The 52296-nt window shown below is 58.5% G+C and carries 44 protein-coding genes and 1 pseudogene (1 of these 45 running past the window's edge); 26 read left to right on the top strand and 19 right to left on the bottom strand.

Annotated elements, in window-relative coordinates:
- Positions 1 to 209: 209 nt before the first annotated feature.
- The gene (locus KGB06_RS14105; RefSeq protein WP_223516691.1) at positions 210 to 1604 is read right to left on the bottom strand and encodes a PhoH family protein; all 1395 of its coding nucleotides are present in this window, start codon (positions 1602 to 1604) and stop codon (positions 210 to 212) included.
- 335 nt (positions 1605 to 1939) lie between these two features.
- The gene (locus tag KGB06_RS14100) at positions 1940 to 3061 is read right to left on the bottom strand and encodes a polysaccharide deacetylase family protein (RefSeq protein WP_223516689.1); all 1122 of its coding nucleotides are present in this window, start codon (positions 3059 to 3061) and stop codon (positions 1940 to 1942) included.
- Positions 3062 to 3301: 240 nt separating this feature from the next.
- On the opposite strand from KGB06_RS14100, the gene yaaA reads away from it, so the two are divergent.
- From yaaA to KGB06_RS14035, 13 genes are all read left to right on the top strand, one after another.
- Complete coding sequence (yaaA, locus tag KGB06_RS14095; protein WP_027924847.1) at positions 3302 to 4081, top strand: peroxide stress protein YaaA; 780 nt, start codon at positions 3302 to 3304, stop codon at positions 4079 to 4081.
- A gap of 827 nt (positions 4082 to 4908) precedes the next feature.
- Positions 4909 to 6225 (top strand): nucleotide sugar dehydrogenase, encoded by a 1317-nt coding sequence (locus KGB06_RS14090; protein ID WP_223516687.1) that lies wholly within the window; start codon positions 4909 to 4911, stop codon positions 6223 to 6225.
- A 151-nt stretch (positions 6226 to 6376) separates the two neighbouring features.
- Positions 6377 to 7858: a mannuronan synthase gene (gene alg8, locus KGB06_RS14085; RefSeq protein WP_263288261.1), complete on the top strand. Its 1482-nt coding sequence runs from the start codon at positions 6377 to 6379 to the stop codon at positions 7856 to 7858.
- Between the two features lie 36 nt (positions 7859 to 7894).
- Positions 7895 to 9064, top strand: a complete 1170-nt coding sequence (locus KGB06_RS14080) for an alginate biosynthesis protein Alg44 (protein WP_223516685.1) — start codon at positions 7895 to 7897, stop codon at positions 9062 to 9064.
- 9 nt (positions 9065 to 9073) lie between these two features.
- Positions 9074 to 10618, top strand: a complete 1545-nt coding sequence (gene algK, locus KGB06_RS14075) for an alginate biosynthesis TPR repeat lipoprotein AlgK (RefSeq protein WP_263288260.1) — start codon at positions 9074 to 9076, stop codon at positions 10616 to 10618.
- On the top strand, positions 10615 to 12096 hold the full coding sequence (locus KGB06_RS14070; RefSeq protein ID WP_223516681.1) for an alginate export family protein: 1482 nt from the start codon (positions 10615 to 10617) through the stop codon (positions 12094 to 12096). Before algK ends, KGB06_RS14070 begins: the two co-directional genes overlap by 4 nt.
- A gap of 26 nt (positions 12097 to 12122) precedes the next feature.
- Positions 12123 to 13712 (top strand): mannuronan 5-epimerase AlgG, encoded by a 1590-nt coding sequence (gene algG, locus KGB06_RS14065; RefSeq protein WP_223516679.1) that lies wholly within the window; start codon positions 12123 to 12125, stop codon positions 13710 to 13712.
- Positions 13713 to 13722: 10 nt separating this feature from the next.
- Positions 13723 to 15171 (top strand): alginate O-acetyltransferase, encoded by a 1449-nt coding sequence (locus KGB06_RS14060; RefSeq protein ID WP_223516677.1) that lies wholly within the window; start codon positions 13723 to 13725, stop codon positions 15169 to 15171.
- An 8-nt stretch (positions 15172 to 15179) separates the two neighbouring features.
- A complete protein-coding gene (locus tag KGB06_RS14055; protein WP_223516675.1) occupies positions 15180 to 16301 on the top strand; it encodes a mannuronate-specific alginate lyase in 1122 nt (373 codons plus the stop codon).
- Positions 16302 to 16502: 201 nt separating this feature from the next.
- A complete protein-coding gene (locus KGB06_RS14050; RefSeq protein ID WP_223516673.1) occupies positions 16503 to 18068 on the top strand; it encodes an MBOAT family O-acyltransferase in 1566 nt (521 codons plus the stop codon).
- Between the two features lie 11 nt (positions 18069 to 18079).
- Positions 18080 to 19255: an alginate O-acetyltransferase gene (locus KGB06_RS14045; RefSeq protein WP_223516671.1), complete on the top strand. Its 1176-nt coding sequence runs from the start codon at positions 18080 to 18082 to the stop codon at positions 19253 to 19255.
- Between the two features lie 17 nt (positions 19256 to 19272).
- Entirely contained in the window at positions 19273 to 19929 is a 657-nt protein-coding gene (locus tag KGB06_RS14040; protein WP_223516669.1) for an alginate O-acetyltransferase AlgF, read from the top strand.
- Between the two features lie 190 nt (positions 19930 to 20119).
- Positions 20120 to 21571, top strand: coding sequence for a mannose-1-phosphate guanylyltransferase/mannose-6-phosphate isomerase (locus tag KGB06_RS14035; RefSeq protein WP_223516667.1), 1452 nt, complete (start codon positions 20120 to 20122; stop codon positions 21569 to 21571).
- Positions 21572 to 21714: 143 nt separating this feature from the next.
- On the opposite strand, the gene KGB06_RS14030 is transcribed toward KGB06_RS14035, so the two are convergent.
- Entirely contained in the window at positions 21715 to 24519 is a 2805-nt protein-coding gene (locus KGB06_RS14030; protein WP_223516665.1) for an RHS repeat domain-containing protein, read from the bottom strand.
- Positions 24520 to 24684: 165 nt separating this feature from the next.
- On the opposite strand from KGB06_RS14030, the gene KGB06_RS14025 reads away from it, so the two are divergent.
- The 3 genes from KGB06_RS14025 (at position 24685) to KGB06_RS14015 (ending at position 26553) form a co-directional block, all read left to right on the top strand.
- Positions 24685 to 25149, top strand: a complete 465-nt coding sequence (locus KGB06_RS14025; protein WP_223516664.1) for a multidrug transporter — start codon at positions 24685 to 24687, stop codon at positions 25147 to 25149.
- Positions 25150 to 25181: 32 nt separating this feature from the next.
- Positions 25182 to 26006: an SDR family oxidoreductase gene (locus KGB06_RS14020; RefSeq protein ID WP_223516662.1), complete on the top strand. Its 825-nt coding sequence runs from the start codon at positions 25182 to 25184 to the stop codon at positions 26004 to 26006.
- Between the two features lie 148 nt (positions 26007 to 26154).
- Complete coding sequence (locus KGB06_RS14015) at positions 26155 to 26553, top strand: DUF4440 domain-containing protein (protein ID WP_223516660.1); 399 nt, start codon at positions 26155 to 26157, stop codon at positions 26551 to 26553.
- Between the two features lie 129 nt (positions 26554 to 26682).
- On the opposite strand, the gene KGB06_RS14010 is transcribed toward KGB06_RS14015, so the two are convergent.
- The 4 genes from KGB06_RS14010 to KGB06_RS13995 form a co-directional block, all read right to left on the bottom strand.
- Positions 26683 to 27531: an HlyD family secretion protein gene (locus KGB06_RS14010; protein WP_223516659.1), complete on the bottom strand. Its 849-nt coding sequence runs from the start codon at positions 27529 to 27531 to the stop codon at positions 26683 to 26685.
- Between the two features lie 24 nt (positions 27532 to 27555).
- On the bottom strand, positions 27556 to 27756 hold the full coding sequence (locus KGB06_RS14005) for a DUF1656 domain-containing protein (protein ID WP_008153498.1): 201 nt from the start codon (positions 27754 to 27756) through the stop codon (positions 27556 to 27558).
- A complete protein-coding gene (locus KGB06_RS14000) occupies positions 27746 to 29938 on the bottom strand; it encodes an FUSC family protein (RefSeq protein WP_223516657.1) in 2193 nt (730 codons plus the stop codon). The genes KGB06_RS14005 and KGB06_RS14000 overlap by 11 nt, the downstream gene beginning before the upstream one ends.
- A gap of 138 nt (positions 29939 to 30076) precedes the next feature.
- Complete coding sequence (locus KGB06_RS13995) at positions 30077 to 31588, bottom strand: efflux transporter outer membrane subunit (protein ID WP_223516655.1); 1512 nt, start codon at positions 31586 to 31588, stop codon at positions 30077 to 30079.
- 187 nt (positions 31589 to 31775) lie between these two features.
- Between KGB06_RS13995 and KGB06_RS13990 the strand changes: the two genes are divergently transcribed.
- Together KGB06_RS13990 and KGB06_RS13985 are read left to right on the top strand one after the other, a co-directional pair.
- Entirely contained in the window at positions 31776 to 32744 is a 969-nt protein-coding gene (locus tag KGB06_RS13990; RefSeq protein WP_223516653.1) for a LysR family transcriptional regulator, read from the top strand.
- Between the two features lie 337 nt (positions 32745 to 33081).
- Entirely contained in the window at positions 33082 to 33459 is a 378-nt protein-coding gene (locus KGB06_RS13985; protein ID WP_223516645.1) for a DUF6124 family protein, read from the top strand.
- Positions 33460 to 33699: 240 nt separating this feature from the next.
- Here the strand turns inward: KGB06_RS13985 and KGB06_RS13980 are convergent, their stop codons facing one another.
- The 3 genes from KGB06_RS13980 to KGB06_RS13970 all read right to left on the bottom strand — a co-directional run bounded on the left by KGB06_RS13980 (position 33700) and on the right by KGB06_RS13970 (position 36221).
- Positions 33700 to 34356, bottom strand: coding sequence for a DUF2931 family protein (locus tag KGB06_RS13980; RefSeq protein ID WP_223516651.1), 657 nt, complete (start codon positions 34354 to 34356; stop codon positions 33700 to 33702).
- An 11-nt stretch (positions 34357 to 34367) separates the two neighbouring features.
- Positions 34368 to 35918 carry a phospholipase effector Tle1 domain-containing protein gene (locus KGB06_RS13975; RefSeq protein WP_223516649.1) on the bottom strand — a complete coding sequence of 517 codons (1551 nt, stop codon included), beginning with the start codon at positions 35916 to 35918 and terminating at the stop codon, positions 34368 to 34370.
- 126 nt (positions 35919 to 36044) lie between these two features.
- On the bottom strand, positions 36045 to 36221 hold the full coding sequence (locus KGB06_RS13970) for a PAAR domain-containing protein (RefSeq protein WP_223516647.1): 177 nt from the start codon (positions 36219 to 36221) through the stop codon (positions 36045 to 36047).
- 602 nt (positions 36222 to 36823) lie between these two features.
- Between KGB06_RS13970 and KGB06_RS13965 the strand changes: the two genes are divergently transcribed.
- The 3 genes from KGB06_RS13965 (at position 36824) to KGB06_RS13955 (ending at position 39084) form a co-directional block, all read left to right on the top strand.
- A complete protein-coding gene (locus KGB06_RS13965; protein ID WP_223516645.1) occupies positions 36824 to 37201 on the top strand; it encodes a DUF6124 family protein in 378 nt (125 codons plus the stop codon).
- A gap of 254 nt (positions 37202 to 37455) precedes the next feature.
- On the top strand, positions 37456 to 38430 hold the full coding sequence (locus KGB06_RS13960) for a 2-hydroxyacid dehydrogenase (RefSeq protein ID WP_223516636.1): 975 nt from the start codon (positions 37456 to 37458) through the stop codon (positions 38428 to 38430).
- Positions 38431 to 38574: 144 nt separating this feature from the next.
- Positions 38575 to 39084: a DUF2165 family protein gene (locus KGB06_RS13955; RefSeq protein WP_223516634.1), complete on the top strand. Its 510-nt coding sequence runs from the start codon at positions 38575 to 38577 to the stop codon at positions 39082 to 39084.
- Between the two features lie 27 nt (positions 39085 to 39111).
- Here KGB06_RS13955 and KGB06_RS13950 read toward each other — a convergent pair whose 3' ends face one another.
- Both KGB06_RS13950 and KGB06_RS13945 read right to left on the bottom strand, forming a co-directional pair.
- Positions 39112 to 40014: a DMT family transporter gene (locus KGB06_RS13950; RefSeq protein ID WP_223516632.1), complete on the bottom strand. Its 903-nt coding sequence runs from the start codon at positions 40012 to 40014 to the stop codon at positions 39112 to 39114.
- A 180-nt stretch (positions 40015 to 40194) separates the two neighbouring features.
- Positions 40195 to 40707 carry a hypothetical protein gene (locus tag KGB06_RS13945; RefSeq protein WP_223516630.1) on the bottom strand — a complete coding sequence of 171 codons (513 nt, stop codon included), beginning with the start codon at positions 40705 to 40707 and terminating at the stop codon, positions 40195 to 40197.
- A gap of 223 nt (positions 40708 to 40930) precedes the next feature.
- Between KGB06_RS13945 and KGB06_RS13940 the strand changes: the two genes are divergently transcribed.
- Entirely contained in the window at positions 40931 to 41806 is an 876-nt protein-coding gene (locus tag KGB06_RS13940; protein WP_223516628.1) for a helix-turn-helix domain-containing protein, read from the top strand.
- Between the two features lie 161 nt (positions 41807 to 41967).
- Here KGB06_RS13940 and KGB06_RS13935 read toward each other — a convergent pair whose 3' ends face one another.
- Entirely contained in the window at positions 41968 to 42375 is a 408-nt protein-coding gene (locus KGB06_RS13935; RefSeq protein WP_223516626.1) for an HPF/RaiA family ribosome-associated protein, read from the bottom strand.
- 213 nt (positions 42376 to 42588) lie between these two features.
- On the bottom strand, positions 42589 to 43536 hold the full coding sequence (locus tag KGB06_RS13930) for a LysR substrate-binding domain-containing protein (protein WP_223516624.1): 948 nt from the start codon (positions 43534 to 43536) through the stop codon (positions 42589 to 42591).
- 135 nt (positions 43537 to 43671) lie between these two features.
- Here KGB06_RS13930 and KGB06_RS13925 point away from each other — a divergent pair, with 135 nt between their 5' ends.
- Both KGB06_RS13925 and KGB06_RS13920 read left to right on the top strand, forming a co-directional pair.
- Positions 43672 to 45048, top strand: a complete 1377-nt coding sequence (locus KGB06_RS13925) for an L-serine ammonia-lyase (protein ID WP_223516622.1) — start codon at positions 43672 to 43674, stop codon at positions 45046 to 45048.
- 276 nt (positions 45049 to 45324) lie between these two features.
- Positions 45325 to 45642 carry a DUF3509 domain-containing protein gene (locus KGB06_RS13920; protein ID WP_223516620.1) on the top strand — a complete coding sequence of 106 codons (318 nt, stop codon included), beginning with the start codon at positions 45325 to 45327 and terminating at the stop codon, positions 45640 to 45642.
- Here KGB06_RS13920 and KGB06_RS13915 read toward each other — a convergent pair.
- Positions 45639 to 46139, bottom strand: coding sequence for a phosphate-starvation-inducible protein PsiE (locus KGB06_RS13915; RefSeq protein ID WP_223516618.1), 501 nt, complete (start codon positions 46137 to 46139; stop codon positions 45639 to 45641). The two genes, KGB06_RS13920 and KGB06_RS13915, sit on opposite strands and share 4 nt — an antisense overlap.
- Positions 46140 to 46511: 372 nt before the next feature.
- On the opposite strand from KGB06_RS13915, the pseudogene KGB06_RS13910 reads away from it, so the two are divergent.
- Positions 46512 to 46751 (top strand): annotated as a pseudogene (locus tag KGB06_RS13910) (YebG family protein); the annotation flags it as partial.
- 175 nt (positions 46752 to 46926) lie between these two features.
- Here the strand turns inward: KGB06_RS13910 and KGB06_RS13905 are convergent.
- Positions 46927 to 47946 (bottom strand): Glu/Leu/Phe/Val dehydrogenase family protein, encoded by a 1020-nt coding sequence (locus tag KGB06_RS13905; protein WP_223516616.1) that lies wholly within the window; start codon positions 47944 to 47946, stop codon positions 46927 to 46929.
- Between the two features lie 183 nt (positions 47947 to 48129).
- On the opposite strand from KGB06_RS13905, the gene KGB06_RS13900 reads away from it, so the two are divergent.
- Positions 48130 to 48933 (top strand): SirB1 family protein, encoded by an 804-nt coding sequence (locus KGB06_RS13900; protein ID WP_223516614.1) that lies wholly within the window; start codon positions 48130 to 48132, stop codon positions 48931 to 48933.
- A gap of 244 nt (positions 48934 to 49177) precedes the next feature.
- Here the strand turns inward: KGB06_RS13900 and maiA are convergent, their stop codons facing one another.
- The 3 genes in view from maiA to hmgA are tightly spaced (at most 12 nt apart) and all read right to left on the bottom strand, a layout consistent with a single transcriptional unit that may run on beyond the window.
- Positions 49178 to 49813 (bottom strand): maleylacetoacetate isomerase, encoded by a 636-nt coding sequence (gene maiA, locus KGB06_RS13895; RefSeq protein WP_223516612.1) that lies wholly within the window; start codon positions 49811 to 49813, stop codon positions 49178 to 49180.
- Between the two features lie 12 nt (positions 49814 to 49825).
- On the bottom strand, positions 49826 to 51130 hold the full coding sequence (fahA, locus tag KGB06_RS13890) for a fumarylacetoacetase (RefSeq protein WP_223516610.1): 1305 nt from the start codon (positions 51128 to 51130) through the stop codon (positions 49826 to 49828).
- Between the two features lie 3 nt (positions 51131 to 51133).
- A protein-coding gene (gene hmgA, locus KGB06_RS13885) for a homogentisate 1,2-dioxygenase (protein WP_223516608.1) crosses the window boundary here: on the bottom strand, positions 51134 to 52296 show its 3' portion. The gene runs 142 nt beyond the window's last position; 1163 of the gene's 1305 nt are visible here — the last part of the coding sequence; its start codon lies off the right edge, out of view; its stop codon occupies positions 51134 to 51136.

Here is a 52296-nt window from a genome sequence, read left to right as displayed (position 1 = left end):
TCGTACAGGCCGACACATCGGTTGAAGACAGGGACTGTTTAAGCGTCGTATTCTTTTTCATGGACTCGCCCTCGCTGCCGTTGGCTTCTTAGACTGCCACCGTGGCGCATTGACGCCTCGGCGTGGGTGAGTCCATCCAATTACATTTGGATTTGTGTGGGCCATAAAAAACCGGGCGGCTGTTGGGCCGCCCGGTTCTGGTGAAGCAGTTACAAATGCGACTCTGCGTATTCGGCCAGAATCGAACGAGGCACCCCTTGCAGGGTGATGTGCACACCGTTGGGGAAGTCTTTGAAGCGTTCGGTCAGGTACGTCAGCCCGGAGCTGGTCGCGGACAGGTAGGGGGTGTCGATCTGCGCCAGGTTGCCCAGGCACACCACTTTGGAACCGGCGCCGGCACGGGTGATGATGGTTTTCATCTGGTGCGGCGTCAGGTTCTGGCATTCATCGATCAAAATCAGACTCTGCTGGAAGCTGCGACCTCGGATGTAGTTGAGGGATTTGAACTGCAACGGCACTTTGCTGAGGATGTAGTCGACGCTGCCATGGGTGTTTTCGTCATCCATGTGCAAGGCTTCGAGGTTGTCGGTGATGGCGCCCAGCCAAGGCTCCATTTTTTCTGCTTCGGTACCGGGCAGGAAGCCGATCTCCTGGTCCAGGCCCTGCACGCTGCGGGTGGCGATGATCCGGCGATAGCGTTTGCTGACCATGGTCTGCTCGATCGCCGCGGCCAGTGCCAGGATGGTTTTACCCGAGCCGGCGGCACCGGTCAGGTTGACCAGGTGAATGTCCGGGTCCAGCAAGGCAAACAGTGCCAGGCTCTGATAAATGTCACGCGGCTTCAGGCCCCAGGCTTCCTGATGCAGCAGCGGTTCCTGATGCAGGTCGAGGATCAGCAAACGGTCTTCGGCAATCTCCTTGATCCAGCCGACAAACCCCTGTTCGTCAATGATGAACTCATTGACGTGCACCGCCGGCAGGTTGTCGATCAACTGCACCTGGTGCCAGGTGCGGCCATGGTCCTGACGGGTTTCTACCTTGCTCACACGGTCCCAGAAGGAGCCGGTCATGTTGTGGTAACCGTTAGGCAGCAACGAAACGTCGTCAACCAGTTGGTCGGTGCTGTAGTCCTCGGCCGCGATCCCACACGCACGGGCCTTGAGGCGCATGTTGATGTCTTTGGTGACCAGCACGACGGGCAACTTGGGTTCGCGCGCGTGCAAATCGATCAACTGGTTGATGATGATGTTGTCGTTCAGGTGTTCGGGAAGAATGATGTTCGGTTCGGTGCGTTTGCTCATCAGAATCGACAGCAAACCCTTTGGCCCACTCTTGCCACGCTGGATCGGTACACCCAGCTCTACATCTTCAGGACTGGCATCGCCCAGCGTCTTGTCAATCAGGCGAATGGCCTGACGGCATTCCGCAGCCACGCTGTGATGCCCGCTCTTGAGCTTGTCCAGCTCCTCAAGCACGGTCATCGGGATAGCAACGTGGTGTTCTTCGAAGTTAAGCAGGGCGTTTGGATCGTGAATCAATACGTTGGTATCGAGTACATAAAGGATTGGCTGGTTGGAAGAAGAACTACGTCCGTGATCATCCATACTCGGTCACCTTTGTGGGAGCCAGTCGACGCAATACCATGACAGTGCTGCGCCTCGAAGTGGCCACCGAATTCACCTGCGAGGATTCAAGTGAACTGCATACAAGCTGGGTCTTGGGAGACGCCACCTGTGTTGCAGGTTTCGGCGGTCTGTCTTCGTAATACTCCAAAACGTGTGACAGAAAAAAGTACTTTGACGCTTTTTTGAAGTTTATTTTTCAGAGTGACCAATAACACTTGGCGGACTGTCATCACCCCGTTAAAGTCGGAAGTCCACCTGCATCGAAATCTCTCCCAAAAACGCCCCAAACCCAATGATTACGGGGTTTGTGCGTTTCAGCGAAAACCGTCCTGACAGTCTTCCCAACCGATCCCGCTTTGCGCCGTTTGCGTGATGAGCCAGGGCATCGCCGTTTTCACCGCGTCCTGCTTTACATTGAAATTGATCACGCCGTGGCGCCACAGCAGCATCAGCGTCAACACCCGTTGTGCACTTGGATTGCCCTTGAGCTTGCCCGCCCCGTCCTGCGCATCGATATCCCATAACGCTACCCGCAAGCCCTGAGCGTTGAAGAAGCCTTCGGCATCGGAGCGGCGCTGGCCATCGGGCGGACGAAACAGCGGCACGTAATTTTCCGGTAACTTGCTTTTGACCAGTTCAACGCTGCGTCGTACCGAGTCCTGCCAGTCCTGCCAGTGGCTGTGGGAGCGGAACTCCCAGCCCTGGACGCCGATGCATTGCTGCGAGTACATCGCTTGCAGGCTGGCCACCGAGCCTTCAGCCAGACGCGTCTGAATGTCCTTGCCGAGGACGAAAAACGTGCCGCTGATGTTCGACTTGCGCAGGTACTCGGCGACCCAACCGGTGTTGTCTGGTGCGACGTTGGCGGCGCTGTCGAAGGTCAGCAAAAACAACCGGTCATGCATACCGTCGCCGTTGCGCTCATAGTCGCCAAAACGATCGACTTCGCTGGTCTGCGGAAACAGGGCAGCCTTGCGCAGTTGCTCGTCCAGGTACTGGGCGTGGAACAACCGGCTCGGCTCGGCCCACTTGATGTAGTAGCTCTCTTCGCTGACCTGGAACTTGGCCGCTTGCCCGCGCAAGGTGTCCATGTCCTCGACCAGGAAACAGAAGGACGCATCCTGATCGCAGCTTTGCTGGGCGAAGTTGTAGTTGGTCAGCAAGCGTTGCCACAGGCGCTGGCGCAGTTGGCTGACCGCTTCCAGATTGATTTTGCGTAACCCAAGATGCTGGGCCAGGGCGGGTTCATCCAGCGATTCGCTGGCCAGCAGCACACGGGCAAACATGAGGATTTCGGCCCGAGACGCCACGTCGAACAAGGTCGGGCTACTGAGCTTCTCTGGCCAGGTACTGCGATCCAGCGTCGCCACATCGCCGGGCGCCGCCATGGCGCCAAAGCTCAACAACCAGGCCGAGAATAGAAAAACGATACGCAATGGGATGTCTCCATAACAAAACCCGCGCGGCACTATATATCGAGACGTTCAAAAGATCGCAGCCTCGCGTTGCTCGGCAGCTGCTACACAATCCAATCCCAACTCGGTCCTGTAGGAGCTGTCGAGCAACGCGAGGCTGCGATCTGCCCCATGACACCACCCATCACCTATGACACCCATAGCTGGAGTCAACACAGACAACCCCCTAGAATCGCGCCCACGATTAAAGGAGACGACTTCATGCTGATGGTGATTTCCCCCGCCAAGACCCTCGATTACGAAACACCGCCGGCGACCCAGCGCTTTACCCAGCCGCAGTACCTCGATCACTCCCAAGAGTTGATCATGCAGCTGCGCGACCTGACACCGGCGCAAATCAGCGAGTTGATGCACGTTTCCGACAAGATCGGCGGGCTCAACGCCGCACGTTTCGGCAGCTGGACTCCTGCATTCACACCGGAAAACGCCAAGCAAGCGCTGCTGGCCTTTAAAGGCGACGTGTACACCGGCCTTAATGCACAAACCTTCAGCGAAGCCGATTTCGATTACGCCCAACAGCATCTGCGCATGTTGTCCGGCCTGTATGGCCTGCTGCGCCCTCTGGACCTGATGCAACCGTATCGGCTGGAGATGGGCACCAAACTGGCGAATGCCCGTGGCAAGGATCTGTATGCCTTCTGGGGCACGCGAATCAGCGAATGGCTGAACGAAGCGCTGGCCGATCAAGGCGATGACGTGCTGCTGAACCTGGCGTCCAACGAGTATTTCTCGGCGGTCAAACGCAACGCCTTGAACGCGCGCATCATCAATACCGACTTCAAGGACCTGAAGAACGGCCAGTACAAAATCATCAGTTTCTACGCGAAAAAAGCCCGCGGCATGATGAGCCGCTTCGTCATCGAAGAGCGCATCAACAACCCTGCTGACCTCAAGCAATTTGACGTTCAGGGTTACCGCTACAGCGCCGAGCAGTCCAAACCGGACAATCTGGTTTTCCTGCGCGATCACGCGCCCGAATAAATGCACGTATAGGGTGCACGACATCGACAACCTCGTCGTGCACCCACCGCAGATCGTCCAACAATCTTCCCCCTGCACAGCCGATTTATTGGCGCCAAAAAAACATCACTCGCTTTTTCTAACTTTAGTTTCACTCGACTTCGATCTTTTTTTTCAGTAGTGGCACTGAAAATATTTATCGGTAGTGGCATAAAACTATCGAGCTCGGTAATCACCCTATGTATCAAGGGTGAAACCGCTAGTGCCATCAATATGAAAGCAGTGCCATCTTTCTCAATATTTCAAGAAATTTCAGGTTTCGCGATGGGCGGACTGGAACTATGTCCAAATGCGTAGCTCATACCACCGGTAACGATTATCAACGTGCTTGTACGAGATAACTTACGCAGACAAGAGATTCACGTAGCGAAGTTGTCACATCAACTTCCGATCATGAGTCGCTTATTTGGGCAACACACAAAGGACAGGATATATGCACCATTAATATCCCCTTTCGAGGCCAAGGCAGCGCCCCTATAAACGTGCTCACCTGAGCACCCAACCGCTTGATTTACAGGCATATTGCCTGGCATTGAGCGTGCAAGATCCTTGCACCAGCGTCCTCAGGCCAGAGGATTTGATGCATAACAGGGCACGTCACAACAATAAGGCCTAGTTGCGCACATCTTGAGTGCACTTATTTAGACACTCGAAACTTAATATGCCTGCACACGGCATTGTGGCGCCTGCAAGCCACACTTTCGAGTGCCTTATGACCGCTGAACACCCTTAACTCCGGCCATCTAATGGCTTGTGAATACAGTCTTGATAACAGTGAGGTAATTGCGATGCGCATCAGCATATTTGGTTTGGGTTATGTCGGCGCTGTTTGTGCCGGTTGCCTGTCTGCACGGGGCCATGACGTCGTTGGCGTCGATGTTGCCAAAGACAAAATCGATATGATCAACGCCGGTAAATCACCGATTGTTGAACCGGGTCTGGGCGAGCTTCTGCGCAAGGGTATCGATACCGGCAAACTGCGCGGCACGACCAACTTCGCCGAGGCGATTCGTGACACCGACCTGTCGATGATCTGCGTTGGTACGCCTAGCAAGAAGAACGGCGACCTGGAACTGAACTACATCGAAGCCGTGTGCCGCGAAATCGGTTTGGTCCTGCGTGACAAGACCACCCGCCACACCATCGTGGTTCGCAGCACCGTGCTGCCGGGCACCGTGGCCAACGTGGTGATCCCGATCCTCGAAGACTGCTCCGGCAAGAAAGCCGGCGTTGATTTCGGTGTTGCAGTGAACCCTGAGTTCCTGCGTGAAAGCACCGCGATCGCCGACTACGATCTGCCACCAATGACCGTCATCGGCGAATTCGACAAAGCGTCGGGCGACGTTCTGCAATCGCTGTACGAAGAGCTCGACGCACCGATCATCCGCAAGGACATCGCCGTCGCCGAGATGATCAAGTACACCTGCAACGTGTGGCACGCCACCAAGGTCACCTTCGCCAACGAGATCGGCAACATCGCCAAGGCTGTCGGCGTCGATGGTCGTGAAGTGATGGAAGTGGTCTGCCAGGACAAAACCCTGAACCTGTCCCAGTACTACATGCGCCCAGGCTTCGCGTTCGGCGGCTCTTGCCTGCCAAAAGACGTGCGTGCCCTGACCTACCGCGCCGGTTCCCTGGACGTGGAAGCACCGCTGCTGAACTCGCTGATGCGCAGTAACGAATCCCAGGTGCAGAACGCCTTCGACATCGTTTCCAGCCACGACAAACGCAAAGTGGCCCTGTTGGGTCTGAGCTTCAAGGCCGGTACTGACGACCTGCGCGAAAGCCCGCTGGTTGATCTGGCGGAAATGCTGATCGGCAAGGGTTACGACCTGAGCATCTACGACAGCAACGTCGAATACGCCCGTGTCCACGGCGCGAACAAGGATTACATCGAGTCGAAAATCCCCCACGTCTCGTCCTTGCTCAATTCCGACTTCGACGACGTGATCAACAGCTCCGACGTGATCATCCTCGGCAACCGTGACGAAAAATTCCGCGCCCTGGCGCAGAACGCTCCGCACGGCAAGCAAGTGGTCGATCTGGTGGGCTTCATGACCAAAGCCACCAGCGTCAGCGGCCGCACCGAAGGCATCTGCTGGTAATACGGAATCCCGTCTCCGACACCGCGCTTTTGCGGATGAAACACCTGTAGGAGCACGGCTTGCCGGCGATGACGCATTTGAGATCGCCATCGCCGGAAAGCCGTGCTCCTACAGGGGCGCGGGGCTTGTAACTGACTTTAGGATTCCGATTATGCACAGGCTAAAGCACGGCCTCCTTCAGGCCGCCGGTTGGCTGTTTTACCTAAGTTTATTGATGGGCATCGCCATGGCGTTGCCTGCGTCCACGTTCGACTCCGAGTCGAAGGACTTCATCTTCCTGATTGGTTTCATCGGGATCTGGCGTTACTCGATGGGTGCCACGCACTTTCTGCGCGGCATGCTGTTTCTGTACGTGGTCTACCCGCACCTGCGGCGCAAAGTGCGCAAGCTGGGGAAAGCGGCAGACCCGTCCCATGTGTTTTTGATGGTTACCAGTTTCCGTATCGACGCGTTGACCACCGCGCAGGTTTACGCCTCGGTGATCCGCGAAGCCATCGACTGCGGCCTGCCGACCACCATGGTCTGCTCCATCGTGGAAATGTCCGATGAGAAGCTGGTGAAGAGCCTCTGGTCGCGAATGAATCCGCCAGACCGGGTCAAACTCGACTTCGTGCGCATTCCCGGCACCGGCAAGCGCGACGGCCTGGCCTACGGTTTCCGCGCCATCTCCCGCCACTTGCCGGACGACCGTGCCGTGGTGGCCGTGATCGATGGCGACACCGTGCTCGGCGAAGGCGTGGTGCGCAAGACCGTGCCGTGGTTCCAGTTGTTCGGCAATGTCGGCGGCCTGACCACCAACGAGTTCTGCGAAGTACGCGGTGGCTACATCATGAGCGAATGGCACAAGCTGCGTTTCGCCCAGCGTCACATCAACATGTGCTCGATGGCCCTGTCCAAGCGCGTGCTGACCATGACCGGGCGCATGTCGGTGTTCCGTGCCACTGTGGTCACCAACCCGGAATTCATTGCCGACGTGGAAAGCGACTCGCTGCAACACTGGCGCCTGGGTCGTTTCAAGTTCCTTACCGGCGACGACAAGTCGAGCTGGTTCAGCCTGATGCGTCTGGGCTACGACACCTTCTACGTGCCCGACGCCGCGATCAACACCGTCGAGCATCCGCCGGAAAAGAGCTTCATCAAGGCCAGTCGCAAGCTGATGTTCCGCTGGTACGGCAACAACCTGCGGCAGAACTCCCGCGCCCTGGGTCTGGGGATAAAGCGCCTCGGCCTGTTCACTTCGGTGGTGCTGTTCGATCAGCGCGTCTCGATGTGGACATCGTTGCTGGGCCTGACGGTCGCGCTGATTGCCAGCTTCAAATACGGCACCGCGTTCATCCTGGTTTACCTGCTGTGGATCGGCATTACCCGCCTGATCCTGGCCGTGCTGCTGTCCCTCTCCGGTCACCGGATCGGCCCGGCTTACCCGGCGATTCTCTATTACAACCAGATCGTCGGCGCGCTGGTGAAGATCTACGTGTTCTTCCGCCTCGATCAACAGTCCTGGACTCGCCAGCCCACTTCTCTGACCCGTGATCTCGCCAGCTTTCAACGTTGGTTCAACACCTGGTCGTCTCGGACCATGACCTTCTCCGCCGGCAGCATTTTTGTCGCCGTGCTGCTGATGATGGTCTGACCGCCCCCTTATTGAATTAACCAGGAAATCGCCCCTATGAATACCGCCGTCAACGCCAACGTAGTGCATGAATCCGAAGCCCAGCGCCAACACGCCCGAGTGAAAATCCCGGCCAAGCTGCGTTTCTTCGGCCCCGACCGGACACCGGTCGAAGCGCGAGTGATCGACCTGTCCGCCGGTGGCCTGGCCTTCAATGCCGAGCATCTGCCACTGAAGATCGGCGACAAGTACAAGGCCCGTCTGCAATTCGTCATCGACAACCTCGGCCTGGCCATGGACGTGGAGTTGCAGGTGCGCTCCTACGACCGCGAGACCGGTCGTACCGGTTGCCAGTTCCAGAACCTGGAACCGCGAGACATCTCGACCCTGCGTCACCTGATCACCTCTCACCTGGCCGGCGACATCGTCAGCATGGGTGAAGTGCTGGCGACCCTGCAGCGCGACAACTTCACCAAGGCGCGCAAGGTCAAGGATGGCGGCCACGGCATGACCGCATTCGGTCGTCTGCGTGCAGTGACCTTCAGCCTGGGGATTTTCATCGTCGGTGTGGCGGCATTCGGCTTCATTTTCAAATCGGTGTACGGCATGTACTTCGTCAGCCACGCCCAGGCCGGTCTGGTCAGCGTGCCGGGTATGAACATCACCATGCCACGCGACGGCACCGTGCAGAGCCTGATCAAGGCCGATGGCGTTGCAGCCAAAGGCGCCCCGCTCGCCACTTTCAGCACCAGCATGCTTGATGTTCTCAAAGGGCATCTGGACGAAAACCAACTGCAACCGGCCAAAGTTGAAGAACTGTTCGGCAAGCAAATGACCGGCACCCTGACCTCGCCGTGTGATTGCACCGTGGCGCAACAACTGGTTGCCAACGGTCAATACGCCAACAAGGGCGACGTGATCTTCCAGCTGGTGCCGCGTAACAGCGAAGCCAATGTTGAAGCGCGCTTCTCCTATCGCCAGTTCCGCGATGTGCGTCCAGGTACTCCGGTCAGCTTCCAGATCGCCGGCGAAGACAAGAGCCGCACCGGCAAGATCGTCAGCAGCACCAGCCTGAAAAGCGCTGACCTGTCGTCCGACATCCGCGTGCTGATTCAGCCTGATGAAGCCCTGGACAGCAGCCTCGCCGGTCGCCCGGTAGAAGTGAACAGCGATCGTGGCCCAAACCTGAACTGGCTGATCGAAAAAGCCATGGCTGCTGGTCTTTAAGTCGAGGACATGCCTGTGACTATCACAAAAATCTCGAACACACCTCAGTCCCTGTGGGAGCGAGCCTGTGTGGGAGCGAGCCTGCTCGCGAAAGCATCGGCTCGATCTACCTGTGATACCGAGTCGTCTGCATCGCGAGCAAGCTCGGCTCCCACAAAAGCTCACTCCCACAGGGGATATGCAGTGTGTGCACTGGCTTTGGCAGTCAGCCTCAGCGGTTGCGCCGGCCTGCCCGATCAGCGTCTGGCCAATGAAGCCCTCAAGCGCGGTGACACGGCGCTGGCTCAGCAGAACTACAAGCAACTGGCCGACCTCGGCTACAGCGAAGCGCAAGTGGGCCTGGCGGATATCCAGGTCGACAGCCGTGACCCGGCGCAGATCAAACAAGCCGAGGCGACTTACCGCGCCGCGGCTGACGTCTCGCCGCGTGCTCAGGCTCGCCTGGGTCGTCTGTTGGTGGCCAAGCCCGGTTCCACCGAAGCCGAGCAGCACGAAGCCGAAGGCCTGCTGAAAAAAGCCTCGGCCAATGGCGAAGGCAACACCCTGATTCCGCTGGCCATGCTGTACCTGCAATACCCGCACAGTTTCCCCAACGTCGATGCACAGAAGCAAATCAGCCAATGGCGCGCCGAAGGCAAACCGGAAGCCGGTCTGGCCCAAGTGCTGCTCTATCGCACCCAGGGCACTTACGACCAGCATCTGGACGAAGTCGCCAGCATCTGCAAAGCCGCGCTGAACACCACCGACATCTGCTACGTCGAACTGGCCACGGTTTATCAGAAACAGGCCAAGCCCGAGCAACAGGCCGAGCTGATCAAGCAGATGCAAGCCGCCCATGCTCGCGGCACCGTCTCTGCACAGCGGGTGGACAGCGTCGCCCGTGTGCTTACGGATCCGAGCCTGGGTAAGACCGACGAGAAAACCGCGCAGTCCCTGCTCGAACCCATCGCTCCGAGTTACCCGGCGTCGTGGGTCACCCTCGCACAATTGATCTACGACTTCCCTGAACTGGGTGATGTCGACCAGATGATGAAGTACCTGGACAACGGCCGCGCCGCTGACCAGCCACGCGCCGAACTGCTGCTGGGCAAGCTCTACTACGAAGGCAAAATGGTCCCGGCCGACGCCAAGGTCGCCGAAGAACATTTCAAGAAAGCCGTCGGCCGCGAAGTCGCCGCCGATTACTACCTCGGCCAGATCTACCGCCGTGGTTACCTGGGCAAAGTCTATTCGCAGAAAGCTCTGGATCACCTGCTGACCGCTGCGCGCAACGGCCAGAACAGCGCTGACTTCGCCATCGCCCAACTGTTTTCCCAAGGCAAGGGCACCAAGCCCGACCCGCTTAACGCTTATGTCTTCAGCCAATTGGCCAAGGCACAGAACACCCCGCAAGCCACCGAGCTTGCGCAAACACTCGAAGCACAACTGCCGCCTGCCCAGCTCGCCGAGGCCCAACGCCTGTTGAAACAAGAACAGGCCGTTCGTGGTGCCTTGAGCCAGAACACGCTGGAACTGCATGCCCTGCAAGAAGAAGACGGCGAGGAATCCCTATGAAGTTGAATCCATTCGTTCAGGCCGGTATTGGCCTGACATTCGCCTTGTTGTGGTCGTGTCCGACCCTGGCGGCATTGACCGAAACCAAGAACTACGGCCTTGACGTGAAAATCACCGGTCAGTCCGAAGGTGACACTGACCTGGGCACGCAAAGTGGCGGCACCGTCAATGGCGTCGGCCTCGACCTGCGTCCATGGATCTACGGCGAGAGCGGCGCATGGAGCGCCTATGCCATGGGGCAAGCGGTAACCTCCACCGACATCATCGAAACCGACACCCTGCAACAGGGCAACGGTACCGAGTCCACCGATGTCGGCGGTCGCAAAGCGGAGAAAAACTACCTGTCGATGCGCGAGTTCTGGGTCGGCTATAGCGGCTTCACGCCCTACCCCGGCGAGAACCTCAAGCTCGGTCGCCAGCGCCTGCACAATGATGACGGCCAGTGGCGCGACACCAACATCGAAGCGCTGAACTGGACCTTCGACACCACCCTGCTGCGCGCCAACGCCGGTGTTGCCGAACGCTTCAGCGAGTACCGTACCGACCTGACAGAGCTGGCGCCGGACGACAAGGATCGCCAGCACGCTTTCGCCGATGCGGCGTATCAGTGGACACCGGGTCACTGGGTCGGCATCCGCGGTCATCACGTCCACGATAACGGCAAGCTCGATTTCCCGACACCGGGTGAGCCCAGCGACTCTCTGGACAAGAAACAGAACGGTAACATCAGCTGGCTCGGCCTCAACGCCGATAGCGACGCCTATAACTGGCGCAATACCAACACAGTCAATTACTGGGCCAGCGTCACCGGCATGAGCGGCGAGCGCGACACGGTCAACCCGTTGAACGCCGATGGCACCGCACCGGCACAACCCAAGAGCAGCGGTGACGTCGATGGCTGGGCCACCGACCTGGGTGTGCGCCTGCGCCTGGATCCGCAATGGCAAGTCGGTGCGGCTTATGCCCGCGCCAGCGGCGATTACGAACAGAACGGCCTCGAAAGCAACCGCTCGAACTACACCGGCACGCGCTCGCGGGTTCACCGTTTCGGCGAGGCCTTCCGTGGCGAGTTGAGCAACCTGCAGAGCGGCACATTGTTCGGTTCGTGGATGCTCAACGACGAGTACGACGCCACCCTGATTTACCACAAGTTCTGGCGTGTCGACGGCAACAAGCCGATCGGCAGCAACGGCATCAACGCCGTCGAGAACAACATCGACGACGCCACCGGCGCAATTCTCTCCACCAGCTCCCTGCCGCTGAACGATGGCGAGACAGACCTCGGTCAGGAAATGGACCTGGTCGTCACCAAGTACTTCAAGCAAGGCCTGTTGCCGGCATCGTTGAGTCAGTCGATCGATGAGCCTTCGGCGCTGGTGCGTTTCCGTGGTGGCGTGTTCAAGCCGGGTGATGCCTATGGCAATAACGTCGATTCGTACATGCACCGCGCGTTCATCGACGTGATCTGGCGCTTCTGATGCGAACCGCGAAGGGAGTGCCCGATATGAACAATTCGAAGCGAGGTTCGATCTCCTTGCTGGCCGGCGCGATGCTGCTGGCCAGCGCGGCTGCCTTCGCCAATGTGGAGCCGGTCGTGCCCGTCCAGAAAGGGCAACCGGCGACTCTTGCCAAAGGTTTGCAACAGGCCAAGACCTACACCGTCAGCAGCGCGCCAACCGCGCCGCTGGAGCTGGCCAAGCCAAAGCTTCCAGACTTGTCCGGCTACACCGCCGAGGCCATCGCCGCGAAAATCGTGCGCACCAAGGCCGGCAAAATCAGCGTGCGCCGGATGATGCAGGAAGACGCCCTGAAGGACTTCATCGGCGGCGACAACAAGATGGCCGAGTGGGTGGTGCGTCAGCACGGCATCCCGCAGGCGATCTTCGTCGACGACGGCTACATGAACCTCAAGGACCTGGCGAAGAAGCTGCCCAAGCAGTACTTCAGCGAAACCTCGCCGGGGGTGTTCCTGGCGAAGTTGCCGATCGTGGTCGGCCGTCACGGCATCCTCGAAATCGACAAGCAGACCCAGGAGCTGCGCCTGTCCCAAGAGGCCGGTTCGTTCCTGGTCAACGACGGTCAGCTGTTTGTGCGTGACACCAAAATCACCGGCTGGCGCGAGAAGGACAACGGCCCGGCGACATTCACTTCGCCGAAGGAATTCCGTCCGTTCCTGCTGGCCTGGGGTGGCACCGAAACCTACATCGCCAACAGTAAGATCGCCAGTTTCGGCTACGCCAACAGTAAGTCCTACGGCGTGAGTATTTCCCAGTACACGCCGAACATGGCCAAGGTCTTGAAGCGCCCTGAACCGACTGGCTGGATCGTCGGCTCCGAGTTCTCGGACATGTGGTACGGCTTCTACTGCTACGAAACCCGCGACTTCGTGGTCAAGGGCAACACTTACAAAGACAACATCGTCTACGGCATCGACCCGCATGACCGTTCGCATCGCCTGATCATTGCCGACAACACCGTCTACGGGACGAAGAAGAAGCACGGGATCATTATTTCCCGTGAGGTCAACGACAGCTTCATCTTCAACAACCGCAGTTACGACAACAAGCTCTCGGGGCTGGTGATCGACCGTAACAGCGTGAACAACCTGATCGCTTACAACGAGATCTACAAGAACCACACCGACGGCATCACCCTCTACGAGAGTGCCGACAACCTGATCTACGGCAACAAGGTGATCAGCAACAAACGCCACGGCATCCGTATTCGTAACAGCGTGAATATTCGCCTCTACGAAAACCTGTCCCTGGCCAACGGCCTGACCGGTGTCTACGGCCACATCAAAGACCTGAGCGACACCGACCGCGACATCAAGCTCGACCCGTTCGACGCCCAGGTGTCGCTGATCGTGGTCGGCGGCGAACTGGCCGGCAACGGCAGTGGCCCGCTGTCCATCGACTCGCCGCTGAGCGTCGAGTTGTATCGCGTGTCCATGCTCGCCCCGACCAAATCCAGCGGCATCAGCTTCAGCGGGATTCTCGGCGAGCGTCAGGATGAAATTCTCGACCTGCTGGTGCGCCAGCAGAAAGCCGTGCTGATCGACCCTGTCGAACGCCAGACCGAAATGCGGGACTGAGGATAATTTTATGCACCCACACTTGATCAAATTACTCAGCCTGTCGGCCCTGACCGCCGGCATTCTCGCGGCCAGCAGCGGTGCTCGCGCTGAAGACGCCCAGGCGCCAAAATTCTCTGCCGAACCGTGCTGCAACCTGTGCCCCGAAGCCCATGACGCGAAGAATTACACCACGCGTTATCAGCAGAACTTCACCACGCTGGTGCAGGCTCAGGGCGATTGGTTGTTCCGTACCCAGGAAGACTTGCGTACCGAATTCGACACCACCCCCGCCGGCTACAAACGCATGAAAGAACTGCACGATGCGTTCAAGAGCAAAGGCGTGGAACTGGTCGTCGTCTACCAGCCAACCCGTGGCCTGGTGAACCGTAACAAGCTCAACCCGGAAGAAAAAGCCAAGTACGATTTCGACAAGGCGCTGAAGAACTACAAGTCCATGCTCGGGCGTTTCGCCGCCATGGGTTACGTGGTTCCGGACCTGTCGCCGCTGACCAACGAATCGCTGCCGGACACCCTGCCCGCCCACGACTTCTACTTCCGTGGCGACCAGCACTGGACGCCGTATGGCGCCCAGCGCACGGCGAAAATCGTCGCGGAAAAGGTCAAGCAGATCCCGGCGTTTGCTGGCATTGCGAAACACGAATTCGAGACCCACAAGTCAGGTCGCATGGGCAAGACCGGAACGTTACACAACATGGCCGGTCAACTCTGTGGCACCAGCTACGCGATCCAGTACATGGATCAATTCACCACCGAGCCCAAGGGCGAAGCCGCCGACGGCGATCTGTTCAGCGACGCCGGCAATCCGGAAATCACCCTGGTCGGCACCAGCCACAGTGGCAAGAACTACAACTTCTCCGGTTTCCTCGAAGAGGCCATCGGCGCCGACATCCTCAACGTGGCATTCCCCGGCGGTGGCCTGGAAGGTTCGATGCTGCAGTACCTGGGCAGCGAAGAGTTCCAGACCAAGCCGCCGAAGATTCTGATCTGGGAATTCTCGCCGCTCTATCGCCTCGACCAGGAAACCATCTACCGCCAGATGATGGCGCTGCTGGACAACGGTTGCGAAGGCAAGGATGCACAGATGTCCGGCAGCACCACGCTGAAACCGGGCAAGAACGAATTGATGGTCAACAGCAAGAACCTGAACCTGCAAAACAGCAGCCATCAGGTTGACATCCGCTTCGCCGATCCGTCGGTGAAAACCCTGCAAGCCACCCTCTGGTACATGAACGGTCGCCACGAGGACATCAAGATCGATAAACCGGAAACCTCCGACACCGACGGGCGTTTCGCCTTTGAGTTGCGCACGGACGAAGACTGGGCCTCGCAGAATCTGCTGGCCGTCGAAGTCCAGGGCCCTGAAGCAGGTGCCGCGCCGCAGAAAGTCGAAGCGAAAATCTGCAAACGCAACGTGTTCCCGAGTGCCGAGCAGCGTACTGCTTCGGTCGGGCAATGAGGTCTGCCATGCAAAACCGAACGTTGAAAAATCTACTCGCGCCCTCGCTGCTGACACTGGCGATGTTCGCCGGTGCCAGCCAGGCCGCCGCCCCCCTGCGTCCGCCACAGGGTTATTTCGCACCGATCGAAAAAGTCAAAACCGGCGACAACAGCAAAGGCTGTGATGCTATGCCTACGCCGTACACCGGCTCGCTGCAATTTCGCAGCAAATACGAAGGCTCCGACAAGGCCCGTTCGACCCTGAACGAGCAATCGGAAAAAGCCTTTCGCGAAAGCACTGCCGATATCACCAAAATCGAGCGCGGCACCAGTAAGCGCGTGATGCAGTTCATGCGTGACGGTCGTCCGGAACAACTCGAATGCACGTTGAATTGGCTGACCGCCTGGGCCAAGGCCGATGCGTTGATGTCCAAGGACTTCAACCACACCGGCAAGTCCATGCGCAAATGGGCGCTGGGCAGCATGGCTTCGTCGTATATCCGCCTGAAGTTCTCCGACTCGCACCCATTGGCCAACCATCAGCAAGAGTCGCAGTTGATCGAAGCCTGGTTCAGCAAAATGGCTGATCAAGTGGTCAGCGACTGGGACAACCTGCCGCTCGAACAAACCAACAACCACTCGTACTGGGCCGCCTGGTCGGTGATGGCAACGTCAGTCGCGACCAACCGCCGCGACCTGTTTGACTGGGCCGTGAAGGAATACAAGGTCGGCGCCAATCAGGTCGACGCGCAAGGTTTCCTGCCGAACGAACTCAAGCGCCAGCAACGCGCCCTCGCCTACCACAACTACGCCCTGCCGCCACTGGCGATGATCGCCAGTTTCGCTCAGGTCAACGGTGTGGACGTGCGCCAGGAAAACAACGGCGCGTTGAAACGCCTGGGCGATCAAGTGTTGGCCGGGGTTAAAGACCCGGACATCTTCGAGAAGAAGAACGGCAAGGAACAGGACATGACCGACCTCAAGATCGACTCGAAATTCGCCTGGCTTGAACCGTTCTGCACGCTCTACACCTGCTCGCCGGATGCGCTGCAGAAGAAGCACGGGATGCAACCGTTCAAGTCCTTCCGCCTCGGCGGGGATCTGACCAAGGTCTACGACCCGGCCAATGAAAAAGGCAAAGGTTCCTAAGACCTGAAATGGCACGACACGGTGTACCTGACACACCGCTAACCCTGTAGGAGCCAGCTTGCTGGCGAATGGCATGACACGGTGTATCTGACGCACCGCTAACCCTGTAGGAGCCGGCTTGCTGGCGAATGACTCGGTGTGACTGACACACCGCTTTCGCTGGCAAGCCAGCTCCTACACATTAAACATGGAGAGATCGGGATGGTATTTTCATCCAACGTGTTCCTGTTTCTGTTCTTGCCGATCTTTCTCGGCTTGTACTACTTGAGCGGAATACGCTATCGCAACCTGCTGCTGCTGATCGCCAGCTATGTGTTCTACGCCTGGTGGCGTGTGGACTTCCTGGCGCTGTTCGCCGCCGTCACGCTGTGGAACTACTGGATCGGCCTCAAAGTCGGTGCAGCAGGCGTGCGCACCAAACCGGCCCAGCGCTGGCTGCTGCTCGGCGTCGCCGTCGACCTGTGTATCCTGGGCTACTTCAAGTACGCCAACTTCGGCGTCGACAGCATCAACGCCATGATGACGTCGGTCGGCCTGTCGCCGTTCATTCTGACCCACGTGCTGTTGCCAATCGGGATCTCGTTCTACATCTTCGAGTCCATCAGCTACATCATCGACGTCTACCGTGGTGATACTCCGGCGACCCGCAACCTGATCGACTTTGCGGCGTTCGTGGCGATCTTCCCGCACCTGATTGCCGGCCCGGTTCTGCGTTTCCGCGACCTCGCCGACCAGTTCAACAATCGCACCCACACCCTGGATAAATTCTCCGAGGGCTGCACGCGGTTCATGCAGGGTTTCATCAAGAAAGTCTTCATCGCCGACACCCTCGCGGTGGTGGCCGACCATTGCTTCGCCCTGCAAAACCCGACCACGGGCGATGCCTGGCTTGGCGCACTGGCCTACACCGCGCAACTGTATTTCGACTTCTCCGGCTACAGCGACATGGCCATCGGCCTGGGCTTGATGATGGGTTTCCGCTTCATGGAAAACTTCAAACAGCCGTACATCAGCCAGTCGATTACCGAGTTCTGGCGGCGCTGGCACATCAGTCTCTCCACCTGGCTGCGTGACTACCTGTACATCACGCTGGGCGGTAACCGCAAAGGCACGCTGATGACCTATCGCAACCTGTTCCTGACCATGCTGCTCGGTGGTCTGTGGCACGGCGCGAACATCACCTACATCGTCTGGGGTGCGTGGCACGGCATGTGGCTGGCGATTGAAAAAGCGCTGGGTCTGAACACCTCGCCGCGCAGCATCAACCCGATCCGCTGGGCGCTGACGTTCCTGCTGGTGGTGATGGGCTGGGTGATCTTCCGTGCAGAAAACCTGCACGTCGCCGGCCGTATGTATGGCGCGATGTTCAGCTTCAGCGAATGGTCGCTGTCGGAACTGAATCAGGCCAGCCTCACCGGCCTGCAAGTGGCAACCCTGGTGGTGGCTTACGTGACGCTGGCGTTCTTCGGCATCCGTGATTTCTACACCAACCGTCCGCCTGAGAAGACCAAGCCTGCCGTCAACGTCGAGGCCGATGGCCCCGCCACTGCGACCCCTGGAATGATCAAAGCGGTACCGGGCGACAACCCGGCCAGCATCCACCAACCGGGTTACACCGTCGGCGTTGAAGCGACCGTGCAACCGGCTTACTGGACCTCTGATTGGTCGCGTTACGTGATGCGCACGCTGGTGCTGGTGCTGTTCATCGCTTCGATTTTCAAACTCTCGGCGCAAAGCTTTTCGCCGTTCCTTTACTTCCAGTTCTGAGGGATCTGACCATGACCCGCTCATTACGCATCTTCTACATCGCCCTGTTCCTGCTGACCTTGTTGGCACTGGGCCTGTGGTCCACGCGCAGCTTCTTCGGCTTCAGCACCAACGCCGATGCGACGGTGCTTAACGGCCGCTGGACCAAAGCCGTGGAGACGCACTACGACGACGAGTTTCCGATCAAACGCCTGGGCACCAACCTTTGGGCTGCGCTGGATTTCAAACTGTTCAACGAAGGTCGACCGGGCGTTGTGCTCGGTCGTGATCAGTGGCTCTACAGCGATGAAGAGTTCAACCCGATCGTCAACGAAGAGCTGAACCTGCAAGGCAACTACGCGCTGGTCGAAGGCGTGCGCCAGACCCTGAAGGAGCAAGGCGTACAACTGGTGATGGCCATCGTGCCAGCCAAGACGCGCCTGTACCCGGAACACTTGGGTGAGGTGAAGCCTTCGAGCATTCACGCCAACCTCTATCAGGACTTCCACGCCCGTGTGGCGGCCAACAAGATCCTCGCCCCCGACCTGCTCGGCCCGTTGCAAAAGGCCAAACAGAACGGTCAGCAAGTATTCCTGCGCACCGACACTCACTGGACCCCGGAAGGTGCGCAAATCGCCGCCGAGGCCCTGGCCAGCACCATCGCCGACAAACTCCCGCTGAGCGGCGAGCCGCAAAACTTCGTCACCGAACCTGCGGAAAAAATCACGCACAAGGGCGACCTGCGCTTGTTCCTGCCGCTGGACCCGCTGTTCGAAAACCTGATGCCGGCGCCAGAACCCCTGCAAAAGCGCAACACCGTGGCAGCTGAAGATCAGCCGGCCGGTGACGACGCGCTGTTCGCCAACACCGAAGTGCCGGTGGCCCTGATCGGCACCAGCTACAGCGCCAACCCGAACTGGAACTTCGTCGGCGCGCTGAAACAAGCGTTGCACAGCGACGTGGTCAATTACGCCGAAGACGGCCACGGCCCGATTCTGCCGATGCTCAGCTACCTGAAAAGCGATGCCTTCAAGAACAGCCCGCCACAGGTGCTGATCTGGGAGTTTCCTGAACGTTATCTGCCTGTGAACAACGAAATCGGCGACGCCGACCCGCAGTGGGTCGCAGAGCTCAAAGAAGCCGGCGCCCGCCAACAAAACGTAGCCGCAAACACTAAATCCGAGACGCCCGACCGGGCGCAAAACTGAAAGAGAGAGGTACTTCCATGACTTTCACTACAACTCCTCGCCGTCTCGCCAAAACCTTCGCTTTGGCCGCGACCTTCAGCGTGCTGTCGATGAACGCCTTCGCCGCTGGCGATGCCGCACTCTACGGCCCGACTGCACCGAAAGGTTCGAGCTTCGTACGGGTCTACAACGCTGGTAACGCTGAAGTCAGCGCCACCGTCGGCAGCACCAACCTGAGCGACGTTGCGCCACTGTCCAGCACCGACTTCAGCTTCATGCCGGGCGGCGATTACAGCGCCAAGGTCGGCAGCCAGACCCTGCCGGTGAAACTGGCCGGTGATCACTATTACACCCTGGTCAACAACGCCAGCGGCGCGCCGCAACTGATCGAAGAACCGCCGTTCAAGAACAAGCAGAAGTCCTTGGTGCGTCTGCAGAACCTGAGCGACAAGTCCTTGACCCTGAAAACCGCTGACGGCAAGACCGACGTGGTACCGAGCGTGGCCGCCAAGGGCCGTGGCGAGCGCGAAATCAACCCGGTGAAAGTCAGCCTGGCGCTGTTTGAAGGCGACAAGAAAGTCGGCGACGTCAAACCGGTTGCCCTGGAACGCGGTGAAGCGGCCGTGCTGTACGTCACCGGCAACGGCAGCAGCCTGTCGCCAGTGTGGGTAAAACGCCCGGTGTCGACGCGCTAACACATTTGCCTGACTGACACGTGCCCTGTAGGAGCACGGCTTGCCGGCGATGAGGCCCTTGAGACCGCCATCGCTGGCAAGCCAGGCTCCTACAAGGGATCCAGGTGTCAGTCGGGATACGGAATAAGAACAAGAGTGAAACGACAGAACGTTCGTAGCTCTAACCAATCGATTTTAAAGGAGTAACAACATGATTCCGGTGATCTTGTCAGGTGGTAGCGGCTCACGTCTTTGGCCGCTTTCGCGTAAGCAGTTCCCTAAGCAATTCCTTGCCCTGACCGGCGAACACACGCTGTTCCAGCAAACCCTGGAACGCCTGGTGTTCGAAGGCATGGACACGCCAATTGTGGTGTGCAACAAGGACCACCGCTTTATCGTCAACGAGCAACTGAGCAACCGCAAACTGGAAGCCCAGCGCATCCTGATGGAACCCTTCGGTCGCAACACCGCGCCGGCTGTAGCCTTGACCGCGATGATGCTGGTCAATGAAGGTCGCGACGAGCTGATGCTGGTGCTGCCGGCCGACCACGTGCTGGAAGACCAGAAAGCCCTGCAACGCGCCCTGGCCCTGGCCACCGTCGCTGCCGAAAACGGCGAAATGGTGCTGTTCGGCGTCCCGGCCACCAAACCGGAAACCGGCTACGGCTACATTAAGTCGACCAACGATTCGCTGCTGCCGGAAGGCGTCAGCCGCGTCTCGCACTTCGTCGAAAAACCGGATGTCAAACGCGCCACCGAGTTCGTCGCGTCCGGCGGTTATTTCTGGAACAGCGGCATGTTCCTGTTCCGCGCCAGCCGCTTCCTCGAAGAACTGAAAAAGCACGACCCGGACATCTACGACACCTGCCTGCTGACCCTTGAGCGTAGCGTTCACGACAACGACACCATCACCCTCGACGAAGCCACCTTCGCCTGCTGCCCGGACAATTCCATTGACTACTCGGTGATGGAAAAAACCCAGCGCGCCTGCGTCGTACCGCTGACCGCCGGCTGGAGCGATGTTGGTTGCTGGTCGTCGCTGTGGGAAGTGAATGAAAAAGACGCCAACGGTAACGTCACCAAAGGCGACGTGGTCATTCAGGACAGCAAAAACTGCATGATCCACGGCAACGGCAAACTGGTGTCGGTGATCGGCCTGGAAAACATCGTGGTCGTCGAAACCAAGGACGCCATGATGATTGCGCACAAGGACAAGGTCCAAGGCGTGAAACAGATGGTCAACACCCTCAACGAACTGGGCCGCAGCGAAACCCAGAACCACTGCGAAGTCTATCGTCCGTGGGGTTCCTACGACTCGGTGGACATGGGCGGCCGCTTCCAGGTCAAGCACATCTCGGTAAAACCGGGCGCGTGCCTGTCGCTGCAAATGCACCACCACCGCGCCGAACACTGGATCGTGGTCAGCGGCACTGCCGAAGTGACCTGCGACGACAACGTGTTCCTGCTCTGCGAAAACCAGTCGACCTACATCCCGATTGCGTCGGTCCACCGTTTGCGCAACCCGGGCAAGATTCCACTCGAGATCATCGAAGTGCAATCGGGCAGCTACCTGGGTGAAGACGATATCGAGCGGTTTGAAGATATCTACGGTCGCTCAACCCCGATCGAGCGCGGCGTGTCGGTGAAAACCATCGCGCAGTGATTGATCGGTAACACAAGAAGCCCCCGTCCAGCCCGCTGCGTTCCCTATCCGCAGTGGGTTGGGCGGGGGCTTTTTTCTTGCTTCAACCGTGCAAAATCTACCGAACCTGCGCCTGGCCGGACCTTCCACTCAGCGACTGCCGTCTACCGTCTACCGGCATAAGGCTTGGGTGCAACAAGCCCGATCAAATCCAGGTTTCTCTTTAATGTCTGAACCACCTCCTCCGTCCGCGTCGAGAGCTCAGCAATTGTTTCGAAGGTTTTTGGGGGGGAGTCACTGGAGACGGCAAATTCATCTTTGAGGGCTTGCATCCTGAATTCCAGCATATCGATCACTGCCTGTGTGTCGTCATAGACCTCACTGAGCGATGCGGCATCCAGGCCCTGTGAGGCCTTGTAAAACTCCCGGCCTGTATTGATCAGGCCTGGGGCTTGCGATCCCAGCTGACTGGCGACCTTGTCGATAACTTTCTCGGCCGCGGCGCTGGTGATCTTTCTCCCCAGTTTTGTTCGCCCTTCACGGGTCCGGGGATCAATGGCCAACAACTCGAATTTGATCGTGTTCAGGCTGGTTTTCTTTTTGGGTTCAACGGCCTCAATGAATGATTTAGTGTTCATTTCGTTGCCCTTGAAACTGATCGGGCGGTTCAGTTGAAAAGTGTCCACCACGTTGGAAATCAGAGCACCAGCCGCCTTGGCGCCGATTGCCGCGCCCGCTTTACTTCCCAACCCAGAGGTCACAGGGCCTGCCAGCCCTCCCAGTGCGCCACCCACCGCTGCCCCCGCCGCCGTACCGGCGGCACTGGTGGCACTACTGGCAAGTTGAGTCACCACCCGTCGACCCAACGCTTTGAACCGATGCTGCGCATACAGGTGATTGAGCAGCGAATTCTTGAAATCCGAAGCGCTGCTTCCTACCGATGACAGCAACGCTCGTTGCTTTTTCAGACTCTCATTCAGTTCCGACGGTTCGGTCAGTTTGCCGCCGTCGCTATCGACATATCTCATGGGCGAATTACCGACCATCTGATACAGGTTCGGCCCGCCGACCAACCCCTTGGGGTCAGGATTGAGCCAGCGCTGCAACCACGGCACGTAATAACGCAGGCCATAGTAATAAAGCCCTGTGGCATCCCGCTCCTTGCCTGAGTATCGGATGAATTTATAACTGACCTCAATCCCATCATTCCCGGCAAACCAGGCCGTTGCGCCAAACGGGTAATAGGTTTCACGGCTGATGATTCGTGCGTCGACGGCCAGTTCCACGGTGCAGGAATTCAGATGATCGACCAGGGTGTAATGGTACTGATCGTTGATGCCGGACGGCGGATTACTGTCCCAATGCAACACCCGAACCGTATTAAGACCGGCCTGAGCCGTAATGACCTGTAGCACCTCCCCGGTGCCGCTGTCGGTACGAAGTTCGAGCTGCGGCAAGTAGCGCACGTCGGCCATCACTGTTCGGGCATGGGTCTGCAACGAGCGGATTTTGCGCACCCTTTGGCCACCTCCATCGTAGACATAGGACTCATAGTCATTGCGCCCGGTATCACGCTCCACCGGGCTGACCGACTGCACTTGGTTACGCAGATCCCACGTCAAAAACCGCCCCTGATCCAGCTCCAGCAAATTGCCCCTGGCGTCGAATGCCGAGGCGATTTCGTCTTCGGTCGGCGGCACGCCGTTGCGCCAGGGCAAACAGCGATTGCTGTGCCGGGCGGGTTTTAGCTCATGTCCCGGACTTTGTGCGCCGACGTGCGTCAGCTTCAGCAGGTTGCCACCCTCGTCGTAGGAGTAGACCTGGTGGTAGTTGCTGAGTGCCGCCGAATCGTTGCGCCCGACGGATGAGGGCCCTTGATTGGGAGCCCCCGCCTCCCAGCCAGATGCCGCGATCAATTGATAAAGACTGTCGTAGATAAATCGACTGACGGGTTCGATCCGTTGATTGTTGAAGTACCGCACCGGCAACGCCTTGTCTTCGATGCTCAGCACATTGCCCATTCGGTCATAAACGTAGAACAGGTGTTGCAGCAAGCCGCTGTGATCGCCGTGCGACCGCAGCTCAATCAATCGCCCCTCTTCAGGGGAATACTTGAGGGTCGTTTCTACGTTGTTACCCGCCACTTCGCGAATGATCTGTCCTTGGGCGCTGTACTCGATTTCACTCACCAGTGTTTGCCAAGCGGGCTTGCCTGCGAGCTTCAAGGCACTGTGGTGTGGTAGGCCATCAAGGGTGAAGCCAAAGGTCAGGCAGTTCTGCCTGGCATCGACCGACTCCAGCACATCCCCCTGCGGACCGAACCGCCACGTCGAGACGGCACCATCGCCGGGCTCCAACAGGCTATTGCGATCAGCAATCGGCTCTGGCCAATCAGGTGCGACGGCATCCTTGGTAAAGTGTTGCACCTGCCTTGTGCATTGGCCGGTGATCGCAAACACCTCAAACAATACGGTTCCACCGGGGCCATCTCGCCGAATGAGCTGACCGAGAAGGTTTTGGTCCCGAAGCCCCTGACCGTGACGACCATATTCCATCCGTTCGGCACACCGTGGTAGCTGCGTGACGAGGTGCTCAAACACCGCCACGGGGCGCAACAAGTCGTCGTATTCAACCTCGCTGTGAGTGCCCCGACTGTCCCAACCATGCAGAATTTCATGAGTCAGGCCGAAAAGAGTGATCTGCGAGCCGGCATCAACGCTGAGCATCGACACCGCGCTACCGGACAGCGAATGCACCGTCACGAGATTGGCGGGCACCAGCGGATGTTGGTCCTGTTGCAACCAAAGCCGTGGGTCCCACTGTTTGACGGCGTGCCCGGCGGCATTGTGGAGAGTGCGGTTGATGCGGGCCTGAGTCAGTTCGCCTTCAATCTCGCGCCAATAATCAATTGAACGGATTGGCAGCTCCCGCGGATCGACGACGGACAGTGTGGGGGTTTTGTAATGCATCCTGGCGTGTCCCTGTAATCCAACGGTTATCTAACCGTTCGTGGCAATGACGGGCTACTGTCAGAAATTACAGTACCGACCAACGGCAACAGACCTGATGCAAGAATGTCCATTCCCCCAGCCGTTCGGTAGGATGGTGGTCATGAGTTCAAGGAGCGTTCAAGCATGTTCATCGGCGTCCTGCTGGTCATTACCTGGCTGATTTTGCTGCTGCGCTACCCGGCAAAGGCGTTTCCCGTTTCTGTGGCGGCCGCAGTCGGTTTGGGGCTTGTGGCCACGTGGGTGATCTGGCTGGACAACCGCGAGATCAAGCAACTCGCACGCCTGGAGCTGCGCATTACCTATGCGCCGGAGCAGTGCCCGGCGGACCGCCCTTTGCAACTGAAAATGAACAATGGCAATAACGTGCCGCTAACCGATTTGCGCTGGCGCATCGCGGCGTATGCACCGGGTGATACGGTCAATCTGGCCGACAATCAATACGACGCCCCGCGTTATCGTGGCCCCGGCGAATTGCAGGCCGGCGGCAACTGGGAAGACTGTTTGCCACTGCCGCCGCTGCGCCCTGGCTACCGCCCACAAACCCTGGAGTTTCGCGCCGAGCGATTGCAGGGTAGTTTTTCCGACTGATCCCCTTCTTCTTGTTGCACAAGGACCGCGCCATGCCCGTTGCGTTGATTACCGGTTGCTCCAGCGGCATTGGCCGCGCCCTCGCAGATGTGTTCAAAAATGCCGGATACGAGGTCTGGGCCAGCGCCCGCAAAGCTGAAGACGTGGTCGCATTAGCCGCCGCCGGTTTTACCGCCGTGCAACTGGACGTCAATGACAGCGCGGCCCTCGAACAGTTGAGTGAACAGATCAACTTGCAACATGGCGGCCTCGACGTGCTGATCAACAACGCCGGTTATGGCGCCATGGGCCCGCTGCTCGACGGCGGTGTTCCGGCCATGCAGCGGCAGTTCGAAACCAATGTGTTTGCGATCGTCGGCGTCACCCGCGCGCTGTTTCCGGTGCTGCGTCGCGCCAAGGGATTGGTGGTCAACATCGGCAGCGTTTCAGGGATTTTGGTCACACCGTTCGCCGGCGCCTACTGCGCTTCAAAAGCCGCCGTTCATGCGTTGAGCGATGCGTTACGCATGGAGCTGGCGCCGTTCGGGATCCGCGTGATGGAAGTCCAGCCGGGCGCCATCGAATCCAGCTTCGCTAAAAATGCCGGGCATGAGGCAGAACAATTGATCACCGAACAATCGCCGTGGTTTCCACTGCGTGAAGGCATTCGTGCACGGGCCAAGGCTTCGCAGGACAAACCGACACCGGCCAGGGAGTTTGCAGAGGGTTTGCTCAAGGCTGTGCAGCAGGGCAAAACACCGCGCCTGATTCGTCTAGGCAATGGCAGCCGCGCGTTGCCGTTGTTGGCGGGGTTGTTGCCCAAGGGGTTGTTGGAGGCGGGGTTGATGAGGCGGTTCGGGTTGCGCGGGCAGCTCTGAGACCGAGTCGACGCCATCGCGGGCAAGCCCGCTCCCACAAGGTTCTGCGGGGTGGCCTAGATCGCATTCACACCGATGATCACTGTGGGAGCGAGCCTGCTCGCGATGGCGTCCGAACAGACACCGAAATATTTCAGGACATACTTCCATGACCGACTACACCGTCTACTTCGACGAAGTCATCCAGGCCCACATCGCCATCGAACAATGGCTGGCCGAAGAGCAAGACGCGTCCGCGCTTGAACAACTGCTGACCCGATTTTCACCACAGTTTTCCATGGTCTCTCCGTTGGGCCGGGTGCTGGATTTCGAGGCGTTGAGCGAGTTGTTTCAGATGGCGGGCGGGAAGAAGCTCGGGTTCAGGATCGAGCTTAGTGAGCTGCGCGGTGTCGCGTTGTATGAAGAAGGCGCGGTAGTGAGTTATCGCGAACAGCAGACTGATGCCACCGGGCTGCATTCGGATCGGCGTTCGACGGTGGTGTTTGAGACGCAGGCCGATGGCAGGCTGATCTGGCGGCATTTGCATGAGACGTTTTGCAAGGCATGAAACCGAGTCGCTCCATTCGCGAGCAAGCTTGCTCCTACACTTGATCTGCGTCGATCACATCTTCGGTGTTCACAGCAGATCTAATGTAGGAGCAAGCTTGCTCGCGAAGGCCGCGACTCGGTCTATCGGCTAGTTAACCACCACCGTGCAAGTAATCCCCGCCGCCAACAGCACCCCCTCCGGCACTTCATCAATGTGAATCCGCACCGGCACCCGCTGCGCCAGCCTCACCCAGTTAAACGTCGGGTTCACATCGGCAATCAGCTCGCGACTCTCCGGGTTATCCCGGTCGTAGATGCCGCGAGAAATGCTCTCCACATGCCCCTTCAGCACTTCGCCGCTCATCAATTGCATGTCGGCCTTGTCGCCCACCCGCACGTGCGGCAGTTTGGTTTCTTCGAAGAAGCCGTATACCCAGAACGAGTTCATATCGACCACGGCCATTTTCGCTTCGCCGATGCGTGCGTAGTCGCCGCGATGGACGTTGAGGTTGGTCACGTAACCGTCCACCGCCGCGCGGACTTCGGTGCGTTTGAGGTTGAGTTCGGCGGCTTCCAGTTGAGCTTGCGCGTGTTGATAGTCAGCCAATGCCGAGTCGGCAATGTTGCTGGCGTCGTCGCGGTTTTCCCTGGAGATCACCAGGTTGTCCATGTCGGCGCGGCGACGGGCGTTGACCTTGCGCATCTCCCACGTGGCCTTGCGTGAGGCCACCAATGACTGCGCCTGTTTGACCGCAATGCGGTAATGCTCGGGGTCGATCTGCATCAGCAAGTCGCCCTTCTTCACCTGTTGGTTGTCGCGCACCGGCACGTCCACCACTTCCCCGGTGACGTCGGCGGCGACGTTGATGATGTCAGCGCGCACCCGGCCGTCGCGGGTCCAGGGGGTGTCCATGTAATGCACCCACAGTGTCCGGCCGATCCACATGGCGAGGGCCAGCACCAACAGGGTGGCGAGCAGGCTGAAAAGCTTTTTCATCAGGGCCTTCTTCAGTGATGAGAGTCAGTGATAGACAGTCAGCGCCAGGGCGCCGAACAGACAGGTAAACAGGCTCAGGCGCAGCAGCGCCGGGTGCCAGAAAAAGCGGTACAGGTCGAACCCGGACAAGAACCGGTCCAGCGCCCAGGCCAGTGCGGCGGCGATGAAAAACATCAGGGTCATGGTCGGCATGTACACGCCGTGGAAGGCGATTTCACGAGGCATGTTCAAGTCCTTGAGGCTCGGTTTCGGTGTAGGCGGCGAGCGGCGATTGCGGGTCCAGCAACGAGGTGCGAATGAAGTGCAGGTAGCTCTTCACCCGGCGCAATGCCGAGGTGTCGAAGTGCGGCGCGAAAGGTTCGTCGGTGGCTTGCACGCGGCTGATCGCATGGTCGACCGCGATCAGACTGCGCTCCAGATTGCTCTGGCTCGGTTGCAGAAACAGCCGCACCAGCGAACGGCCCATCACACGGATTGCCTGGCGCCACCGCTGCGATTCGGCATAGGCCGGATGCACCGGCAGAATCGCCTGCTCCTTGCGCAACTCGATGATCGCGTGGCCGACTTCCAGCACCACAAACATCCAGCGCAGCAAGTCTCGTTGCACCTGCGGCTGACCGGCGGCCAAGCCATATGCCTGATGCAGCAAGTCCCGCGTGCGGCTTTCAAAACTCGACGCCAACCCCTTGAGTTTGCCGCTGATCGCATACACCACTTGCCCGCGCAGATCCTGCTCCAGCCGTCGCCACAACCAGCGGCTGTTCGGCGGCAAAATAATTGCCCCGGCCGCCGCGCACACCAGCATGCCAAGCACCATGGCGATGTAGTCGTTAATGAAAGCGTAAGGGTTGTAGACCGTGAGGTTGTCCGGCACCGAACCGGTGCTGAAGAAGATCAGCAAGCCGAGACCGACACCGGCGTATTGCGGTCGCGACGTGAGGAACGAACCGAGCAGGATCACCGGTGCGAGCATCACGCACAGCAACGGGAAACCGTCGATCCACGGGAAGATGAAAAACATCTCGACGAAACCGATCAGTGCGCCAAGGAACGTCCCGCAGGCCATCTGAAACGCCATGCGTTTCGGATTCGGCGTTGCGGCTGAAAGGCCGACGGTGGCGGCGGCAATCAGGGTCATCGTCGCCCCGCTCGGCCACGCCGTCGCCACCCAATAGCTGCCGAGCACCACCAGAATGAACGCCGCGCGAATCCCCGACGCCGCCGAGGCCATCCAGTTGGTTTGCGGGGTAAACGGCTCGTCCCATTGCTCGCGCGCGTGGCTGTGATCGGCCAAGGACGCGTGAGTCTGTGCATAACTGTGCAAGTCGTCGACGAAGCGATAGAGCAGCTCGTAGGCGGTGTGGAAATCGAGTTGCTCGGCGTCGCTGGGATGGCTCTCTTGAAAGATCGTGCGCAGGCTTCGAACCCGCGCCGGCAAACCTTCTTTGTAAGCGCTCAACTCGATAACCAATCGTGCCGCATCCGCGTGGGTCAGGGCCCGACCGCTGAAACCGTCGAGCACTTCTGCCAGGTCTTGCAAACCCGGTTTGATTGCCGCGACCACGTGATCCGCCCCGCTGCTGTCCAAGCGTTCGAGCAACTGATGCAAGGCGTTGAATCGCGTGGTGATGCCCATGAACTCGCTGTTCAAACGATTGAGCCGACCGTTGCGCCGACGCATGTGCGGGTCTTCAAAAACGGTGACGCTGCGTAGCCCTTCCAGCCCCACCGCTTCGGCGATGAAGCGCACGTTGCTGGCTTCAAACGCGTCCCGCTTGCTGCGACCGCGCAAACCATCGGTCACGAACAACGCGAACACGCCGAAACGCTGATACAAGGCGTTGCGCATCGCGGCGCTGGCGGTTTGCGGCAGGATCGCTGCGCTGACCAGCGTCGAGCAGAGAATCCCGAGGGAGATTTCCAGAACACGCCAAACGGCCGCCATGAACGCCCCGTCCGGGTGCGCCAACGCAGGCAATCCGACCATCGCGGCGGTGTACCCGGCCAGTACAAAACCGTAGGCGCGAAAGTTGCGATACCGCGCCGCGCCGGCCGAACAGATACCCACCCAGATCGCCAGCGAGCCGAGGAACAGTTCGGTATTTTGTGCGAACAAGGCAATCAGAGCGACCATCACCGTCGAGCCGGTCAAGGTGCCGAGAAAGCGGTAAAAACTCTTGGCAAACACCTGACCGCTTTGCGGCTGCATGACGATGAACACGGTGATCATCGCCGTGCGCGGTTGCGGCAATTCCAGACGCATCGCCAGCCACAACGTCAGGAACGCCGCGAACAACACCTTGAAGATGTAAACCCAGGTCACGCCGTCGCTGCGTGCCCAATCGAAGAAGCCCCGGCGCCATTCAAGGGAATACAGCCAGCGCAAAGGTGCGGGCAAGGGAGTCATGAAATCCTGCTCAATGATATTCAGTCAGGTGAGGACCCTGTGGGAGCGAGCCTGCTCGCGAATGCGGTGTGTCAGGCAACATCATCATTGACTGACACTCCCTCTTCGCGAGCAGGCTCGCTCCCACAGGTTTTGTGTTCAATTCGCGATGCTCTGTAGCAGGGCCGGGGTTTTCGGTGCAGCGGTCTGGCTGTCCTTCGGCACGTCATTACCCGCACCGAGCCCACCACCGAGCGCCGTCACCAGTTCAGCATGAGCACTGAGCCTCGCCGCCTGCACCTGCTGCTGAACCTGCTGCTGCTTAAACAACAACGTCTGCGCGTTAAGCACGTTGAGGTAGTCGGTGAGCCCACGCTGATACGCGATCATCGCAATGTCATAAGTCTTCTGCGCGGTGGCCACCGACTCGGCGGCGAAAGCTTGCTGCTTGTCCATGGACTCGCGGCGGATCAACTGGTCGGAGATGCTTTTCAGCGCATTGACCAGCGTCTGGTTGTACTTGGCCACGGCGATGTCATACCCCGCCGAAGCTTCGCCCAACTCAGCGCGTAAACGCCCGCCATCGAAGATCGGCAACGAGATCGCCGGGCCGACGCTGTAGTTGAGTTTCTTGCCGGTCAAAAACTCCAGCGCCCCGCCGCCCGTGGCCATGTAGCCGAGGCTACCGACCAGATCGACATTGGGATAAAAACCGGCGTGGGCGACATCAATGCCGCGCGCTTGCGCCGCCACTTGCCAACGACTGGCCACCACGTCCGGGCGTTGACCGAGCAATTGCGCGGGCAACGACGACGGCAATTTCAGCGCCGCGCCCAACGACAGCGTTGGCCGTTGCAACTGCGCGCCCTCGCCCGGACCTTTGCCTGCCAGCGCTGCGAGCTGGTTGCGGCTGAGGGCTATTTCTTCGTCCAGCGCGTCGATCTGGCGATGGGTTTCCGGCAATGGCGTTTGCGCCTGACTGACTTCAAAGTGCGTACCGATACCTCCGTCCAGGCGTTTCTGTGCGAGGTCGAGAATCTGCTGTTGCTGCTTCAGCGTCGCTTCGACGATGTCGCGTTGTGCGTAATGCAGTGACAGTTCGATGTAGGCGCGCACGATGTTGTTCTGCAATTCGAGCTGCGCCAGACGCGCTTCCGCCGCACTCATGTGCGCCATGTCCACGGCGCGCTCGGTGGCATTGCTTTCACGGTCCCACAGGTCGAGCGCATAGCTGAAGCCCAGTGCGGCGTTGTTGTCCCACGTGGTCGTGTTGGCCAGCTCACCCGGCCCGTAGAACTGATCGGTGGGCCAGTTGTGGCGCTTGAGGGTGGATTCGCCATTCACCTGCAGCGACTCGGCGGATTCGGCGATGCCGGCCATGGATTTGGCTTGGCGCACCCGCGCCGCCGCCATGACCATGCTCGGGCTGCCTTGCACGGCGAGGTCGATCCAGTGGTTCAGTTGTGGGTCGCCATAGACCTGCCACCAGTGTGCGGTGGGCCAGTGCGCGTCCTGCGCAGCGTTTTGAATGGCTTCGTCGGTGGCCAGTGAATTGGCCTCCAGAGCCTTGCCCTGCGGGGCAATACCTGCGGTACCGATGCAGCCGCTGATTGCCAGGGTTAAAGCCAAAACACTGAGCGACTGAAGCGCTCTGCTAATGCGACGCGGCACTGCTGCGATTTCCTGAAATAGGGGAAGTACGAAATCCTGTAGGAGCGCAATTCTAGGGGTGGGTCTTGTTGGCGATAAGCTGGGATTCTTGTGAATCTTTGTTACCGTTAACGCGATAATCCCTTCGTCGGGGTCTCCGACCTTGAAACCTTGTGTCACAATTTGCCATCTCCCTTGAGAGCACCCCATGGACACTTTGCAAAACATGCGCGCCTTCAGTTACGTGGCCGAGGCCGGCAGTTTCACTGCCGCCGCCGTGCAACTGGACACCACCACCGCCAACGTCTCGCGCGCGGTCTCCAACCTGGAAGCCCACCTGCAAACCCGCCTGCTCAACCGCACCACCCGCCGCATCGCTTTGACCGAGGCCGGCAAGCGCTACCTGTTGCGCTGCGAGCAGATCCTCGCCTACGTCGAAGAAGCCGAAGCCGAGGCCAGCGACGCCCACGCGCGGCCGGCCGGGCAGCTCAAGGTGCACACCATGACCGGCATCGGTCAGCACTTCGTGATCGACGCCATCGCCCGTTATCGCAAGACGCACCCCGACGTAACCTTCGACCTGACAATGGCCAACCGCGTCCCGGACTTGCTCGACGAGGGCTACGACGTGTCGATCGTCCTCGCCAGCGAACTGCCGGACTCGGGCTTCGTCTCCCAGCGTTTGGGCATCACCTACAGCATCGTTTGCGCCTCGCCGGCTTATGTGAAAGCCAACGGTTGCGCGCAGAAACCCAGCGATTTGCTAAACCACATGTGCCTGCGTCTGGTGAGCCCGGTGATTCCCCTGGAAAAATGGGCCTTCGACGGCCCGGAAGGCCAAGAGACCGTGACCATCAACAGCTCACCGTTTCTGGTCAACTCGGCGGACGCAATGAAGACCGCGATCACCAGCGGCATGGGCGTTGGCGTGTTGCCGGTGTATGCGGCGATTGAAGGGTTGCGCAACGGCTCGCTGGTGCGGGTGATGCCCAAGTACCGCTCGCAGGAATTGAATCTGTATGCGATTTATCCTTCGCGGCAATATCTGGACGCAAAGATCAAGACCTGGGTCGAGTACTTGCGCGGGTCGTTGCCAGAGATTCTGGCGGCGCATCAGGCGGAATTGGCGGCTTATGATTTGAGTGGGAATCTGGGCGGGATTCGGCTGGCGAACTGATTTCACGGTCCTACAGACGCGCTGATTTTGGGGAAGGATTCCGACGTGTTCTGTCGGTTGTTGGGTCAGACGGGAAATAGGTAGGCTTTGGGGGTCGCTGCAAAATCAGCGATCAGGTCTGGAAAACCTGGCGAACACTTACCACACCCCATGGCATACTGCGGCGCTTTTTTCTGCACGCAAATCCTTGTTATGGCGGCTGTGCGCGGGAGACCTTCGGGTCTACCGGTTTTTGGTGGGTGTACCGGTTTTTCCAGTCCGCGCATGGCTGCCACCCCTTTCGTCTGGAAAACGAAAGATGGCAGTTCCACTTCATCTGCCAATGAGTAACTTCCGCATGATTAAAGAAACACCGAACCCTCCGGAAACCGACGACGTTTCCCCCTACGAATCCGTCGATTCCAAAAAATTCCACGACGCCGCCGAACGCGCGCTGAATCACTACCTCAATCCCTCAGCGCTCAAATCCCCCGTGGCCCGCAAGCCAAGCACGATGTTCATGCTTGCACCCGATCTCAGAGACGAAGACCTCTTGGCCCACACCTGTGAATCGCTGGCCCAGGCCAGTGTGATGGCCAGTGATTTTGCCGGCTATCTGGAAGGCCCGCACCGCAACACCGCCATGGCAATCCAACAAATCGTCATGCTCGCCGAACTGGCGGCGAACCGAATGCTCGATAACCTCGAACTACCCAAACCCACGCCACACCGCTAATCCCCCGGCAAAAACCAATCCCCCTGTAGGAGTGAGCCTGCTCGCGATGGCGGTTGGACATTCAAAATTGATGTCGACTGACACACCCCTATCGCGAGCAGGCTCACTCCCACAGTTTTGGAGGGTGTACCAGATCGGAATCGGCTCCCGCATTAAGCATCGGGTTGTTTGGCCAGGAGCTTGACTCCCTGCGCTAGATAGAAAAAAGCCCGCCAGTTGGCGGGCTGAATTTATGGTTATTCACCAGCTTCCGTAGGGGATACCGTATTTTTCGACATAGCGTTTGGAGGCTTCTGTCTGGGGGTAGTAACGTCCGCCAGACTTGCCAAGATACGGCCCAAGCGGCGCTATTTCAGCTTGGCCACGTGCGACCTTTACTGGGCGTAGACACTCATCCTCCGCCCATACCTGCACAACGCCGCCCGGTGCAAGTCCAAGTCGTACAGCGGCGCTCCTCGGGAACGCTGACATCTCGGGAATACTTGGACATTCCTTGGTCAGGGCGTCGCGCATAACCTGCCGAGCACTTTCCGGTATCTCAATCCAACCTTGATAGGTTTGCGGCTCGACCGCCGATTGCCAGCGAACATAAATGCGCACTGGTAGTTTGGCACCCCGAACGGCTATATCGCCTCCCCCACTCACCCCGACCCATTCTCGAGCGACATCTGCACCTTTTTTTTCTCCACCGGCAGCGCCACCACTGCTAATCCGACGGTACAAGACACCATCGACATCAATAGCTGCACTGTCCTCAACCCAGACTTCCATAAAGTAAGGATGGGCAATACCTATCGCCCATGGGCCGGCGTCCATGTCTGAACGCCCTGTGGAAAGGCCTGAAGCTTGACAACCGCTCACCAGCAACGCCCCCAGCAGGATCCATAGTATTGGCATATTCGTGACTCCTAGTCGGGTACATGGGGATGTTGTACTCGGATTCCATCCGTGGTTGGGGCATTAAAGTACAGCAACCCCGCACTGGTTCGAGGTGTTGAGCCCTGAAGGATTGTCGGTGGGTTCCAGTTGGCCGAGGTATGAATGTACTTCAACTTCAACAATCGCTCTTCGGTGGGCGTCGTACTGTAGTCGCCCGCGACAAAACGGTCACAAAGGGCTTGAAGCTCGATCGGTACTGCATAGCTCGGATCGGCATCGTCCAGATAAATGAACTTTACCCCCTTAAGTTTGGCCTGCTCATACATCACCCGCAGGTAAACCCGCGACAACTCACCTCGTACAGGTCGTTTGAGCTGCAATGCCGCATAGACCTGCTTGTCAGGATTAAAGCTATTTTGCTGAGACGAAGGTAAGCCCCGAACATAGGGGGTCACGACCTCCAACATTTGGGACGGCCAGCCTTTGGCTTCCCACTGGGCCTTCACCTGTTGCGCGTCGCGGTAGATTGAGGTGTATTTCACATCCATCGTACCGGGGACATCCAGCACCTGCATGGGACTGATCAGCAGGTTCTCTTCGGACTCAGGGAAGTAGCCGCCGCCAAGGTCCGAATGGACACCGGGCAATGTGATTTCCAAGTGATCGGGTTTGACCCGGCTCAAGGCGAAGTTGGCGCGGGTTTCGTCCCGGGCTGCCAATTGGACAACATTGGGAAACAAGCTGCGAGGCAAATACAGTTTGAGACCCGGTTGTGTTTGGCTGCGGACATAACCCAGATTAGCCAGGCCGCCTACTGACGGTACGGTATCAAACAAGCCGATAAAACCCATTTGGACATCGTGCTGGTACTCCCCCCTGAACGACTGATGGAAAGCTCCGCGAAGCATCTTGATGGTCTGTCCCAAAGGGCCATTCGAGCCTAACGCCACCTCATTGGCAAAGTGGCGTGCAGCGGCTGCGCCTCGGCTGAACCCAAAGGTGTCGAAGGTCAGGTTGATGATTTTAGAGCCAAGGTTGGCTTGGGAAAAACGGAGGACGTTCTTCGCAATATCACGAAAAACGTCGTCTACTTTACCGTTCACACCTGATGCGCCACGCCCCATGCCGGCACCCAGCAAGCTATCTGCCAGACCCGATGAAGTGCCTATTCCCTCAACGTAAATCCTTTGAAAAAGTTGGTGTTTATCGCCTGAGCCCTGAATTTCATCGGAGAAAAAATACAATTCCCAGAGTTTTCTGATATTTGACGCATCATTCGCATAACTGCTGTCCGGATCAGACATATACGGCTTACAGCTGGCGTCCAGATCCTCAGGTTTAATGGCGTGGGTTGCGCCACACAACTGTCCCATCAGGCTGTTATTCGCATTGTTTAATGTCCCATCGAAGAACACACCGATGCGCAAGGTGATACCCACCGGTTTCTCTTCATCCAGCTCCTCTTCCTCTTCTTCCTCCTCTAAAACCAAGTCGTCAGCAGCAACGGTCGGCGCAGGCGAGGGGGTAGGTGCAATGACCGGGGGCTGGTAACTTGCAGGCGCAACCAAATGCGCAGGCATCGGATTGACCGGGGAAACCGGCGCAGGAGTGAAGCTGTTGCCGATGATGATGCTCGATGACCCGCCCGTGATGGTATCGCCATGCGTACCTTGCGAGCCGGTGACCAGCGCGGCCTGGCCATTGATTTACACCGAGGACATGGCGGCCAGGGTCAAGACACTGCCGCAGGTGGTGCAGTCAGTTACCCGGGCAGCGGGCAGACCATCAAAAAATACATTGGGTGACCCGGATTCGATGGCTGTTCCACCGCAGCGGGGACAGCTCACGGAATCGGTCTTGCGCGCAGCAGGCTTGCCGGACATTTTTGACTTCCATATCAGTGTTCAGAGGCAGCACCATGCTGACGCTCTTTATAGAAAACAATCAGACGTTTTCCAAAGTACTCAACCAAGCACTTGGCTCGTGTCCAGGTGTTGGAGCATATAAGACTGCAAAATTGTCCGGTACACAAAAAAACATCCGAAAAAACACTTATCCCTCTCCCGCCGACGGGCTTCGTGTCCCAGCGTCCGGGCATCAGCTACCGCATGGTTTGCGCCTCGTGAGCCCGGAATCCAAGAGACGTTCGGCTGGCAAATTGATTTCACTGTCCTACAGACGCGCTGATTTTGGGGAAGGATTCCGACGAGTTCTGTCGGTTGTTGGGTCAGACGGGAAATGGGTAGGCTTTGTGGGTCGCTGGCATTTCAGCGATCGGGTCTGGAAAACCCGAAGATAGGATCACAGCACATGACATAATGCGGCGTTTTTTCAGCTCCGCGATTTAAGTTATGGCGGCTGTACGTGGGAGACCTTCGGGTCTGCCGGGTTTGATCCTTCTCGGTTTTTCCAGTCCGCGTACAGCTGCCACCCTCCGTCTGGAAAACGGAAAGTGGCGGCTCCTCGACTCTAAGGATCTTTGCCAATGATTAAAGAAACTCCGAATCCTCCGGAAACCGACGACGTTTCCCCCTACGAATCCGTCGATTCCAAAAAATTCCACGACGCCGCCGAACGCGCGCTGAATCACTACCTCAATCCCTCAGCGCTCAAATCCCCCGTGGCCCGCAAGCCAAGCACGATGTTCATGCTTGCACCCGATCTCAGAGACGAAGACCTCTTGGCCCACACCTGTGAATCGCTGGCCCAGGCCAGTGTGATGGCCAGCGATTTTGCCGGCTATCTGGAAGGCCCGCACCGCAACACCGCCATGGCAATCCAACAAATCGTCATGCTCGCCGAACTGGCGGCGAACCGAATGCTCGATAACCTCGAACTACCCAAACCCACGCCACACCGCTAATCCCCCGGCAAAAACCAATCCCCCTGTAGGAGTGAGCCTGCTCGCGATGGCGGAGTGTCAGTCGACATCAATATGAATGTCAGACCGCTATCGCGAGCAGGCTCACTCCTACAGTTTTGGACGGCGTACACCCCGGCAGAAGCTCACTCCCAAAGTTTTGAATGGGGTATGCCCGGTAATCCGGGGACTCGCACAATGTCGGGGAAGAATGTTAGCGTGCTTGGCATTCTCCACGCCCGACGAGCCCTCCTCCCATGAAAAAGACCGTCCTCGCCTTCAGCCGCGTCACCCCTGAAATGGTTGAGCGCCTGCAACAAGACTTCGACGTCATCGTGCCGAACCCGAAAAACGGCGACATCAATGCCCAATTCAACGAAGCCCTGCCCCACGCCCACGGCTTGATCGGTGTCGGTCGCAAACTCGGTCGCGCGCAACTGGAAAACGCCGCCAAACTGGAAGTGGTCTCCAGCGTCTCGGTCGGCTACGACAACTACGATGTTGCCTACTTCAACGAACGCGGGATCATGCTCACCAACACTCCCGACGTACTCACCGAAAGCACCGCCGACCTGGCTTTCTCCCTGCTGATGAGCAGCGCCCGACGCGTTGCCGAACTGGACGCCTGGACCAAGGCCGGCCAATGGCAAGCCACCGTCGGCGCACCGCTGTTCGGCACCGATGTGCATGGCAAAACCCTGGGCATTGTCGGCATGGGCAACATCGGCGCGGCCATTGCCCGTCGCGGTCGTTTGGGCTTCAACATGCCGATCATTTACAGCGGTAACAGCCACAAGACCGAGCTGGAACAAGAACTCGGCGCCCAGCTCCGCACGCTGGATCAACTGCTGGCCGAAGCCGACTTCGTCTGTCTGGTCGTGCCGCTCAGCGAAAAAACCAAACACCTGATCAGCCACCGCGAACTGGCGCTGATGAAGCCGAGCGCAATCCTGATCAACATTGCCCGCGGCCCGGTCGTCGACGAACCGGCCCTGATTGAAGCGCTGCAAAACAACCGCATTCGCGGCGCCGGCCTGGACGTCTACGAAAAAGAACCGCTGGCCGAGTCGCCGCTGTTCCAACTGAAAAACGCGGTGACATTGCCGCATATCGGTTCTGCCACTCACGAAACCCGTGAAGCCATGGCCAATCGCGCGTTGGCCAACCTGCGCAGCGCCTTGCTGGGCGAGCGACCGCAAGATCTGGTCAACCCGCAAGTCTGGAAAGGCTAAGTAAAACGGGCAGATACTTTTAACGTATCTGCCCGTTTGTTACACAACTTGCAATTCAGTCCAGCGACGAAAAAAAGTTAAGCGCTATACACTCCAGACTACTTATCCGACCCTACGGAAAAACAGCAATGGAGTACATAGATCTTGAACAACCTCACCACCGACAAAACCATCAGATACTGCAAGTTTTCACTAATGGCTTATATAAGCTTTTTTGGTCTTTTGGTTATGTACAGCAACTTCACCGACTACTCATCCAACTATGAATATGTCGGTCATATCCTGAGCATGGACACCACTCGGGAAAACCTGAACCTGAGCTACAGGGCTATCACCTCGCCCATGCTCCACCACCGGATCTACTGGTTCATTATTACCCTGGAAGTTATCTACACGGCTTTTTGTCTGGTAGGTGCCTATCACCTTTACAGAAACATAAGCGCCCCTGCCGAGGTTTTCCATGAGGCCAAAAAGTTTTCAATCATCGGATTACTGATCGCCATATTTGTCTATTACGTCTGTTTGCAAGTGATCGGTGTCGAATGGTTCAACATGGACGAATCACAAGTCTGGAACGCCAAGGACTGGGCTCGGCATATTGTCGATTTCATACTTCCGCTGATGATATTCGTAGCCCTCAGGACCGAGCGCTGAGTGGCCTCAACGCTCGTCCCAAGCCTTTCAAGCGAGCTTGCCAGTGCCTTGCGCCATCGGCGCCTTGGGCTTACGAAACACCAGCACGTTGCCCAACATCACCAACACCAAACCGACCAGTGCCGGTGCGGTCCATTGATAGCCTTCGACAAACGCCGAGACGTTCAGCGCCACCACCGGGAACAACACGGTGCAATACGCCGCGCGCTCTGGCCCCATGCGACCGACCAGTGTCAGGTAAGCGGTGAAACCAATCACTGAGCCCGGAATGACCAGGTACAGCAGTGAGCCGATGTAACGCGAACTCCATTCGATGTCGAACGGAATGCCTTTGACCAGGCACCACACCGACAACATTGCCGCACCATAGGCCATGCCCCAGGCGTTGGTGGTCAGCGGCTTCAGCCCGGCTTTCTGTTGCAGGCTCGACAACATGTTGCCCGCCGAGAAGCACAGGGTTCCGAGCAGCGCCAGGCCCAGGCCGAGCAAGGTTTGCGGGCTGGCGGTGTGTCCGGCCAGTTCAGGCCAGAACAACAAGCCAAGCCCGAACAAGCCCAGAGCGCCACCCATCAGCACGTTGCGGGCGATTTTCTGGCCGAAGAACACCCGCGCATTCAGTGCGTTCCACAGGGTGGCGGTAGAAAACACCACGGCGACCAAACCGCTGGGAATCCACTGGCTGGCGGTCAGGAAGCACATGAAGTTGACGCAGAACAGGCACAACCCTTGCGCCAGGCAGATCAAATGCCCGCGACGGTTCATCACTTGCAGGCGCCGACTCAACAGCAGCAGGGCAAACAGCACCAACGCCGCGAGACCGAAGCGATAGACAATCGATACCGGAATCGCCACTACGCCCAGCTGCCATTTCAAGGCAATCCAAGTGGTGCCCCAGATCAGCACAGTCAGCAAGTACAACGACAGGTTCATGGCAAACACTCCTCAATAGAGGTTCAGTGTCCTGCGCTGGCTTGTATCGCACTTGCATAAACTTGCGCTTTTTAGATTGGGGGGGCAGCGACATCGGAACGTCGTGTGGCGGTCAATGCCACAAATGAATGCCGTCAACAGTGAGCATCAAACGGCATCCATAGATTCCAGTGCCCAGACTCAATCCGTTGGGTCCCAGCCAAATCCTTCAACAGTATCCAAAAGCGGCCCTCCAAAGCTGGCTGTGTAATATATCGACACTCGCCCGATTTCATGTCTGGTAATATCAGGCACTGTAAAATCAACTATACCCGGCGTCGCATTGACCTCCCCCAGAAAACGATCATCTGTTTGAGAGAAAAACTGAACCACGGCCGTGTCCTTCAAGTAAAACCTAACTCGCAAGATACGCGACTTTAATTCTTTACGTTTTAGAGTAATCCGGAGCTCCAAATCCAGCCCTTCAGTAACAGGATCACCGGAAAAATCAATAACATTTCCCTTTACCCAGCCAGCGACAACTTCCTCCGACCTGGCTTCTCTGCATAAAAACGTACTTGTAATATTTTCCAATGTGGGACTTGCTTCGATCTTAAAATACTCCAACTCTTGTGAGTGATGAGATCCGGGTTCAATCCGATCAAAGCGCTCTGTCCAGAAACTAACAATTTCATTCACTGAGTCAGTCGACATTGTGCACACCCGATAAGTTATTAATAGAGCAGGCAAAATAAGTATTTCAGCCTCTTGAAACAACTGACACTTCTGACAGTTTTTTAGATTAAAAAAAACAAATTACTCGAGGTACTGAAGAATCTGACATATCTGCGCACTTGCATAATCTTGCGCTTTTGTCAGCGCAGAGGCTGGCAGGCCAACGTCTACAGAGTAGGATGCAAGGCGTTGGAGAGCGATCATGCCCGCACTGGAAACCCTGCAAGTCTTTCAAGCCCTTAACCGTTCGCCCAATGCTCGCCTGGAGCACAGCGCCGAACTCGGTGACGGCATGGCTGCAGCCTTGTGGAGCAACCACCACGACGCCCAGGACTACGAAGCGCCGAGCCACCACACGCTGTCGTGTTACATCGCTGGCGGCACCGGCACCTTTCGCCGCGATCAGCCCGGCACCAAGGGCGGCCCGGACAAGCTGTGCATCCTGCCCGCCGAGCATCAATCGGGCTGGGTGATCAACGGCGACATTCGCCTGGCCCACCTGTATTTCAGCCCCGAACAATTCGCCCTCGGCTGCGTCACGCTGCTGGACCGCGAACCCCGCGAACTGCAATTGCGCGAAGGGACCTTTCTCGACGATCCGGCGCAGGCGCGACGCTTTCGGCACATGCTCACCCTCAACTGGGACGAACCCGGCGAACGCCTGCTCACGAGCAGCCTGGCCCACGAAATGCTCAGCCACGTTTTACTTGGCCAAGTGGGCATGCGCGAGGGATTGCGGCTCAAGGGTGGATTGGCGGCGCATCAACGGCGGCAGTTGGTGGACTTCATCGATAACCAGTTGGCCGAGGCCATCAGCCTTGGGCAACTAGCCGCGCTGTGCGCGTTGTCGGAATACCACTTTGCGCGGATGTTCAGGGAGAGTTTTGGCTTGCCGCCGCATCAATATGTACTGGCACGCAGACTGAGCCGGGCGCAGGAGTTATTGCGTTTGACGTCGCAGCCGTTGGGGGAGATTGCATTGGCGTGCGGGTTTGCCAGTGCCAGCCATTTCACCAATCGGTTTCGGCAGGCGTTGGGTGGGACGCCAGGGGAGTATCGGCAGGCGTTTTTGCGGTAATCCTGAAGATAGTCGGTGCCTGTCATGCCGCCATCGCGAGCAGGCTCGCTCCCACATTGAAATTCCTGCTCGCGATGAACGATGACGCTCCTCCTGAAACAAGAACGGGCCTGCATCAGCAGGCCCGTTGTCAGTGGTGGAAAGATAAAAGTGAATCGGCGTCAGCCGTTCTGTGCAGCCTGTTCGTTTTCGAGAAACTCGTCTTCCAGCAGCGCATCGGCTGCGGCTCGCTCGAACGGCACCACCGCGGCACGTGGTTTGCCCCGCAGTTTGCCGAACAGGTGTTCCAGTGCATGTTCGAGTTTTTCGGCCGCACCGTCGATCGCCAGTTCCAGATTGGCGGCTTTATGGGTGACAGAAATCGGTTGGTGGCCTTTTGGCCTCGCTTCCAATTGGCAGCGGATGTCATGCGGTCCGGGCTTGTCGCCGTTTTCGTCCCGCAGGTGAACCTCGACGCGGGTCAGGTCCTCTTCATAACGTTCGAGCGTGCTCTCAATGGTAGTACGTACCCACTCCTCCAGTCGGATGCTGCTTTGAATATGGTTATCGCTGTTGACTTGGATTTGCATAGTTCATCCCTTATTTCAGCTAGCTCGCGAGAGGCCCTTCGGCTAGCCCTTGGGCGTCATCACCGTGACCTCTTACTTACACAATCGGTCTGTGCGCAGAACATTTCAACCCCTAAAAAAAGATAAATATGGATTAGCAAAAAAACCCGGACAACGAGCAAAAGCGCTGTTAAGGTCGGGAGTTGGGTCCGCTCGCTTCTTTGTAACAATTGTTCACATCTGTTGCTCTGCCAGCGGATGCAAACTTCGAAAGATCACCGCTTCCTCCACCAGCCAGTCATGCACCGCGCGCACGCCCGGATGGCTCAAAGCCCCCGGCGCATACAGCAACATGTAGCGCTTGTGATTGGGCACCGCCAACCCGAACGGCACGATCAATGCCCCCCGTTCCAGCTCATCGTTGAGCAACGTGCGGCGTGCAATCGCCACGCCCATCCCGGCAATGGCCGCTTCGATGGTCAGGTGATTGCGATTGAAGGTATGCCCGCGTCGCACGTCAGCACCCTCGAAGCCAATGGCATCGAGATAGAACTCCCATTCCGCGTATTCATAGCTGCCGCGCCAGGCGGTGATGTCGTGCAACAACGGGAAATGCATCAGATCCGCCGGACCATGTAGCGGCGGTCGGCCTCGTAGCAGGCTTGGGGCACAGACCGGGAAGATCTGCTCGTCGAGCAAGGCTGTGGATAACAGGCCGGGGTAGCTGCCATCGTTCAGGTCGATGGCCAAATCGAAGTCGCCCTCGTGCAGCGGCACGCTGCTGTCCTCGGCCACCAGGCGCAACTGAATGTCCGGAAAGCGCTGCTGCAAGCGTGGCAGGCGCGGGGTCAGCCATTTGCTCAGGAATGACGGAATCGAGCGTACTCGCAAAATTCCGCTGATCATTCCGGCGTCCAGACGGCGCAACTCTGCATCGATGCTGCCGTAAGCCTCGTTGACCGTAATGGCCAGGCGCTGGCCTTCAGCGCTCAGTTCCACACCCCGGGCACGACGGTGAAACAGGCGAAAGCCCAAACGCTCTTCCAGCTGCCGAATTTGCTGACTGACCGCCCCCGGCGTGATGTGCAGTTCTTCGGCGCAACGGGTGAACGACAAGTGCCGCGCGGCACAGGAAAACACGTGCAGCCAGACATAGGTCTGGGCATGCAATTGACGGCTCATCGTTTAGTCCTGCTAAAGGCTGTCTTAGGAAGTTTCGTTGGTCACGTAGGACCGAGGTTGTCAGTATCGCCGACATTGCGCTTGTCCTACAAAAATGGCAGCGATTTCTCTCCCATTGCGTGTATAGGCTTTAGCATGGCTATCAGTGTTTTCGATCTCTTCAAAGTTGGCATCGGTCCGTCCAGTTCCCACACCGTCGGCCCGATGCGCGCGGCTGCGACCTTCGCCCAGGCATTGATGGACCAAGGTTTGCTGGACGCCGTACGCCGGGTGGAAATCCGCTTGTATGGCTCGCTTTCCGCCACCGGCGTCGGCCACGCGACCGACCGTGCCTGTGTCATGGGCCTGATGGGCGAATGGCCGGACAGCATCGACCCCACGTCTATCGACAGCCGCATCCAGACCCTGCGTGAAACCGGCGAATTGTCCCTGGCCGGCAAAACGACCATCGCCTTCAACTGGCAGCGCGATCTCCTGCTGCTGGACGAGAGCCTGCCCTACCACCCCAACGCGATGTCTCTGACCGCCTTCGGTGAAACCGGCGAACTCTACGAGCAAACGCACTACTCGATCGGCGGCGGTTTCATCGTCGAAGCGGCGCAAGCCGAGTCCGGCATTGCGCCCAGCAGTGATGTGGTGCTGCCGTACGATTTCTCCAGCGCTGCCGAATTGCTGCGACTCTGCAATCAGCACGGCCTGCGGGTTTCTGAATTGATGATGGCCAACGAATTGGCCTGGCGCAGCGAAGCCGAGATCCGCCAGGGCTTGCTGCACATCTGGTCGGTGATGCGCGAGTGTGTCGAACAAGGTCTGCGCCACGAAGGCATCCTGCCGGGCGGCCTGAACGTTCCGCGTCGCGCCGCAAAACTGCACCGCAGCCTGTTGGAAATCGGCAAGCCGAATGTCATCACATCCACCCTGTCGGCCATGGAGTGGGTCAACCTGTTCGCCCTCGCGGTGAATGAGGAAAACGCGGCGGGCGGGCGTATGGTCACGGCACCGACCAACGGTGCGGCGGGGATCATTCCGGCGGTGCTGCATTACTACATGAAATTCAATCCGGACGCGTCGGACGATGACGTGGTTGCGTTCTTTCTGGGTGCGGCGGCGGTCGGCATTCTGTGCAAGAAAAACGCCTCGATCTCTGGCGCTGAAGTCGGTTGCCAGGGCGAAGTCGGTTCGGCCTGCGCGATGGCCGCCGCCGGTCTGGCCGACGTGCTCGGCGCTACCCCAGAGCAATTGGAAAACGCTGCCGAAATCGGCCTGGAGCACAACCTCGGCCTGACCTGCGACCCGGTCGGCGGCCTGGTGCAAGTGCCTTGCATCGAGCGTAATGCGATTGCCGCTGTGAAGGCGATCAACGCCACGCAAATGGCCCTGCGCGGCGACGGTAAACACTTCATTTCCCTGGACCGGGTGATCCGCACCATGCGCGATACCGGCGCCGACATGCATGACAAATACAAAGAGACTTCACGGGGCGGCCTGGCGGTGAGCTGGGTGGAGTGCTGATGTTTCGACGTTGATCGGTCTGATTGCACTGTCTGCGATCATCTATTCATTCATGCCCTGAAACGGGCCGGCAAAAAGAAGGCGGACCATCGTGCCCGCCGCTTTTTTGCCGTGATTATTGTTCGACAATTTTTCCGGCATGCCCCTTGCTACGTCACCGGTGAGGCAAAAGGACCGTTGAAACCTCAGCGAGCGATCTGCCGATGGTCTGGAGTTGCGAACCAACCCGATCATGGCCGGTCAATAACTGCACGTTCAATCAGGCGGTGACGCATCATGGACAACCCCTTCCAGGTTATTACCGATGCCTTTGCACCGGAATACCAGATCAACCTGAGCATTCAAGGTCTGGATGGCAGCATCATGCTGACCCTCTCCAACGGCGGCCGCGTGGTCGCCAAACGCATGATCAGCGCCGAGCAGCGCAATGACCCCAAACGCCTCAATCGGCTGGTGCAAAGCATTCAATTCGGCATCGCTATCGAGCAAGGCCACTGCGCCATGGCCATCCTCGAAACCATGACCGACGGCGACAATCGCTCCCTGCCGCCGCCCCCGCTCAAACGCCAGCACCGACCTGCCATCAGGCTTTAAAGCTCGCCTTTCTCCACTTCGGGATGTTCACTGGAACCCGCACCAACCTTGCGTTGCGGGTGTTCGATCTTCACCGAAGGAAATTGCGACGAGGCGTAACGCACCACCAGAATCGAAAACGCCAGCAGCAAAATCCCGCCGCACAGGTAGATGATCCCGACATCCGGCGGGTTGTGGTGCGAGACATTCGAGATCAGCAGCCGCGTCAATGCGGTGATCGCCACGTAAATCAGGAATCGCACCGGCATGTGATTGGTCTTGAAATAAATTCCGACCATCGCCCCCAATTCCAGGTAGATGAACAGCAGCAAGATGTCGTCGATCTTGATGTGTCCTGCCTCGATCATCCCCAGAAATTCCATCACCGCAGCCCACGCGGTCACTGCACCAATGGCGAACAGCGCCAGGTAGTGGAAAGTCTCGACGAACAGGTTGCCCAGGGACTCGGCCAGTTGATGCACGTTCTGCCGCAGGTTCTCGGCCCAGTTGATTTTCACGATGATGCTTCCTTAGCTCGGTTTGAGCGGATGATGCGGGATGGACGTGACGGTTGTTCTGCATGCAGAAAAAAGGCCAGAGGCTTTGGGTGAGATGGTGATGAGTTGTTGCTGGACACTTTTGTAGTGCTTTCACTGACGCCATCGCGGGCAAGTCGAATCGTCGCACCGCCGGCTCCTACAGGTTATCGGTGATCCTTGTGGGAGCGAGCCTGCTCGCGAAGGGAGCGCCGCGGTTTAGCTGACAAACGCCAATTTCGGTCTACATTAAAAAGCCACTACCCAAAACGCAGGGATTCGCTTATCCTTTTCGCTGTATATAAATACAGTAGTCGAAACAAACAACCAATGTGAAGGCATGTGAGGTGGTGAATGGCCGTCGAAGTGGTATACCGCAGCAGCCGAGATCTGGAGCGCTTGTTCATGGATAAAGCCGAAGCTGACCGTCATGACAAAATGCTCGAACTGGCCGAGTTGCTGGCTGAAGTGTTACAAAAAGCCGTTCCGTCCCTGACCGAGCAGCAAGTGGAAGAAGCCGGGATCTATATGGCGAAAAATCGCGATGTGTTCGCCAAGGCATTCAAGAGCCAGCCGGATGCGTTGTCCGAACTGCTGAATGCGCCGGTTGAAGTGGTTGAGCAGGCTGAACCTGTCGAGGCCATTGAAGCCGCTGAGCCGACCAAGCCAGCCAAAGCGGCCAAGACGCCGAAGTAAGCAGCGCCCGAATTGAATAGGCCCTGAGTCGACTGACTCAGGGCCTTTTTCATGTCTGGGATAACAGAACGACTCAGCGGTACAAGACCTTCTCTGCCAATTCGTCCGCCACCCGCGCAGGCGAACGTTTTTCCGCTTGGGCATGGGCGAAGACTTCGGTCAGGCGTGAGGCGATTTTCGACAGGTGAGCAGTGATGGTCGTGAGCTCTTCGCCGCGGTGTTTAAGCGAAACGTAGATCAGCCCGCCCGAATTGATCACGTAATCCGGTGCATACAGAATGCCCCGCCGTTCCAGTTGATCGGCGACTTCAAGGTGTGTCAGTTGATTGTTCGCCGAGCCGGCCACCGCCGAGCAGCGCAGCTGCGTCACGCTGTGGCTGTTGAGCACGCCCCCCAGTCCGCACGGCGCGAGGATGTCGCATGGAGTGCTGAGCAGTGCCTCGTTGGCAATCGGGTGAGCGCCCAGCTGCTCCATCGCCAGTTGCACTTTGCCGTGGTCAATATCGCTGACCAGCAGTTCCGCGCCCGCCGCGTGCAGTTGTTCGGCGAGTGCATAACCGACATTGCCCAAACCTTGAATAGCCACACGCAGGCCTTCCAGATTATCGCTACCCAGACGGGCCATCGCGGTCGCTCGAATGCCGGTGAACACGCCCATGGCGGCATGCGGCGCAGGGTCGCCCGCCGATGTGGTGCTGGTGACGTGTTGGGTCTGTTGGGCGATGCAATCCATATCGGCCACAGAAGTGCCGCTGTCGATGGCGGTGATATAGCGACCGTCGAGCTGGTTAATACAGCGCCCGAAGGCTTCGAACAGCGCGGCACGATTTTCCACATGAACCGGGCGAACAATCACCGCCACACCGCCGCCCTGGGCCAGCCCGGCGAGAGCAGCCTTGTAACTCATGCCTTGCGCAAGGCGTATGGCATCCTCGACCGCCGATTCGTCGCTGGGGTAGGCAAGGTAACGACAACCGCCCAGGGCAGGCCCAAGCCGGCTGTTATGAATGGCAATGACCGCCTTCAACCCGGTGACCGAGTCGACGCTCAGATGTAGCGATTCAAGGCGAGTGCTTTGCATGAGAGCGAACATCGTGGGGCTCCCGAATCACTTCTTGTAGTCGCCAGTATAGGCTTGCGCCTAAAAATTGCAGAAGCGCACCGGAATAAGCGACGTTAATTTGCAGCCTTTCGGACATAACCTGAAACCGCATGTGTGCAGCACTGGACGAATGCCGGAGACGGGGCTAAAACGAGGCATTCGCCGGAGATTTTGATGACGCCCCGCCAATGCTTCTTCGATTGCCTGCAACGTTCACCGCCCGCGCTGTTCGAAGCGGCGCTGTGGATGGCGGCCGAGCACGATACCAAGCTGAATCCCGAGGTGGTGCTGGCCGACTTCAACGACCTGACACAGAAGGTCAGCTTTGGCTTGCCGATGTTACCGGTCAGCGAACTGGCTCAGCCATTGTTGCGGCGGATGAATGATCTGGGGTTCGCCCAGGACGACTTCACACCGCTACGCCCACAAGTGGCCTTGCTCAATAAAGTGCTGGAACTGCGACGCGGCCAGCCGCTGTCTCTTGGGCTGATTGCGCTAGAGTTGGCCAAGCGCCTGGAAATCCCGATGGTCGGGGTCAATTTCCCCGGGCATTTCCTGCTGCGGGTTCCGGGCGCCGACCACTTGCTCGACCCCTGTGGCGGGCGTCGGTTGTACCCCAACGACTGCCGGGAACTGCTGCAACGCCAGTACGGCCCGAACATGAAACTCAGCGCAGACCATTTACTGACGGCTGATCCGGTGCAGATGCTGCAACGCCTGTCGCGAAACTTGCGTCAACTGCACCTCTCCCACGATGACTACATTGGCGCCCTGATCGACGCCGAACGTGTGCTGGAACTGGGCAACGCCAACGCCGCCGATTACCTGGCCCGGGCCAGCCTTTATCAACGACTGGACTGCCCGAATGCCGAACGCTTCGACCTGGAGCATGCGCTGTTACTCAGCGACGACCCGATCCAGCGGATTCGCCTGACTGAGCGCCTGGGACACCTGCCACCCAACGCCATCGTTCACTGAAACCTGTGGGAGCGAGCCTGCTCGCGATGACGGCAGGACAGACATCTTTAAAGTGACAGTCAGACCGCTATCGCGAGCAGGCTCGCTCCCACATTTTGATTTCGGCATGCCCCGTATTTATGTCTGCCATCGCACCTTGTGGGAGCCGGGCTTGCCCGCGATTCAGGCGACGCGGTTTATCAGGTAAACCGCGTTATCGTTCATCGCGGGCAAGCCCGGCTCCTACAGGGTTCATTGGTTAGCGTTATGGAGTGTCTGGCTGGTTGGCGGGGTGGGCTTTTATGAACGCAGGATGTGTGGCCGCCAGCGCCGCCACCCGGCGAATCCGTGGATACGCCTCAAGGGAGATGTTGAATCGCTCGGCCGCGTACAGCTGCGGGATCAGGTAGACATCCGCCAATCCCGGTTCGTCGCCAAAGCAATAACCGCACTCCCCGATCAACTGTTCCACCGTCGCCAGCCCCTGGCTGATCCAGTGCCCGATCCACTCGACCACTTGCGCTTCGTCATGACCCAGTTGGCGCAGCTTGTTGAGCACGCTGACGTTGTGCAGCGGATGCACGTCGCAACCAATCACCGCCGCCGCGCCGCGCTCGTGAGCGCGGGCGACAAGGTCTTTGGAGAGCAGCGGCACCTGTGGATAACGTTCTTCCAGGTACTCGATGATCGCCGGCGACTGAATCAACAGATCGCCTTCATCCGTGCGCAAGGCCGGCACTCGGCCTTGCGGGTTGATGCCCAGGTACGCCGGCTGGCGGTGTTCGCCACCTGGCGGCGCAATCAAGTTGACCGGCAGGGCCTGGTAATCCAGGCCTTTGAGCGCCAACGCGATACGCACCCGATAAGACGAGGTCGAACGGTAGTAGGTATAGAGTTCCATCACCCAATCCTCTTAACGCGCCGGCAGTACTTTGCCGCGGCATTCACCAAAGCCGATGGAGGCAAAACCCTCGCGGCTGCAACGGGCACGCAGGATGATTTCATCGCCGTCTTCCAGGAATTTACGCACCTCGCCCGACGCCAGCTCAATCGGCTTTTTACCGCCCTCGGTGATTTCCAGCAGGCTGCCGAACTGACCGTTTTCCGGCCCCGACAAGGTGCCCGAACCGAACAGGTCGCCGGCCTGCAACTGGCAGCCGTTGACGCTGTGGTGCGCAACCATTTGCGCCACGGTCCAGTACATGTGCTGGGTGTTGCTGAGCGTCAGGCGATGGGCCGGCAGGTTTTGCTCGCGCAGGCCTTCGGTAAGCAGCAGCACTTCCAGTTCGATGTCGAAACCGCCAGCGGCTTGATCGCGCTTGTCGAACAGGTACGGCAGCGGCTGCGGATCGCCTTCAGGACGTGCCGGTTGCGCACGACGGAACGGTTCCAGCGCTTCGGCGGTGACGACCCATGGCGAGATGCTGGTGATGAAACTTTTCGACAGGAACGGGCCAAGCGGCTGGTACTCCCAAGCCTGGATATCCCGCGCCGACCAGTCATTGAGCAGGCAGAAACCGGCGATGTGATCGGCGGCGTCACCGATGGCGATCGAGTCGCCCATCTCGTTGCCCTGACCTATCCAGATGCCCAGTTCCAGTTCGTAATCCAGACGTGCGCACGGACCAAATGTCGGCTCGGTCTGACCGGCCGGCAAGGTCTGCCCTTTAGGACGGCGAACGTCGGTGCCGGACGGACGGATGGTCGAGGCGCGACCGTGGTAACCGATGGGCACGTACTTGTAGTTCGGCAGCAGCGGGTTGTCGGGGCGGAACAGTTTGCCGACGTTTTGCGCGTGTTCGATGCCCACATAGAAGTCGGTGTAATCGTTGATTTTCGCTGGCAGGTGCATCGCGCAATGGGCCGCCAACGGCAGCAGTTTTGCGCCCTGGGCTTCGATCTTGCCGTGCAGGGTGCTGCCTTCTTTGAACAGTTCGATCAAGCGCTCACGCAGGGCAACACGAGCATCGCGGCCCAACTCGAAGAACGCATTCAACTGACCGCCACGGGTCGCTTCAACAGCGGTACGAGCGGCGCCATCGAACAGGCCCGCTTCCAGCGCCGCTTCCAGATCAAAAATATGCTCGCCAATCGCCACGCCGCTGCGCGGGGCAGAGCCGTTTACGCTGAATACACCCAATGGCAGGTTTTGCAGCGGGAAATCGGCATGGCCGTTGGCGGAGGCAACCCAGCTACGAGTGATGGTTGTCTGAGTCATGGGTTATCTCCGGGTCGGGTCGAAAGTGGCGGGCAACGTGGCCCAGCAGGCATCGTAATTAGTTTGCAGTTGCGGGCAATCCAGTGCGAAACGGCTCGGGCGCAATACCTGGCTGGTCTCGAACATGAAAGCCATGGTGTTGTCGATTTTCGCCGGTGCCAGTTCCGCGTTGATCGCCTTGGTGCAGGTTTCGCCATCAGGGCCATGAGCGCTCATGCAACTGTGCAAGGACGCACCGCCGGGCACGAAGCCTTCGGCCTTGGCGTCGTACTCGCCTTTGATCAGCCCCATGAATTCGTTCATCAGGTTGCGGTGGAACCAAGGTGGACGGAAGGTTTTCTCGGCGACCATCCAGCGTGGCGGGAAGATCACGAAATCCAGATTGGCCAGGCCATGCACACTGGTTGGCGACGTGAGGACGGTGAAAATCGACGGGTCCGGATGATCGAAACTGACCGTGCCGATGGTGTTGAAACAGCGCAGGTCATATTTGTACGGCACGTTATTGCCGTGCCAGGCGACCACGTTGAGCGGTGAATGATCCAGCTCGCAGCCCCACAACTGGCCAAGGAATTTCTGCACCAGCGTGGTCGGTTGTTTGAGGTTTTCGTAGTGCGCAACCGGCGTCAGGAAGTCTCGCGGGTTGGCCAGGCCATTGCTGCCGATCGGCCCCAGGTCTGGCAGACGCAGCGGTGCACCGTGGTTCTCGGCGATGTAACCGCGGGCTTGCGGGTCGAGCAGTTCGACGCGAAATTTCAGCCCGCGCGGCAGCACGGCGATTTCCAGCGGCGCAAGCTCCAGCACACCGAGTTCGGTGGCGATGCGCAAACGGCCGAGCTCCGGCACCAGCAGCAGTTCGCCGTCGGCATTGAAGAACACACGCTCCATGGAGCGGTTGGCGCGATAGCTATGGATGCTGATTCCGGCCGGTTTTTCCGCACCCGAGTTGGCGGCCATACTTACCAGACCATCGATGAAATCGGTGGGCTCGCTCGGGATCTCCAACGGATTCCAGCGCAGACGGTTGGGGGTCACTTCACCCAAGGGGCCGCCGGCCAGTTGCCGATCCAGTTTGACGAACGCCGGGTGATTGGCCGATGGCTGAATGCGGTACATCCAGGTACGCCGCGCTTCACTGCGGGCCATGGTGAATGCAGTGCCGGAGA

Source organism: Pseudomonas sp. GL-B-19 (genome assembly GCF_019956415.1).
Classification (GTDB): Bacteria; Pseudomonadota; Gammaproteobacteria; order Pseudomonadales; family Pseudomonadaceae; genus Aquipseudomonas.
Note: the sequence above shows the minus strand (reverse complement) of the source record. Positions and strands in the feature narration are given on the sequence as shown.

What these genes read in the sequence shown, in the direction of transcription:
- KGB06_RS14105 (WP_223516691.1), bottom strand. Translation starts at nt 1,604, where the DNA reads ATGGATGATCACGGACGTAGTTCTTCTTCCAACCAGCCAATCCTTTAT.
- yaaA (WP_027924847.1), top strand. Translation starts at nt 3,302, where the DNA reads ATGCTGATGGTGATTTCCCCCGCCAAGACCCTCGATTACGAAACACCG.
- KGB06_RS14090 (WP_223516687.1), top strand. Translation starts at nt 4,909, where the DNA reads ATGCGCATCAGCATATTTGGTTTGGGTTATGTCGGCGCTGTTTGTGCC.
- alg8 (WP_263288261.1), top strand. Translation starts at nt 6,377, where the DNA reads ATGCACAGGCTAAAGCACGGCCTCCTTCAGGCCGCCGGTTGGCTGTTT.
- KGB06_RS14080 (WP_223516685.1), top strand. Translation starts at nt 7,895, where the DNA reads ATGAATACCGCCGTCAACGCCAACGTAGTGCATGAATCCGAAGCCCAG.
- algK (WP_263288260.1), top strand. Translation starts at nt 9,074, where the DNA reads ATGCCTGTGACTATCACAAAAATCTCGAACACACCTCAGTCCCTGTGG.
- KGB06_RS14070 (WP_223516681.1), top strand. Translation starts at nt 10,615, where the DNA reads ATGAAGTTGAATCCATTCGTTCAGGCCGGTATTGGCCTGACATTCGCC.
- algG (WP_223516679.1), top strand. Translation starts at nt 12,123, where the DNA reads ATGAACAATTCGAAGCGAGGTTCGATCTCCTTGCTGGCCGGCGCGATG.
- KGB06_RS14060 (WP_223516677.1), top strand. Translation starts at nt 13,723, where the DNA reads ATGCACCCACACTTGATCAAATTACTCAGCCTGTCGGCCCTGACCGCC.
- KGB06_RS14055 (WP_223516675.1), top strand. Translation starts at nt 15,180, where the DNA reads ATGCAAAACCGAACGTTGAAAAATCTACTCGCGCCCTCGCTGCTGACA.
- KGB06_RS14050 (WP_223516673.1), top strand. Translation starts at nt 16,503, where the DNA reads ATGGTATTTTCATCCAACGTGTTCCTGTTTCTGTTCTTGCCGATCTTT.
- KGB06_RS14045 (WP_223516671.1), top strand. Translation starts at nt 18,080, where the DNA reads ATGACCCGCTCATTACGCATCTTCTACATCGCCCTGTTCCTGCTGACC.
- KGB06_RS14040 (WP_223516669.1), top strand. Translation starts at nt 19,273, where the DNA reads ATGACTTTCACTACAACTCCTCGCCGTCTCGCCAAAACCTTCGCTTTG.
- KGB06_RS14035 (WP_223516667.1), top strand. Translation starts at nt 20,120, where the DNA reads ATGATTCCGGTGATCTTGTCAGGTGGTAGCGGCTCACGTCTTTGGCCG.
- KGB06_RS14030 (WP_223516665.1), bottom strand. Translation starts at nt 24,519, where the DNA reads ATGCATTACAAAACCCCCACACTGTCCGTCGTCGATCCGCGGGAGCTG.
- KGB06_RS14025 (WP_223516664.1), top strand. Translation starts at nt 24,685, where the DNA reads ATGTTCATCGGCGTCCTGCTGGTCATTACCTGGCTGATTTTGCTGCTG.
- KGB06_RS14020 (WP_223516662.1), top strand. Translation starts at nt 25,182, where the DNA reads ATGCCCGTTGCGTTGATTACCGGTTGCTCCAGCGGCATTGGCCGCGCC.
- KGB06_RS14015 (WP_223516660.1), top strand. Translation starts at nt 26,155, where the DNA reads ATGACCGACTACACCGTCTACTTCGACGAAGTCATCCAGGCCCACATC.
- KGB06_RS14010 (WP_223516659.1), bottom strand. Translation starts at nt 27,531, where the DNA reads ATGAAAAAGCTTTTCAGCCTGCTCGCCACCCTGTTGGTGCTGGCCCTC.
- KGB06_RS14005 (WP_008153498.1), bottom strand. Translation starts at nt 27,756, where the DNA reads ATGCCTCGTGAAATCGCCTTCCACGGCGTGTACATGCCGACCATGACC.
- KGB06_RS14000 (WP_223516657.1), bottom strand. Translation starts at nt 29,938, where the DNA reads ATGACTCCCTTGCCCGCACCTTTGCGCTGGCTGTATTCCCTTGAATGG.
- KGB06_RS13990 (WP_223516653.1), top strand. Translation starts at nt 31,776, where the DNA reads ATGGACACTTTGCAAAACATGCGCGCCTTCAGTTACGTGGCCGAGGCC.
- KGB06_RS13985 (WP_223516645.1), top strand. Translation starts at nt 33,082, where the DNA reads ATGATTAAAGAAACACCGAACCCTCCGGAAACCGACGACGTTTCCCCC.
- KGB06_RS13980 (WP_223516651.1), bottom strand. Translation starts at nt 34,356, where the DNA reads ATGCCAATACTATGGATCCTGCTGGGGGCGTTGCTGGTGAGCGGTTGT.
- KGB06_RS13975 (WP_223516649.1), bottom strand. Translation starts at nt 35,918, where the DNA reads ATGCCTGCGCATTTGGTTGCGCCTGCAAGTTACCAGCCCCCGGTCATT.
- KGB06_RS13970 (WP_223516647.1), bottom strand. Translation starts at nt 36,221, where the DNA reads ATGTCCGGCAAGCCTGCTGCGCGCAAGACCGATTCCGTGAGCTGTCCC.
- KGB06_RS13965 (WP_223516645.1), top strand. Translation starts at nt 36,824, where the DNA reads ATGATTAAAGAAACTCCGAATCCTCCGGAAACCGACGACGTTTCCCCC.
- KGB06_RS13960 (WP_223516636.1), top strand. Translation starts at nt 37,456, where the DNA reads ATGAAAAAGACCGTCCTCGCCTTCAGCCGCGTCACCCCTGAAATGGTT.
- KGB06_RS13950 (WP_223516632.1), bottom strand. Translation starts at nt 40,014, where the DNA reads ATGAACCTGTCGTTGTACTTGCTGACTGTGCTGATCTGGGGCACCACT.
- KGB06_RS13945 (WP_223516630.1), bottom strand. Translation starts at nt 40,707, where the DNA reads ATGTCGACTGACTCAGTGAATGAAATTGTTAGTTTCTGGACAGAGCGC.
- KGB06_RS13940 (WP_223516628.1), top strand. Translation starts at nt 40,931, where the DNA reads ATGCCCGCACTGGAAACCCTGCAAGTCTTTCAAGCCCTTAACCGTTCG.
- KGB06_RS13935 (WP_223516626.1), bottom strand. Translation starts at nt 42,375, where the DNA reads ATGCAAATCCAAGTCAACAGCGATAACCATATTCAAAGCAGCATCCGA.
- KGB06_RS13930 (WP_223516624.1), bottom strand. Translation starts at nt 43,536, where the DNA reads ATGAGCCGTCAATTGCATGCCCAGACCTATGTCTGGCTGCACGTGTTT.
- KGB06_RS13925 (WP_223516622.1), top strand. Translation starts at nt 43,672, where the DNA reads ATGGCTATCAGTGTTTTCGATCTCTTCAAAGTTGGCATCGGTCCGTCC.
- KGB06_RS13920 (WP_223516620.1), top strand. Translation starts at nt 45,325, where the DNA reads ATGGACAACCCCTTCCAGGTTATTACCGATGCCTTTGCACCGGAATAC.
- KGB06_RS13905 (WP_223516616.1), bottom strand. Translation starts at nt 47,946, where the DNA reads ATGTTCGCTCTCATGCAAAGCACTCGCCTTGAATCGCTACATCTGAGC.
- KGB06_RS13900 (WP_223516614.1), top strand. Translation starts at nt 48,130, where the DNA reads ATGACGCCCCGCCAATGCTTCTTCGATTGCCTGCAACGTTCACCGCCC.
- maiA (WP_223516612.1), bottom strand. Translation starts at nt 49,813, where the DNA reads ATGGAACTCTATACCTACTACCGTTCGACCTCGTCTTATCGGGTGCGT.
- fahA (WP_223516610.1), bottom strand. Translation starts at nt 51,130, where the DNA reads ATGACTCAGACAACCATCACTCGTAGCTGGGTTGCCTCCGCCAACGGC.